Origin of the sequence: Pseudomonas sp. BC42 (assembly GCF_021560055.1) — a bacterium.
Classification (GTDB): Bacteria; Pseudomonadota; Gammaproteobacteria; order Pseudomonadales; family Pseudomonadaceae; genus Aquipseudomonas.
On record NZ_CP091067.1, the window covers coordinates 4236149 to 4292455 of the forward strand.

At 60.6% G+C, this 56307-nt stretch carries 56 protein-coding genes and 2 pseudogenes (1 of these 58 running past the window's edge); 25 read left to right on the forward strand and 33 right to left on the reverse strand.

Annotated elements, in window-relative coordinates; genetic code table 11:
* The first annotated feature begins 15 nt into the window (after positions 1-15).
* Positions 16-357, forward strand: coding sequence for a hypothetical protein (locus L1O02_RS18910; protein WP_060838718.1), 342 nt, complete (start codon positions 16-18; stop codon positions 355-357).
* Positions 358-378: 21 nt separating this feature from the next.
* Here L1O02_RS18910 and L1O02_RS18915 read toward each other — a convergent pair whose 3' ends face one another.
* The 5 genes from L1O02_RS18915 to L1O02_RS18935 all read right to left on the reverse strand — a co-directional run bounded on the left by L1O02_RS18915 (position 379) and on the right by L1O02_RS18935 (position 4099).
* Positions 379-1002 carry a cell wall hydrolase gene (locus L1O02_RS18915; protein WP_060845102.1) on the reverse strand — a complete coding sequence of 208 codons (624 nt, stop codon included), beginning with the start codon at positions 1000-1002 and terminating at the stop codon, positions 379-381.
* A gap of 222 nt (positions 1003-1224) precedes the next feature.
* Entirely contained in the window at positions 1225-1920 is a 696-nt protein-coding gene (locus L1O02_RS18920; RefSeq protein ID WP_108542937.1) for an OmpW family outer membrane protein, read from the reverse strand.
* Between the two features lie 209 nt (positions 1921-2129).
* A complete protein-coding gene (locus L1O02_RS18925) occupies positions 2130-2576 on the reverse strand; it encodes an NUDIX hydrolase (RefSeq protein WP_173655892.1) in 447 nt (148 codons plus the stop codon).
* A gap of 57 nt (positions 2577-2633) precedes the next feature.
* Positions 2634-3263, reverse strand: coding sequence for a DUF4375 domain-containing protein (locus L1O02_RS18930; protein ID WP_108542935.1), 630 nt, complete (start codon positions 3261-3263; stop codon positions 2634-2636).
* A gap of 47 nt (positions 3264-3310) precedes the next feature.
* Positions 3311-4099, reverse strand: coding sequence for a hypothetical protein (locus L1O02_RS18935; protein ID WP_108542933.1), 789 nt, complete (start codon positions 4097-4099; stop codon positions 3311-3313).
* A 438-nt stretch (positions 4100-4537) separates the two neighbouring features.
* Here L1O02_RS18935 and L1O02_RS18940 point away from each other — a divergent pair, with 438 nt between their 5' ends.
* Positions 4538-4867, forward strand: a complete 330-nt coding sequence (locus L1O02_RS18940) for a cyclic-phosphate processing receiver domain-containing protein (RefSeq protein WP_060838712.1) — start codon at positions 4538-4540, stop codon at positions 4865-4867.
* Positions 4868-4871: 4 nt separating this feature from the next.
* Positions 4872-5306 (forward strand): hypothetical protein, encoded by a 435-nt coding sequence (locus L1O02_RS18945; protein WP_235758480.1) that lies wholly within the window; start codon positions 4872-4874, stop codon positions 5304-5306.
* A gap of 16 nt (positions 5307-5322) precedes the next feature.
* Here L1O02_RS18945 and L1O02_RS18950 read toward each other — a convergent pair whose 3' ends face one another.
* The 4 genes from L1O02_RS18950 to L1O02_RS18965 all read right to left on the reverse strand — a co-directional run bounded on the left by L1O02_RS18950 (position 5323) and on the right by L1O02_RS18965 (position 9834).
* On the reverse strand, positions 5323-5898 hold the full coding sequence (locus L1O02_RS18950; protein WP_108542929.1) for a GNAT family protein: 576 nt from the start codon (positions 5896-5898) through the stop codon (positions 5323-5325).
* 13 nt (positions 5899-5911) lie between these two features.
* On the reverse strand, positions 5912-6763 hold the full coding sequence (locus L1O02_RS18955; RefSeq protein ID WP_060843212.1) for an EcsC family protein: 852 nt from the start codon (positions 6761-6763) through the stop codon (positions 5912-5914).
* Positions 6764-6886: 123 nt separating this feature from the next.
* Positions 6887-9451: a valine--tRNA ligase gene (valS, locus tag L1O02_RS18960; RefSeq protein ID WP_181321546.1), complete on the reverse strand. Its 2565-nt coding sequence runs from the start codon at positions 9449-9451 to the stop codon at positions 6887-6889.
* Between the two features lie 95 nt (positions 9452-9546).
* Positions 9547-9834 (reverse strand): barstar family protein, encoded by a 288-nt coding sequence (locus L1O02_RS18965; RefSeq protein ID WP_060838708.1) that lies wholly within the window; start codon positions 9832-9834, stop codon positions 9547-9549.
* A 139-nt stretch (positions 9835-9973) separates the two neighbouring features.
* Between L1O02_RS18965 and L1O02_RS18970 the strand changes: the two genes are divergently transcribed.
* Positions 9974-10486 (forward strand): ClbS/DfsB family four-helix bundle protein, encoded by a 513-nt coding sequence (locus L1O02_RS18970; protein WP_108542927.1) that lies wholly within the window; start codon positions 9974-9976, stop codon positions 10484-10486.
* Positions 10487-10645: 159 nt separating this feature from the next.
* Here L1O02_RS18970 and L1O02_RS18975 read toward each other — a convergent pair whose 3' ends face one another.
* A complete protein-coding gene (locus tag L1O02_RS18975) occupies positions 10646-11515 on the reverse strand; it encodes a hypothetical protein (protein ID WP_235758482.1) in 870 nt (289 codons plus the stop codon).
* 223 nt (positions 11516-11738) lie between these two features.
* On the opposite strand from L1O02_RS18975, the gene L1O02_RS18980 reads away from it, so the two are divergent.
* From L1O02_RS18980 to arsH, 3 genes are read left to right on the forward strand one after another with little or no spacing between them, the layout of a single operon-like run.
* A complete protein-coding gene (locus L1O02_RS18980) occupies positions 11739-12083 on the forward strand; it encodes a metalloregulator ArsR/SmtB family transcription factor (RefSeq protein WP_108542923.1) in 345 nt (114 codons plus the stop codon).
* A 59-nt stretch (positions 12084-12142) separates the two neighbouring features.
* On the forward strand, positions 12143-12613 hold the full coding sequence (locus tag L1O02_RS18985; protein ID WP_108542921.1) for an arsenate reductase ArsC: 471 nt from the start codon (positions 12143-12145) through the stop codon (positions 12611-12613).
* A gap of 12 nt (positions 12614-12625) precedes the next feature.
* Positions 12626-13318: an arsenical resistance protein ArsH gene (arsH, locus tag L1O02_RS18990; protein ID WP_108542919.1), complete on the forward strand. Its 693-nt coding sequence runs from the start codon at positions 12626-12628 to the stop codon at positions 13316-13318.
* Between the two features lie 61 nt (positions 13319-13379).
* Here arsH and L1O02_RS18995 read toward each other — a convergent pair whose 3' ends face one another.
* The gene (locus tag L1O02_RS18995) at positions 13380-14072 is read right to left on the reverse strand and encodes a tRNA (adenine(22)-N(1))-methyltransferase TrmK (RefSeq protein ID WP_060838702.1); all 693 of its coding nucleotides are present in this window, start codon (positions 14070-14072) and stop codon (positions 13380-13382) included.
* A 222-nt stretch (positions 14073-14294) separates the two neighbouring features.
* Positions 14295-15809: a 2OG-Fe(II) oxygenase gene (locus tag L1O02_RS19000; RefSeq protein WP_108542917.1), complete on the reverse strand. Its 1515-nt coding sequence runs from the start codon at positions 15807-15809 to the stop codon at positions 14295-14297.
* 105 nt (positions 15810-15914) lie between these two features.
* Between L1O02_RS19000 and L1O02_RS19005 the strand changes: the two genes are divergently transcribed.
* Complete coding sequence (locus L1O02_RS19005) at positions 15915-16523, forward strand: TetR family transcriptional regulator (protein ID WP_060838700.1); 609 nt, start codon at positions 15915-15917, stop codon at positions 16521-16523.
* Positions 16524-16902: 379 nt separating this feature from the next.
* Positions 16903-17115, forward strand: coding sequence for a hypothetical protein (locus L1O02_RS19010; protein ID WP_108542913.1), 213 nt, complete (start codon positions 16903-16905; stop codon positions 17113-17115).
* 185 nt (positions 17116-17300) lie between these two features.
* On the opposite strand, the pseudogene L1O02_RS19015 reads toward L1O02_RS19010, so the two are convergent.
* The 6 genes and pseudogenes from L1O02_RS19015 to L1O02_RS19040 all read right to left on the reverse strand — a co-directional run bounded on the left by L1O02_RS19015 (position 17301) and on the right by L1O02_RS19040 (position 23227).
* Positions 17301-17461, reverse strand: a pseudogene (locus L1O02_RS19015) (DUF2986 domain-containing protein).
* Positions 17462-17626: 165 nt separating this feature from the next.
* Positions 17627-18091: a DUF3429 domain-containing protein gene (locus L1O02_RS19020; protein WP_108542911.1), complete on the reverse strand. Its 465-nt coding sequence runs from the start codon at positions 18089-18091 to the stop codon at positions 17627-17629.
* 103 nt (positions 18092-18194) lie between these two features.
* Positions 18195-21029: a TonB-dependent receptor gene (locus L1O02_RS19025; RefSeq protein ID WP_108542909.1), complete on the reverse strand. Its 2835-nt coding sequence runs from the start codon at positions 21027-21029 to the stop codon at positions 18195-18197.
* A gap of 97 nt (positions 21030-21126) precedes the next feature.
* Positions 21127-22089: a FecR domain-containing protein gene (locus L1O02_RS19030; protein WP_108542907.1), complete on the reverse strand. Its 963-nt coding sequence runs from the start codon at positions 22087-22089 to the stop codon at positions 21127-21129.
* The gene (locus L1O02_RS19035; protein WP_108542905.1) at positions 22086-22592 is read right to left on the reverse strand and encodes a sigma-70 family RNA polymerase sigma factor; all 507 of its coding nucleotides are present in this window, start codon (positions 22590-22592) and stop codon (positions 22086-22088) included. The genes L1O02_RS19030 and L1O02_RS19035 overlap by 4 nt, the downstream gene beginning before the upstream one ends.
* A 194-nt stretch (positions 22593-22786) precedes the next feature.
* Positions 22787-23227: an Lrp/AsnC family transcriptional regulator gene (locus tag L1O02_RS19040; protein WP_060838694.1), complete on the reverse strand. Its 441-nt coding sequence runs from the start codon at positions 23225-23227 to the stop codon at positions 22787-22789.
* A 139-nt stretch (positions 23228-23366) separates the two neighbouring features.
* Here L1O02_RS19040 and L1O02_RS19045 point away from each other — a divergent pair, with 139 nt between their 5' ends.
* From L1O02_RS19045 to L1O02_RS19065, 5 genes are all read left to right on the forward strand, one after another.
* On the forward strand, positions 23367-26414 hold the full coding sequence (locus tag L1O02_RS19045) for an aminotransferase class III-fold pyridoxal phosphate-dependent enzyme (RefSeq protein ID WP_108542903.1): 3048 nt from the start codon (positions 23367-23369) through the stop codon (positions 26412-26414).
* Positions 26415-26605: 191 nt separating this feature from the next.
* Positions 26606-27394, forward strand: coding sequence for an ABC transporter substrate-binding protein (locus tag L1O02_RS19050; protein WP_129406695.1), 789 nt, complete (start codon positions 26606-26608; stop codon positions 27392-27394).
* 63 nt (positions 27395-27457) lie between these two features.
* On the forward strand, positions 27458-28105 hold the full coding sequence (locus L1O02_RS19055; RefSeq protein ID WP_235758484.1) for an amino acid ABC transporter permease: 648 nt from the start codon (positions 27458-27460) through the stop codon (positions 28103-28105).
* Between the two features lie 9 nt (positions 28106-28114).
* Positions 28115-28774 (forward strand): amino acid ABC transporter permease, encoded by a 660-nt coding sequence (locus L1O02_RS19060; protein ID WP_235758486.1) that lies wholly within the window; start codon positions 28115-28117, stop codon positions 28772-28774.
* Positions 28771-29535: an amino acid ABC transporter ATP-binding protein gene (locus tag L1O02_RS19065; RefSeq protein ID WP_281063580.1), complete on the forward strand. Its 765-nt coding sequence runs from the start codon at positions 28771-28773 to the stop codon at positions 29533-29535. Before L1O02_RS19060 ends, L1O02_RS19065 begins: the two co-directional genes overlap by 4 nt.
* Positions 29536-29626: 91 nt before the next feature.
* Here L1O02_RS19065 and L1O02_RS19070 read toward each other — a convergent pair whose 3' ends face one another.
* The 4 genes from L1O02_RS19070 to L1O02_RS19085 form a co-directional block, all read right to left on the reverse strand.
* Positions 29627-30169: a fimbrial protein gene (locus L1O02_RS19070; RefSeq protein WP_108542897.1), complete on the reverse strand. Its 543-nt coding sequence runs from the start codon at positions 30167-30169 to the stop codon at positions 29627-29629.
* Positions 30170-30177: 8 nt separating this feature from the next.
* A complete protein-coding gene (locus L1O02_RS19075) occupies positions 30178-30702 on the reverse strand; it encodes a fimbrial protein (protein WP_159426280.1) in 525 nt (174 codons plus the stop codon).
* 133 nt (positions 30703-30835) lie between these two features.
* On the reverse strand, positions 30836-31591 hold the full coding sequence (locus L1O02_RS19080; protein ID WP_060843198.1) for a fimbria/pilus periplasmic chaperone: 756 nt from the start codon (positions 31589-31591) through the stop codon (positions 30836-30838).
* Positions 31592-31603: 12 nt separating this feature from the next.
* A complete protein-coding gene (locus L1O02_RS19085) occupies positions 31604-34015 on the reverse strand; it encodes an outer membrane usher protein (protein WP_232513261.1) in 2412 nt (803 codons plus the stop codon).
* Between L1O02_RS19085 and L1O02_RS19090 the strand changes: the two genes are divergently transcribed.
* On the forward strand, positions 33923-34213 hold the full coding sequence (locus L1O02_RS19090; RefSeq protein WP_231979067.1) for a hypothetical protein: 291 nt from the start codon (positions 33923-33925) through the stop codon (positions 34211-34213). The genes L1O02_RS19085 and L1O02_RS19090 overlap by 93 nt on opposite strands.
* 192 nt (positions 34214-34405) lie before the next feature.
* Here the strand turns inward: L1O02_RS19090 and L1O02_RS19095 are convergent, their stop codons facing one another.
* The 5 genes from L1O02_RS19095 to L1O02_RS19115 form a co-directional block, all read right to left on the reverse strand.
* Positions 34406-34969, reverse strand: a complete 564-nt coding sequence (locus tag L1O02_RS19095; protein WP_060843196.1) for a fimbrial protein — start codon at positions 34967-34969, stop codon at positions 34406-34408.
* A 313-nt stretch (positions 34970-35282) separates the two neighbouring features.
* Positions 35283-36368 carry a hypothetical protein gene (locus tag L1O02_RS19100; RefSeq protein WP_129406701.1) on the reverse strand — a complete coding sequence of 362 codons (1086 nt, stop codon included), beginning with the start codon at positions 36366-36368 and terminating at the stop codon, positions 35283-35285.
* 7 nt (positions 36369-36375) lie between these two features.
* Complete coding sequence (locus L1O02_RS19105) at positions 36376-36903, reverse strand: hypothetical protein (RefSeq protein WP_235758488.1); 528 nt, start codon at positions 36901-36903, stop codon at positions 36376-36378.
* Positions 36870-37622, reverse strand: a complete 753-nt coding sequence (locus L1O02_RS19110) for a fimbria/pilus periplasmic chaperone (RefSeq protein WP_235758490.1) — start codon at positions 37620-37622, stop codon at positions 36870-36872. Before L1O02_RS19110 ends, L1O02_RS19105 begins: the two co-directional genes overlap by 34 nt.
* 192 nt (positions 37623-37814) lie before the next feature.
* The gene (locus tag L1O02_RS19115) at positions 37815-38444 is read right to left on the reverse strand and encodes a response regulator transcription factor (RefSeq protein WP_060838680.1); all 630 of its coding nucleotides are present in this window, start codon (positions 38442-38444) and stop codon (positions 37815-37817) included.
* Between the two features lie 223 nt (positions 38445-38667).
* Between L1O02_RS19115 and L1O02_RS19120 the strand changes: the two genes are divergently transcribed.
* The gene (locus tag L1O02_RS19120; RefSeq protein ID WP_235758492.1) at positions 38668-39867 is read left to right on the forward strand and encodes an EAL domain-containing response regulator; all 1200 of its coding nucleotides are present in this window, start codon (positions 38668-38670) and stop codon (positions 39865-39867) included.
* Positions 39868-39964: 97 nt separating this feature from the next.
* The gene (locus L1O02_RS19125) at positions 39965-43612 is read left to right on the forward strand and encodes a transporter substrate-binding domain-containing protein (protein ID WP_348636582.1); all 3648 of its coding nucleotides are present in this window, start codon (positions 39965-39967) and stop codon (positions 43610-43612) included.
* Positions 43613-43976: 364 nt separating this feature from the next.
* On the opposite strand, the gene L1O02_RS19130 is transcribed toward L1O02_RS19125, so the two are convergent.
* Positions 43977-44438 (reverse strand): hypothetical protein, encoded by a 462-nt coding sequence (locus tag L1O02_RS19130; protein WP_235758496.1) that lies wholly within the window; start codon positions 44436-44438, stop codon positions 43977-43979.
* Between the two features lie 270 nt (positions 44439-44708).
* Between L1O02_RS19130 and L1O02_RS19135 the strand changes: the two genes are divergently transcribed.
* Positions 44709-45137, forward strand: coding sequence for a hypothetical protein (locus tag L1O02_RS19135; RefSeq protein ID WP_082729224.1), 429 nt, complete (start codon positions 44709-44711; stop codon positions 45135-45137).
* Between the two features lie 152 nt (positions 45138-45289).
* On the opposite strand, the gene L1O02_RS19140 is transcribed toward L1O02_RS19135, so the two are convergent.
* Complete coding sequence (locus tag L1O02_RS19140; protein ID WP_060838676.1) at positions 45290-45679, reverse strand: MerR family transcriptional regulator; 390 nt, start codon at positions 45677-45679, stop codon at positions 45290-45292.
* Between the two features lie 74 nt (positions 45680-45753).
* On the opposite strand from L1O02_RS19140, the gene L1O02_RS19145 reads away from it, so the two are divergent.
* The 4 genes from L1O02_RS19145 (at position 45754) to L1O02_RS19160 (ending at position 49821) form a co-directional block, all read left to right on the forward strand.
* Entirely contained in the window at positions 45754-46833 is a 1080-nt protein-coding gene (locus tag L1O02_RS19145; protein WP_060843188.1) for an SDR family oxidoreductase, read from the forward strand.
* 430 nt (positions 46834-47263) lie between these two features.
* Positions 47264-48163, forward strand: a complete 900-nt coding sequence (locus L1O02_RS19150) for an EamA family transporter (RefSeq protein WP_060838674.1) — start codon at positions 47264-47266, stop codon at positions 48161-48163.
* Between the two features lie 242 nt (positions 48164-48405).
* Complete coding sequence (locus tag L1O02_RS19155; RefSeq protein WP_060838673.1) at positions 48406-49065, forward strand: hypothetical protein; 660 nt, start codon at positions 48406-48408, stop codon at positions 49063-49065.
* Positions 49066-49260: 195 nt separating this feature from the next.
* Positions 49261-49821: a hypothetical protein gene (locus tag L1O02_RS19160; RefSeq protein ID WP_235758498.1), complete on the forward strand. Its 561-nt coding sequence runs from the start codon at positions 49261-49263 to the stop codon at positions 49819-49821.
* A 566-nt stretch (positions 49822-50387) separates the two neighbouring features.
* Here the strand turns inward: L1O02_RS19160 and L1O02_RS19170 are convergent.
* The gene (locus L1O02_RS19170; protein WP_108542877.1) at positions 50388-50780 is read right to left on the reverse strand and encodes a hypothetical protein; all 393 of its coding nucleotides are present in this window, start codon (positions 50778-50780) and stop codon (positions 50388-50390) included.
* Entirely contained in the window at positions 50777-52222 is a 1446-nt protein-coding gene (locus L1O02_RS19175) for a PAAR domain-containing protein (protein WP_235758500.1), read from the reverse strand. Before L1O02_RS19175 ends, L1O02_RS19170 begins: the two co-directional genes overlap by 4 nt.
* A gap of 268 nt (positions 52223-52490) precedes the next feature.
* Here L1O02_RS19175 and L1O02_RS19180 point away from each other — a divergent pair, with 268 nt between their 5' ends.
* Together L1O02_RS19180 and L1O02_RS19185 are read left to right on the forward strand one after the other, a co-directional pair.
* A complete protein-coding gene (locus tag L1O02_RS19180) occupies positions 52491-52745 on the forward strand; it encodes a bacteriocin immunity protein (protein ID WP_060841914.1) in 255 nt (84 codons plus the stop codon).
* 204 nt (positions 52746-52949) lie between these two features.
* Positions 52950-53408 carry an Hsp20 family protein gene (locus tag L1O02_RS19185; protein ID WP_016968718.1) on the forward strand — a complete coding sequence of 153 codons (459 nt, stop codon included), beginning with the start codon at positions 52950-52952 and terminating at the stop codon, positions 53406-53408.
* A gap of 336 nt (positions 53409-53744) precedes the next feature.
* Here the strand turns inward: L1O02_RS19185 and L1O02_RS19190 are convergent.
* A pseudogene (locus tag L1O02_RS19190) lies at positions 53745-54047 on the reverse strand (PAAR domain-containing protein); the annotation flags it as partial.
* Between the two features lie 228 nt (positions 54048-54275).
* Positions 54276-54554 carry a hypothetical protein gene (locus L1O02_RS19195; RefSeq protein WP_235758502.1) on the reverse strand — a complete coding sequence of 93 codons (279 nt, stop codon included), beginning with the start codon at positions 54552-54554 and terminating at the stop codon, positions 54276-54278.
* A 439-nt stretch (positions 54555-54993) separates the two neighbouring features.
* Here L1O02_RS19195 and L1O02_RS19200 point away from each other — a divergent pair, with 439 nt between their 5' ends.
* A protein-coding gene (locus tag L1O02_RS19200; RefSeq protein ID WP_235758503.1) for a hypothetical protein crosses the window boundary here: on the forward strand, positions 54994-56307 show its 5' portion. Its footprint extends 729 nt past the window's final position; the window shows 1314 of its 2043 coding nt (coding positions 1-1314); its start codon is at positions 54994-54996; its stop codon lies beyond the right edge, outside the window.

Below are 56307 nucleotides of genomic sequence, written 5' to 3' on the forward strand. Positions count from 1 at the left end.
AGGATTGCCCAACAGATGAGCCAGCACTGGTGCTACGTATGGCTACTGCCGCTGCTGGAAAGCCCCTATGAGTCGGTAGCGGCCAACCTGCCCGGCGCCCTGGCCGAGCTGGATATCAAGCACCCGCTGCCCCAGGCGGTCGAGCTGCGCCAGTTGCTGCTGACCGCCCTGGAGTCCGACTCGGAATACTGGGCGCAACGTGCCGTGACATGGCTGGAGGCAGGCTTTCCACTGGATCGCGAGCTGTGCGAAACCCTGCTGCATCAGGTTTCTCGAAAACGCTTCAGCCAATCCATCCGGCACCGGCTGACGCCCCTGGGCAAGCGCTGGCTGCGTCAGCACCGTCCGACAAACTGAATACCACCGCGCCCGGCGCCGCTAGCGCGCCGCCAGGTCCTTGGGTTTGTAGAACAGGAAATTGCCGATTTCAGTGGTCTTGATGTAGCTCTTGGCCCACTGCGGTGAAACGCTGCGGTCGTGAAAGTACAGGGCGCCGCCGGTGCGGTCCTTGAGCTGCTGATTCAGCGCCTTGCGCGCAATCTCCTTGGCCAGGCTATAACGCCCCTCCTCCTGCACCTGGTCGGGACGGCCATCGCACCACCAGGAGAACTGGCAGGGACTTTTTTCCGAGCCCTGCTTGACCACTTCGCACAGGGTAGACGGAAAACCCTCATGGCCCAGGCGGTTCAGGACCACATCGGCCACCGCTTCCATATCGGCAGACTCCCCTCCTTTGGCTTCCCAATACAGGGTCCGCGACAGGCAGGTGATGGCATCGTCCACCGGTGCCTGTCCGGCGGGGTCCACGGCCTGGACTTCCGTCTTGGTGATGGGGGCCGCCTGGGGCTCGGCCTTGGGACTCTCTTTGTCCGCGACCTTCTGCTCCAGGACCTGGGCCTTGTCCTTGGCGACTTCCTGGACCGCAGGTTGCGGCTCGGCGGCCAGGAGCTGGGCGATGTAGAGCATCAAACCGTAGCAGGTAAGCCTTGCAATGAAGTGCATGATCGACTCTTCCAACAAGTCATGGACCCTGGGTCAACGCCAGCCCTGAGCCTTCAAGCGACAGAGCCGTGCACCGAGGCCGGCGCATGGGCACGTCGGCGACAAGCGACGGGTCATGAGAGGGCCATATCGAGTCGACCATGGCGCCACAAAAACATTCCCTCGAAAAACGCTCACCGGGCCAGGGACGCTGGACCTCGACGCAGCGCCCCGGCTGATCACCTAGAACTTGTAGCCCAACCCCACCATGTACACGAACGGGTCGACATCCACGTTGACCTTGGAGCGCACCCCGAGCTGGCTGTTGTTCACATAGGCATCGGTGTTGATGTCGATGTAGCGCAGCTGCGCATTGAGCATCAGTCGGTCGCTGAGCATGTAGTCCATGCCCACTTGTGCCGCCCAACCCCAGGAATTGCCGGCGCGGAAGTTGTCGAAACCGGCGGCGGAAGCCCGGCTGCCGACCTTTTCATCGTAGATCCAGGTGTAGTTGAGCCCCGCCCCCACATAGGGCTGGAACGCCGATTTGCTGTGCATCGGGTAGTACAGCAGGCTCAGGGTCGGTGGCAGGTGCTTGAGGGAGCCAAGCTTGCCATCGGCGATACCGCCGGCGGTGCCACTGAGGCTCACGTTGTGTTCAAAGGGGGTCGCCGCCAGCAACTCCACCGCCAGATGGTTGGTCAGCATGTAGGCGAAGTTCAGGCCCAATTGGGTATCGCTGCCCAGGCTCGCCTTGCCGCCCAGGCTGGTGCCGGCCAGGGCGCCGCGATCGACCTTGACGCTGGAGCTGCTCTCGCGCGGGTCCACCGTCACCGCGCCGGCACGGACAATAATGTCGCCGGCCTCGAAGGCCTGGGCCGTGGAAACGGCCAGGGCAGACAACAGCAGGCTGGTACTCAGAAGGGTCAATTTACGCATGCATCACTCCACTACTCGAACAACGGCCAACCCGCCAGTCGTGAGCACGGCGGGCTGTGCCAGGGAGGCTCGAGTATCGAGAAGCGGGTACGCGCGCACATCTGCCGAATGACATAGGCCGTGGCCGATCAGCCCGGGGATGCATTGCGAGGTGTTTCGTGGTGCCAGGCCAGGAGCAGGCGCCACGGGGCAAGCGAGCCTGTTGTTGCTCAGTCGAGCAACCCGGCGTTCTTCAGCAACTCGCCCAGCCCCTGGGGAACCAGCGGCGAGCCTTCGCTAAAGCTGCGGCTGTCATGCCAGCGGGCAACGAACGGGGCGCCGTCGCTTTCCCGGGCATCGAGATGGGCGCGCTGGTAAACCCTCGGATCGTCGAAGCGGGCGTCATAGACCTGGACGATTTCATGGCCGGGTTTGCCGGCGAACGTGAACAGGCTTTCCAGGGTGCCGATCAGGCGCAGGTTGCTGATCGACTGTCCCAATTCCTCCTGCACCTCGCGGACAATCGCCCGGGCACTGTGCTCACCGAAATCGATACCGCCGCCCAGCGGCCGGAACAGCGTCTGTTGCGTGTCGGCATCAACGAACTGATTGACCAGGATCTTGCCCTGGTGGTGGAAGACACACAGCGCGAGCGCGCGAATACGGGGTTCAGACACGGGATAAAGTCCATTTGCCGGTACGAGGCGCGGCATTAGAACACAGCGCAGCGAGCATCAACCAAGGTAAAAATACTTCACCGCCAACGCCGGCACCTCCTCCATCGCCGACCACAGCTGCTCGTCCAGCTCGCCGCTGATCAACTCATGCTGCTCGTCGCTCAGCAGCTCGGGAAGGTCCCACAACCGCTGCAGTGGCGGGTGATGTTCAAGAGGTCCGAGCAACTGCCGCTGGCGGCTGACCAGCCTGCGGGTGTTGCGCGCACCGATGGCCGCCAGGGTGTCCAGCGCCAGCTCACAGGTCTGCTCGCCCCAGTTGCAGAAGAACTGCAGGAAGCCGCCGTTGTAACCGTCCGCCTCCAGGCGCCAGAGCGCGACGATGGCTTGATCGTCCGCCGGCAACCGGTCGAGCTGCCACTCCACGGCCTGCAAGCGCGCCATGGACTCATTGCACAGGTGCTCCCAGATCCAATCGATGGCCTCGACGCTGACACCCGACTCTCCCAACTGCGGCCAGGACACCCGACGCCCTCGGTGCTCGATCTGAAAGTCCACCCGCTGCTCGGGCGTGGCCTCTTGCAGGATTCGGTAGCGACTCAACGGCTGCCGCAGGTGCAGGCCATCGGCCCAGCCGAGGCAGAGCATTTCGGCGTCGAAGCTGACATGGGTGATGGGGCTGAGGTTCATCGAGCAGATCCTTGCATAAAGAGGGTCAATGGCGCTGCGCCGGCGGATTACTCGCCAGCGGCCACGGGGCGCCGCGGGCCCATGCCATTGAGCAGCGAGAACAGCACCCCGGCCAGCAGCCCGAGCAGCAGGAACGGAAAGATCCCCCGGTTGAACAAGGGGACCCAGTAGTCCAGCCCCGAGGCCCCCTTCAGTGATCCGGCGAACAATCCCGGGGCCCCGGACAGCAGCCAGATCAACAGGCCACTGAGCCCGCCACCGATTACATGGCGCCAGCCGGTGGCGAGGAAACGGTCCACCAGCCATAGCATCGGCCAGCTGACCAGCATCGAGAGCCACGCGCCGATCAGCGCCCCGAGCGAGAAAACCGCCAGGCTTTGCTCCCCCTTCGGATAGAGCGTCACCGCCACCCCGCCCAGGGTCAGCGCCCCTGACAGCGGCACAGCCAGAACCCGCCACCCTTGCCGCGCCCGCCCATGAAGCGGCACCGCCAGCTGCTCGATACCGCGGATCAGCAGGCTGTACAGACCGCCCAGGAGCAACCCGCCGGCCAGCGGCAACAGCAACAACTGCGTCCACGAGGTGCGCACCAGCAAGGTAGCGACCAGACTCAGGATCAGGCCGAGCCACAGGTAGCGCGTCCTGGCTTGCGGCCAGCGCCGGTCCATCCACAGCAACAGGGGAATGCCCAGGACCATGGCAATCACGCTGCCAAACAGAAACCCGGAAAACAGCTGCGTACCATTCCAGCCCTTGATCAGGCCCTTGGTCACGGCATAGACCAGGCCGGCGCATGCCGGCAGTGCAAACAATCGGAGTTCGGCATTGGGCCGCATTGGGTTCCACCTGGGTTGGCAGCGGGTGCCGGATTGAATAATGGAGCGTTTCTACACAACTGCGGCGGACTAATCCACTGCTGGAAAAAACCTGCGCCACCTTGAGCGGGGTAATGGCTTCTTACGCACTATCGGGTTATACAACGGGTCGAAAATTCATCCGCCCCCTCAACGTAAAGCCCCCAGCGATGCTTTCAGCCCAACAAGCCTGTGCCCTGGTGCTCGCCATGCATGACGGCATGATCAACGATGGAAAGCCCGAGCGCTTTGTCATTCAGTCCTGCGAGCTCTGTCCCCAGGGGGCTTAGTGGGTGATCCGCTGCCGCGCTCCTGCTAGCGCTCCGGCGCAGGTTGCAATGAGCAGGCGTTGACCGACGCGATCATGTCATCGCGAACGACGCCGATGCTTGAACTGCATTTGAAAGAGTAAACAGGCCCATGAAAATCTACCTCGACGACGAACGCCAGACCCCGCCCGGCTGGATTCGCACCTACTGGCCGGACGAAGTCATCGCGCTGCTCAAAGACGGCGGCGTCGAACAGATCAGCCTCGACCACGACCTCGGAGATGACGCGCGCGGCACCGGTTACGACGTGATCCTGTGGATCGAAGAGGCGGTGGCGCTGCAGGGGTTCTGTCCACCACAGATTCATATCCACTCGGCCAATGCCTCCGCCGTGGAAAAGATGCGCGCGGGGGTGCAAGCGATCAATCGGCTGGCCCGCGACAACGGATGCCGCCAACCCACCGACAACAGAGGCCACTGACCCCATGAGCGGCAACCTGTACGGATACATCCACTGCCTTGACCCTTCGCCGGCCGCCGAAGCGCACAATCGCGCGGTTCTGCACAGCCTGCCAGTGACCGGGGCGCAGATCACCAGGGCGCTTTTCAGCCTCCTGCCCCACAGCAGGGGGCATTGCTACTACGGGCATATGCTGCACTTCGCCTGCGCCCCCAAAGGCAGTTATGACTTCGAGGATTCGTGGCTGGCCGAATACGAAGCCCTGCTGGAGCGCTTGTTCTGGGACAGCTCGGAAGTGGTGCATACCTATTGCGGCGAACGTCGGACCTGGGGCTCCAGTAAAACCCAAGGGCTCGCACCACCAACAGGCTTGCAGATCAGCCAGCGGAAGGTCTTTCCCTCCTACCACCACCTGGAGCCCGTCGAGGACAGCGATGTAGCGACGCCAGCACCGGCTTGATTGTCACGCCACGCAGTTACACAACATGAGCGGCGAGCGGCGCCGGGCTGGACCAATCGGCCCTCAACAAGCCGTACTGCACCAGATCATGATGAGCCCCCAGCCAATACCCCGCCTGGCGGGAAAGCCCTTCGCGGACAAACCCCAGCCGCTCCAGCAACCTGAGGCTCGCCAGGTTCTGCGGGTGCACCTGGGCCTCGATACGGTTCAGCGCCATCTGCTCGAAGCCCCAGCCCACCGCGGCGTGCAACGCCTCGCTCATCAGCCCCTGCCCTTGTGCCGGTTTTGCCAGCTCGAAACCGATGGCGCAGCTGCGCCACTGGCGGTTCCATTTGAACAGGCCACAGGTGCCCAGCAGGCCGGGATCGGACTGGCGCTCGATGCCCCAGCGAACGCCCGGGTTGGGCAAGCTCCGCCAACCGGCGAACAGTGCCAGCAATTGCTCGGCCTGCCGGTCATCCGTGATGGGGTCGGTGCCGAACCACTGCATGGCCTCGGCATCGCTGTGAATCGCGAACAACGCCGGGACATCGGCCGGGCACAGTTCCCTGAGGATCAGGCGTGGGGTACGGATAACCGGAAAGTCGCTCATATCGACACCCGCCCTAGCCTGCCAAGCGCTTGCCCAGGATGAGCGCATACTCGCCCTTGATCGGCTCAAAGCCGTACTTGTGCTCCAGGCGCTTGACGATGAAGTGCCCGCGGGCCATGTCCTGATAGAAGTCGGTGAACAGCGCATTGATGGTGGCGCCGGTAAAAGCGCCGATCACCGGCACCGCCTGGGCCGCGAACTTGCTGGAGATGGTCACGCCGTAACGGCTGGCGACCTTCTCGATCAACAGCGCCAGCCACTTGCCCACCTGCCCCGGAGACAGCCTGCCGGCCGCCCCGGCGCCTTGCCTGGCGGCAATGGCCGCCAGCTCCTTGGACAATTGCTGCATGGCCTGGGTGGTGAAACTGCGGGTGATGTAATAGCCGGTCTCGGTGGCGTCGTCGGCCTGGCTGTTGCCACCCATGGCGAACACTTCGATGCACGCCTGCTTGGTGGCGAAGTCCTCCAGGTCGAAGCCTTCGCTGCGGGCCACATCGGCCACCGAGCGCATCATGATGGTGGTGGAAATGGGCAGCTCGACGAACAGCGCGGCAAACCCGAAAGCGCCGCCCACCGCGCCGGAAGTGGCGGCATAGACTTTGTGCAAGAGCGTCGAGGCCTGTTTTTTCGGGGTGTTCTCCAGGCTCCACAGCGCGGCATCGGCCGAGGTATGCAGCGCAGCCACCACCGCGCCGTTGATCTTTGCGGACACCCAATTGGGCAAGGCCTTGACCGCACTTTCAATCGGCGAGCCGAGCAGGCCGGACAGACGCGCGGTCAATGAAGGGGATTCCAGCAGGCTGACCGCCCGCTTCAGGTCCTGATAATCCTCGGGACTGTCTTTGATGCTCACCGGCTTCTCCATGGGCTGCGACCTACTGCGCCCGGGAAGCATAAACCGCTTGCCGCTCAGATCACGACAAGATTCATCCTGCCGGGGCGCCCCCACGCAGCTGACGCTTCATGGGGGCGCCGAGGTGGCAGCAGGTCAATCCTGCAACCAGACCCGCACCTGAGGCTGCGCGCCTTCGATGAACACCAGGCTGGCCACCTGCCCCGCCTCGATCAGGTCCTGACGGGCCCATTGCAGGGACTCCAGCAGCGGCGCGTGCTGCACCAGCTCAACGCGCGCCACTGCGGCCTTCATCGACTGCCGGGCATCGGACTTGGCCTTGCGAATGGCCGCCAGCGCGGCACTGACCGCCTCCAGCAACGGCTCGACATAGTCCTCGGCCACCTGCGCCTCGGGCCACGGGGCCCGGTGCACCGAACCCGGCTGCCAGCAACGCCAGACCTCCTCACAGACAAAGGGCAGAAACGGTGCAAACAAGCGTTGCAGCACACTCAAGGCCGCCGCCAGGGCGTTGCGCGCCGAATGCCCCTCGGGCCGATAGGCGCGGCGCTTGACCAGCTCGACATAGTCATCGCAGAACCACCAGAAGAAGTCCTCGATGCCGATCAGCGCGCTGCTGTAGTCGTAGCCCTCCAGCGCTGCCTCGGCGGCGGCGGTGACCGCTCCCAGGCGTTGCAGCATGGCCTGGTCCAGCCTCTGCTCGACCGGCCCCTGCGGGTCGCCTGGCACGCCGAATACCAGCTTCGACAGGTTGAACAACTTCAGCGCCAGGCGCCGGCCGATCTTCATCTGCTGCTCTTCGAAGGCGGTGTCGCTGCCCGGGCGCCCGAGGGCTGCCCAATAGCGCACGGCATCGCTGCCGTATTGCTCCAGCAAGCCCTGGGGCGTGACCACATTGCCCCGCGACTTGGACATCTTCTTGCGGTCCGGATCGAGGATCCAGCCCGACAGCGCCACATGCTTCCAGGGCACCGCAGCCGCCTCGAAGTGGCTGCGCACCAGGGTCGAGAACAGCCAGGTGCGGATGATGTCGTGGCCCTGGGGGCGCAGGTCCATGGGGTAGACCCGGGCAAACAGGTCGTGGTCCTCCTCCCAGCCGGCGGCGATCTGCGGGGTCAGGGAGCTGGTGGCCCAGGTGTCCATGATGTCCCGCTCGCCGATAAAGCCATGGGGCTGGCCGCGTTGCTCGGGGCGGTAGCCCGCTGGCGTGTCCAGGGTCGGGTCCACCGGCAGCGAGGCTTCGTCGGCCAGGATCGGCCTGTCGTAGTCCGCTTCGCCCTGGGCATCCAGGGGATACCAGAACGGAAGCGGCACGCCGAACACCCGCTGGCGGCTGATCAGCCAGTCGCCATTGAGGCCGCCGACCCAGTGCTCGTAGCGGCTGCGCATGAACGGCGGATGCCACTCCAGGGCCTGGCCGCGACCGAGCAACTGCTGGCGCAGTTCAGCGCTGCGCCCACCGTTGCGCAGGTACCACTGGCGCGTGGCGACGATCTCCAGGGGCTGGTCGCCCTTCTCGAAAAACTTCACCCCGTGACGGATCGGCCGTGGCTCGCCCAGCAAGGCGCCGCATTCGCGCAACAACGCCAGCAACGTCTTGCGCGCCTGGGGCAGGCTGCGCCCGGCCAGCGCTTGATAGGCCTGGCGCGCGGCCGGAGTGGCCAGCCAGTCGGGAACCTGGGCCAGCAGCCGACCGTCCACGCCGATGATCGAGCGGGTCGGCAGTTGCAGTTCGCGCCACCAGAGCACATCGGTCAGGTCGCCAAAGGTACAGACCATCGCCAGCCCGCTGCCCTTCTGCGGGTCGGCCAGGGCGTGGGCCAGCAACGGCACCTCGACCTCGAACAGCGGCGAGCGCAGGTGCTGGCCGAAGCGCCCCTGATAACGCGGATCGTCCGGATGCGCCACCAGCGCCACACAGGCCGCGAGCAATTCGGGACGGGTGGTGGCAATGCTCAGGTCCGGTCCCTCGATGCCTTCAAAGCGCAGGTCGTGATAGGCCCCGGCCACCTCCCGCTCCTCCAGCTCGGCCTGGGCCACGGCGGTCTGGAAGGTCAGGTCCCACAGGCAGGGCGCCTGCTGGCTGTAGAGCTCGCCGCGCCGGTAGTTGCGCAGCAAGGCGCGCTGGCTGACCCGTTGCGCACGCTCATCGATGGTGGCGTAGGTCAGGCCCCAGTCCACCGACAGGCCCAGTTGCATGAACAAGCGGCGAAAGGCCTGCTCGTCGACGGCGGTCAACTGGTGGCACAGCTCGACAAAGTTGCGCCGGCTGACCGGCGCATAGTCGGCGCGGCGCTCGGCGACCCGGGCCGGTGGCTGCAACTGTGGCTGGTAAGGCGCCAGGGGCTCGCAGCGCACGCCGTAGTAGTTCTCGACCCGGCGTTCGGTGGGCAAGCCGTTGTCGTCCCAGCCCATGGGATAGAACACGGCCTTGCCGCGCATGCGTTGGAAGCGCGCGATGATATCGGTGTGGGTGTAGCTGAACACATGGCCGACGTGCAACGAGCCCGAGGCCGTGGGTGGCGGTGTGTCGATGGAGTAGACCGCGTCCCGGGTGGCACTGCGATCGAAGGCGTAGGTGCCCTCTTCCAGCCAGCGCTGGGACCAGCGTGTTTCGAGGTGTTCAAGCGAGGGTGTGGCGATGGGGCAAAGCGTTGCGGTTACACGTTTAACGGTGACATAGCATCCTCCTGTTATCACCCGGTGGCGCCGCAAAGGTCGGCGCCGAGGGGAAAATTTATAGAGGATTGCGCGGCATTAGTAAATCGCCCGGGCGCGGCTTTTTGCATTGCGCCTCAATCGAACTGCAGTTGCGCAGCCCATGCCGGGTACTGGGTCTGCAGGCGCCGCAGGCATTGTTCCATCAGCCGCGCATCGTCCGGCAAGCGTCGGGAGAGGCTGTGCCAGCCGCTGATGCGCAACTGCAGCGGCATCTCCACCAGCCCGGAAATGGCATCCCAGAAGGCATCCCAGTTGCAGCCATACCACTGGGGCAAGCCCAAGGCATCGCGCAAGGCCAGGTGCAGCTCACGGGCCGTGACCAGGTCGCGTACATCGATTTCCAGCAACTGCGGGCGAGTCATGTTGCGTGCCTCTGCTCAGGTTCATCGGCCGCCAGCATACCCGATGCCAGGGCCCATCCTGGCAGGCGTTGATGCAGCGCAGGCAGCAGCGGCCAATCGCTGGCACACTCCGGGCTTTCGCCGCACAGGAACAACGATCATGGCGATTCCCCAGGACAAGGAACAACTGCTCAGGGCCATCGACAGCCACTTCAATGCCTTGAGCCGGGTGCTGGATCAAGTGCCCCCGGCGCGGGTCGACGAACGCAGCCTGGAAGGCCACGTCAAGGGCACGCAGATCAGTGTCTCCGAGCTGGTGGCCTACCTGCTGGGCTGGAACGAGCGGGTACTGGACTGGCTGGAAAAGGACCTGGCCGGCCTGCCCATGGCCTTTCCGGCTGTCGGCTTCAAGTGGAACCAGCTGGGCCCGCTCGCGCAGAAGTTCTACCGCGACTATGCCGCCATGGCCTACCCGCAAAAGCGCCAACGCCTCGACGCGGCCAAGCAACGAATCGTCAGCCTGATCCGGCAGCGTGACAATGCCGCGCTCTATCAATGCCCCTGGTACGCAAAGTGGACCCTGGGCCGGATGATCCAGCTCAACACCGCCGCGCCCTACGCCAACGCCCGCGGACGCTTGCGCCGCTGGCTCAAGCAGCACAGCGCCCCATGACCGCAGCGGCGCCACCGGGCGCGCTGACTGCGCGCGCCCCTGTGCAACACGGGTTCGACCGTCAGCATCGGCATCTGCCGCCGGTGCCGTCCCCGGCGGAGCAAAGGCCTGGGCACGCCCCGCGCCGAGGCCCGGCGGCGGCTCATGCCGCCGGCGGATTCATGGCTGCCGCACCGCCAGTTCCTGGCTGGTGTACTGCTGGGTCTTGCTGTCGTAGACATAGGTCAGGTTATCGGCCGCGGCCAGCGAGCGGATTTTACCCGGGCCCTGGAAGGTGGTGCCGCTGACCTTGACCTGCACCTGCGGCAACGGCCCCTGGCCGGCAACAAAATTCAACTCGCCGTCGCTGCCGATACAGGGCATTACCGCGCCCTCGTCACAAGCGGCGGAGTTGTCCTCGCCGGTGCGCACCTGCCCCAGATAGGACCAGACCCAGCCATCGTCTTCCGGCTTCTTGTTCGGGTTGAACAGCAACATCGTGTAGCCCTTGGTCACCACGCTGTCGTCGAACGTGGCGGTGGGCACTGCCAGCAACAGCCGGCCATCGGCGGTGCGGTGCTGCACGGCCTGGCGCTTGCTGTCCACTTCCTCGGGTTTTTCCCGGCCACCGAAGAAACCGATCTTGCGTTCGATGCTGCGGATGGAATAGGCCGGCGTCTGGCCCGGGTGGGTGAGTTCGAAGGTCGCATCCGCCAGCCGGACCTGGACCTCGGGCGCGGCAAAGTCCTCGCCCTGGCGGGCCGCGCTGTCCCGGGTGTGCCAGACAAAGGTGGCGTAGTAGTGCTTGCCGTCCAAGTCCAGCTCCTGGCCGTACCAGAAGGTCGCGGTGACGCCGTCCTGGAGTTCCACTTCCTCATCCTGATCGGGCACCTCGACGTTCTGCATCACCGCCAGCACCGCACCGGGGGGAATCGGCGCCGGCCCGGCCTGGGCCAGCAACGGTAACGCAAGGGCCAAGCCGGCCACGCCCCAACCCGCCAACGTCTTGCCCAGGCTATCGCCCAGACCTTTCCCGAATCTGCATTTCATCAATCGCACGTCCCTGTAGAGTCCGAAAATACCGCCGGCCAGACCGGCCGCGGATGGCACAACGTGGCGATCATATAGACCCGGTTTCGCCAGCCACAAGTGTCGACCGCCTGAACGGTCAGCCCCTGATCCCGGCCGCAACCCAACAGCCGTCCCCGCGACGCTTGCACAACACATATGATTTTCCATATATTTGCGCCTCCATATATACGAGCTTCGTTCCATGATCACGCCCTCGGAGGTCTTCAAGAGCCTTGCCGACGAAACCCGCGCCCGCGCCACCCTGCTGATCGCCAACCAGGGTGAGCTGTGTGTCTGCGAGTTGATGTGCGCCCTCGACGACAGCCAGCCAAAGATCAGCCGTCATCTCGCCCAATTGCGCAGCAGCGGCCTGCTGCTCGACCGGCGCCAGGGGCAATGGGTCTATTACCGCCTCAACCCGCAGTTGCCGGCCTGGGTCGGGGAAATCCTGCAAGTGACCTTCCGGGCCAACAGCGACTGGCTGCGCGACAACGCCTTGCGCCTGCAGCACATGGAGGGACGCCCGGTCCGCGCCGCCTGCTGCTGATAGCGCAACCCCGTGAGTCTTGAGCCTTTGACATCCGCCCACAGCGCAAGGAATACCCCATGCGAGTCCTGTTCATGTGCACAGCCAATAGTTGCCGCAGCATCCTCTGCGAAGCCCTGTTCAACCACCTGGCACCCCAGGGTTTCCAGGCCCTGAGTTCCGGCAGTTTTCCCAGGGGGCAGGTGCTGCCCCGCACCCTGCATGCCCTGGAGCAGGCCGGTATCGCCACCGACGGCCTGTACAGCAAGGGCAACGACGCCTTCGCCGACAACCCGCCTGACATCGTGATCACCGTCTGCGACAAGGCCGCGGGCGAAGCCTGCCCGGTGTTCTTCGGCCCGGCGCTCAAGGCCCACTGGAACCTGGAAGATCCGTCCGCGATCAGCGCCGACGAAGCCACCGTCGAGGCGGCCTTCCGCGCCACCCTGGCGCACATCGAGCGACGCTGCAAAGCCTTCCTCGACCTGCCCCTGAACCGCCTCGGCCGTGAGCAACTGCAGCACGAGCTGGACCGCATCGGCACCCTGTGAGTCGGAGGACACATGTCAGAACAACTGCCCAACCTTGACCTCTCGCTGCTGGATGGCGAACTCGCCAGGCCCGAGCACAAGCCCCGCATCCTGCTGCTGTATGGCTCGACCCGCGCACGCTCGTTCAGTCGCCTGCTGGTCGAAGAAGCCGCGCGCCTGCTGCAGCACCTGGGTGCCGAGACCCGGCTCTTCAATCCATCCGGACTGCCACTGCCCGACGACGCCTCGGTGGAGCACCCCAAGGTCCAGGAACTGCGGGAGCTGGTGCAATGGTCCGAAGGCCAGGTCTGGTGCTCGCCGGAACGCCATGGCGCGATGTCGGCGGTGTTCAAGGCACAGATCGACTGGATCCCCCTGGAACTCGGCGCCGTGCGCCCGACCCAGGGCAAGACCCTGGCGGTGATGCAGGTGTGCGGCGGCTCACAGTCGTTCAACGTGGTCAACCAGTTGCGGGTACTGGGCCGCTGGATGCGCATGTTCACCATCCCCAATCAATCCTCGGTGGCGAAGGCCTACATGGAGTTCGACGAGGACGGCCGGATGAAACCCTCGGCCTACTACGACCGGGTCGTGGACGTGATGGAGGAGCTGGTGAAATTCACTCTCCTGCTACGCAACCAGCAGGCCTTCCTGGTGGATCGCTACTCCGAGCGCAAGGAAAGTGCCGAGCAACTGATGGCCCGGGTCAACCAGCCCTCGCTCTGAGGGCACGGTCCACGCGCCAGCTCGCGTGTCTCGCAAGCCGCGGGCCAGGTGAAGAATCGGGTCAAGCCAGCAGTTCGCTGATCCAGCGCACCTGGCGGCCCAGGTCCTGCACTTTCGCATCAGGTACGGCCTGCGCCCGGGTAAAGCTCTCCAGGGTGCGCTGTTTTAGGCGCAATAGACGCTGCCACTTGGCCAGGAATGCCGGGCTGCGGGTCTGCATCTGCAACGGGCCGAAGTACAGTTCCCGGGCGCTGTACTGCACCGGCGTGGCGCGTTCGGCGACGATGATCTCGTAGTCGAAGCGGTTCTCGCGCAACACTTCTTCGGCCAGGATCCGGTAGCCATGCTCCATCAGCCATTGACGCAGCGGCTGCTCGCCGCCGTTGGGCTGCAGGATCAGGCGCTCCGCGCCGCTCAAACGCGCCTGGCCGCGATCCAGGATGTCCCGGATGGTTTCGCCGCCCATGCCGCAGAGGCTGATCGCGGTGATCCCGTCCGCGGCCTCGATCGCCGCCAGACCATCGGCCAGGCGCACGCTGATCTGCTGCTCCCTGCCACTCTCGAGCACCGCGCGCCGGGCCGAACGGAATGGCGTCAACGCCACCTCGCCGGCCACCGCCGCGACGATGGTGCCGCGGCTGATCAACGCCAATGGCAAGTAACCGTGATCCGAGCCGATGTCGGCCAGGCGCGCCCCGTTCGGCACATGCGCCGCCACACGCGCCAGGCGCATGGACAATGTCTGTTGCTTCAACTGCTGCCCCTTTTCACCACCAAGGTCCGGCACTCGGGCCGGATCGGGGGGCGATTCTGGCGGGCAATGCCAGGCATTTCAAATTTATGCGACCAGGGCCGGCGGGCGGGCCCTACTGCGCTTGCGCAAATGGCCCAAGGGTGCAAGCCGCGCCGATCACAATCCCCTGGCGCGAATGCGCCAAGGCGTGGCCCAGGGCGTGGGCGACGGCCCGGCCGAACGCTAGGTCGTGGCGCCGTGCCGCATGATCCGTCCGTCATAGCCGCAGCTGATCCAGCGACCGCGGCCGCTGGGCAGCACATCGGTGGCAAAGTTGTCGTGCGAGCCGATGACCACCCCCTGCCGCGATGGCAGCTGCCAGCGCCTGACCAAGCCATCCTCGCCACAGCTCAGCAGCACCTGCCGCGCCTCGAAGCGCACGCGCCGCACCGCCCCGTCATGGGCGGCAAAGCGCTCCGTGAGCGTCAATGTCTGGCCGGACGCCAGCAGGTGCAGCGCGCCGTCAAGGTCACCCGCGGCCAAGGTGACGCGGCCATCGGCGTCGATCCAGCTGGCCAGCGTCCGCAGGGGACGGCCCAGATCGATCACTTGCACGCAGTCCCGCTGTTCGGCTTGCCACAGCTTGACCGTTCCGTCTTCCGAGGCGGTGGCGAAAGCGCCGTTGCCCAACGGCGCGATCGCCCAGACCCAAGAGGCGTGGGCCTGATGCTCGTTTGCCGCGCCGGATGCCAGGTTCCACAGCGTCACGCGGCCGTCGGCGGCGCCGCTGACCAGACGGCCACAGGCCAGCCGCGCACAGCACAACACCGCCGAAGCCGAGGTGCCGATCAGCGTCGAGGTTCCGGTCGCCAACGACCAGCGCCGAATCGTCCGGTCCCGCGAATGCGACACCAGTTCGCCAGGCGCCGTCTCCAGCAAGCCGAGGATGGATTGGCTGTGGCCGTCGAGCCGGCCCTGGTACTCGCCCTCGCGGGTCCACAGACGGATGCTGGCGTCGCGCCCGGCGCTTGCAAAACCCCGTTCGCCAAGGCTGGCAAGCGCCCAGACGTATCCTTGGTGACCGGGCTGGAAGGGACCGTCGATCGACTCAGGATGCTGCGGCTCGTACATCAGGTCACTGCGCATGAGGTATTTCCGGCCCGAGTCCACTGGGGCCCCCGCGTGCCAGAGCCCGTGTTCAAACAGAATCAGGCTGCCCTTGCGGGGTTGCAGGCGCAGCGTGGCATCGCGGCCCGACATGGCCGCGGAGCGTCCCTGGAAGAACAGCGTCTCACCGCCACTGAAGGCATCGTCGTTGAGATAGACCATGAAGGTCAGGCGCGACTGGGCGCACTGGCGATGGTGGACACCGTCCTGGTGAGCGCGGAACTGGGTGCCGGGCCGGTAGCGGCAAAAGCGCAGCCGTTCATTGACGCCGACCATGCGCCAGCCCTCTTCGTCCATCACCGCTCCAAGTCCCGTCGCCGGGGACAAGCACTGGCGCAGGCGCGCGAACAGCCGCCGGGCCAGGGCCGGATCGTCCGCCACGATGCGGTCGTTGTCGCGGTAGGAGGACGGATAGTCGGACACCGCGCTGGCGAACCCGAGCTTCTCCGTGGCGGCCACCAGGGCATCGCACTCGCTTGCCGAAAGAAACCCGTGCATCAGGACGCACCGCACGGCCTCACCCAGAGGTCGCTCGACCACAACCGAGGACGCCTCGGGGCTCGCCACCAGTATTTCAGCCAGGGAATTCATCGTGATTCTCCAAAGTTGGTCCAGCAACCAATATTTGCAACGCTAGGGTGCGACGCCGTCGATGTCAATGCTAAGCTGGTCGCACGACCAATATTGGAGGATCACATGGCACGCCGCTCGAACACCGATGAAAGACGCGGCCAGATCGTGGCGGCACTCCAGGCCGTCATGGCCAGGGCCGGCTACGCCGGGGCCACCATCGCCGCCATCGCCCGGCACGCGGAACTCACCCCCGGCCTCGTGCACTACCACTTCCGGGACAAGCGCGAAATCCTGGTGGCCCTGGTCGACTCGCTGGCCGGCTACGCCCAGCAGCGCTACGAGACCCGGGCCGCGGCAGCCGAAACAGCCGGGCAACGGCTCCAGGCCTACATCGCAGCACACCTTGCCTACGGCTCCGACGCCCAGCCCGACGCAGTTGCCGCCTGGGTGATGATCGGCGAGCAGTCGGTGCACGATCCTGATGTGCGCGAGGTCTATCAGGCGGCGCTAGCGGCACAGATGAAGTTGCTCAAAGGCCTGCTCCGGCAGTGCTACGCCGAACGCGGACGCCGCGTCCGCCAACTCGATGCCCTGGTGGCAGGCATCACCTGCTTCATCCAGGGAGCGTTCACCCTGTCCACCACGGCGCGGCCGCTGCTGCCGACGGCCTTCGCCGCACCGACGCTGATCGACTGGGTGGAACGCTACATGGATGGGCAAGAGCAACGATGACGACCACGCCAGCAAGGAAGGGAAAGAATGCAGTGTCCAGATTGTGAACAAGGTGTCGTGACCAAGGTTCAAGTACGGGCAACGCAGGAGGTCCTGCACGTTTGCCAAGAGTGCGAGTCGCTCTGGCTCACCGCCGAGGACATGGGCACCGAGCCTTTCAACAGTTTCACTTCCTACATGGAGGAGCTGGGTTTACCGCCGCTCTGGAGCTCGCTGTATGTCCTTGAGCCAGAAAAGATCAGCAGTCCTCAGGCACGGAAATACCTGCGCTCGGTCGGGGCGATCCAATCAAGACGGCCATAGCGCAACCGCCACACTCAGAAACCCCGGGGGCAGAAGGCCAACGGGCGCACCCAAGCCAAAAACATCGGAGCTAAAGATGATTTACCAACTCTGGATGGAGCCGGATGACGGCCAGGCATTCTGCCCGAGCGGCCCGCAGGGAAACAGCGCACGCCAACTGCTTCACCCGGACGCCAAGCTTGTGTGGGAAGTTGAAGCCCACAACCACTTCGACGCCATGACCCGGTACTACGCGTACATGGAGTGGGGCGAATACAAGAGCGACCTTGCCGAACCGGAGCAAAAGTAGTGAGCGGCATCGAACAGAGCGTCGGCCCAGGCGGCGCGCTGCACCACAGGCCGCAAAGCCGCCCTGGGCAACAGCGGTGCCCAGGGGCGGATAATCCGCAGCGTTCCTGCTTGTTTTCAAAGAGCGCAGGTTGCTCGGCAATGAGTGACTGTTAGGCTTGGCGGTCTTGATATTCAGCGGACGGATCAGCTCTGAGTGACAACCGCAGCGTCGTCATTGGACCCGGTGGCCAGCTTCGCCCGATCAGCCTTGCTGATGTACTTGGACTTTTTTGCGGAACCCGTTTGGCGCTGGCCTTCTTGGCGTGAGCCTTCAATAGCTGCTGGATCTTTTTACGGCGATTCATGTGGGGCTACCCGGCTTTTTAAGTACAGGAATGATTTCAGCCGCCACTCGCCGGGGCTGGTAACTCTTTGCCGATCCCGCGAATGATCCTTTGCGCCCTTGCTCAGCGATGCCCGTTGCGTCAACCACCGCCCCTTCGGTGGGAGGCGGCAGCTGAACGTCACGCTTAACTCCCGATGGCCATCGCGAGCACACCCAGCAGTAGGCAGGCGCTGGCCACGATGGTCAGTCGCAAACGCATCGGCAGGTACCAGGCCGGTAGGTGCATGACCTGCGAGAGCTGCCGGTCATGCCACCCGTGCGCCAAGAATCCGCCAATCAATAACAGCCCGCCCCATGACAGCGGTAGCAAGGTGGCGACCCACCCCATCAGCGCAGGGACGATGCTCCAAACAAAGCGTGTGTGACGCTGCTGCGCGTTCATGCCGGGAGCGATCATGGCAAAGCCCCAATGCAGGGCTCCGACAAAACTCAGGATCACCGCCCCGTAACTGACCAGCGCCTGGCACCACAACAGCCGCTGTCCGTGCGCAACCACGGCCAGCAACGCCAGCCCGAGAAACGGCAGCAAACCGCCATAACCCAGGAGGGCAACAGGCTTGGGTGGCGATACAGAAGACAAAAGGTTCATCTGGATTCCTCTCAATCAGGGCACTGAAAACTGTAGCCGCAAAAGCGCCCTCTGAATGGCCATCGCGTTGACTCACCGCAACCGGCAGGCCACTGCCGGCCCCTCAGAACTTCGCCTGCATCCCCACCCGCAGCGTGCGCCCCGGCGCCGGCATGAAGCTCTGCGCCAGCGGGTCCAGGTAGTAGCGGTCGGTGAGGTTTTGCAGCGATACGTTGAGGCTGGCGTGTTCCTGCAGCTTGTAGTTGAGGAACAGATCGACCAGCGCCACTTCGCGGTAGTTCAGCTGCGGCGTGGTGGCGCCGGTCTGCCAGGGCTTGTCGGCGGTGACGGTGGGCCCCGAGGTGTAGGTGATGCGGGTGCCGAGGGTCAGGCTCTGGTCGAAGAAGCGCAGGCCGGTGGTCAGGTTGCCGGCAAAGCGCGGCGGGTTCTGGGTGTTGGTGTAGGACCCCATGAAGCTGCCCGGGGTGCAGTCCGGGGTGTCGGCGGTTTTCCGATAGGGGTTGCTGGTGGCGCGCAGGGTGGCGGCGAAGGCCGCGTCGCAGGTTTCGGTCTTCAGGTAGTAGGTGGACGACAGGTCGGCAAACACCCGCCCGGCATCGTAGTGGGTCTGCAGTTCCAGGCCGCGGGTGGTGTAGCTGTCGGTGTTGCTGAAGCGCATCAGGCCCCACAGGCCCGGGCTCGGGTCGTAGTAGCGGGTGATGTAGTTTTTGATGCTGTTGTTGAAGTAGGCGAGCTTGATCGCCGCCGCATCGTCATCCACCAACAGCCCCTTGTGCAAGGTGCTGGCGCCGATCTCCCAGTTGCTTGAGCGCTCGGGCTTCAGGCCCTTGCCCGGCGTGGTCTGCTGCACGCCGTAGCCGGTTTCGAACAGCGAAGGCATGCGAAAGCCCTGGGTGTAGGAGGCATAGACAAAGGTGTCTGGCAGCACTTCGAGATTGATGCCGAACGCCGGGGCAAAGGCGCCACCGCTGTTGCTGTCCTTGCCCGAATAGTTGTAGCCGGTGACCACCCGATCCACTTGCGAATCCCCCACCTCGGTATCGGTGGCCCCGTACTGGTTATAGGGCGTGCCCTCGAACGGGTAGTTGGTGTTGTTGAAGACAATGCCATTGTTCAAGCGTGGATCGGTGGCATCGGTGTAGCGCCCGTTCTGGTCCGGGAACCACATCAGGTAGCCATAGTCGCCGGGCCTGGAGACGGTCACGTACCTGTGTTCGCGTTCCTCTCTGCGCGCCGTGGCATTGGCCACATGGTCCTTGCTGCGATAGTGGGTGTAACGACCGCCGCCCCACAGCGTCAGGCGCTCCACCGGCTGGTATTCCAGCTTGCCGTTGAAGCTGAACTCCTGCCGCGAGCCCTCGCGCAAGCTGCGGTTGGCATTGATGTCGTCCTGGGTGGTGACCACGCCTTTCTGCGGACGCAGTTCCTCCAGCTGGAACGAGCCGCCCAGGTCCAGCTTCAAGTCGCCGTAGTCGGTGCTAAAGCGCGAAGTATTGGCCAGACCGCCGCCCGTGCGGCGGTTGGCCTGGCGGGCCCAGGAACGGTCCGTGCGATAGGCCTGGGACGCCGGTGCCGACCAGGCGCTCAGTTGGCTGGTCTGCGCATCGGTCAGCCACAGGTCGGCAGTCAGGTCCAGCAGCGGGTTGTCCGCGGGCAGGTAGTTGTAGCGTGCGGTGTAGGTGTCGATCTGGGTGTGGCCCAGGGGGTACTGGTAGATGCCGCCGGTGCCGAACCGGAAGATGTCCGAGGGCATGATCTCGCCGATGCGCCCGTCATAGCGTCGGTAGCCGAGGTCGAAGCGGTGGCCGTCCGCTGGGCGCAGGGTGGTCTTGAGCAGCCACGATTGGGTCTTCGACGAGGAGTTCAGCACCTCTTCCCCGGCGTTGTAGGTGGTGGCGACACTGGTCTGTTCATCGCCGTAGCGGTCAAAGGTGCGGTAGCGATCCTGGCCCTTCTTGCCGGCGAAATAGTTGCCCTGGTTGCGCTGGGCGTAGGCCGCCACCACATCGAACACGTCATGGCGGTAGGCAAACGCGGCACTGCCGGACTCCGCGTCCGAGCCGAACAGCCCGCCACGGCTCTGGTGCGGTTCCGTGTACAGGTCCTCGGTCCTGGAATGGGGGTCGCGACGGGCCGGTGCCACGCCGTTGTTCCACAGGTCGCCCTTGAGCCGCAGGCCGACCTGCTGACCGTCCTTGAGGATGTCGTCGACGCCAAGGGTGCGCATCTTGACCGTGCCGCCGATGGCGCTAGAGGTCAGGCTCGGGCCCTTGTCGATGGCGATGTCGCTGATCATGTCCGGGTCGATGTAGCTGCGTTGCTGGGTGCCGGCATAACCGCGATAGACATCCAGCGCCTGTTGCGAGCCGTCCACCGTCACCGCCACCCGGCTCTGGCCCTGGATGCCGCGAATGTTCACATCCAGGCCGCCGCCATTGCGGCTGTCGCCGACCTGCACCCCGGGCTGGCCCTTGAGCACGTCGCCCACCGACACCACGCCAAAGCGCTGCAGGTCGTCGGCGGAGATGTACACCGACGAACGCGGCGCCCGGTACACCTCCTCCTCGTCAGGGTTCTCGCCCTTGATCTTCTGCGTCGGCAGCGACACCGCATCAGAGCGCAGGCGCAAGGCATAGCCGCCGTCGGCCTGGCGCACGTAGCCCAGGCCGGTGCCCGCCAGCAGGCGGTTGAGGCCCGCTTCGGCATTGAAATCACCTTGCAGGCCCTGGCTGGTCTTGCCCGCCGTAAGCAGTGCACTGCCGGCCAGGCTGATCCCCGCCTCGGCGCCAAAACGCGACAGCACCTGGTCCAGGGGACCGGCGCCGATGCTGTAGTGGCGTTCGCCAGCCGCCAGCGCCAACTCGCTGTAGAGCGGTTGCAGGCTGAGCAACAGCAGGCCGAAGGTTTGGGTACGCAAGACACGAGCGGGGAAAATCATGCAAGGCTCCTAGGGATCGAAACCCACCGGTGCCGGTGGGCAATACCTGAAGGCCAAGCCAGATCGAAAAAACTATCGCGTCGCTGAAAAAAAATCTTCAGGCCGGCACCACCGTCACCCAATAACGGGTCCTGCGCTCGATGCGCACCGGCAGGGTATTGGCCACCAGGGCCAGGGCGGCATCGGTGTCGTCGAGCTGAAAACTGCCGGTCACGCGCAAAGCGGCAACCGCTTCGCTGCAACGTAAAAAGCCCGGGCGATAGCGTGAAAGCTCTGCCAGCAACTGATCCAGGCGCATGCGCTCGGCGGGCAGGATGCCGCGCATCCAGGCCTGGGCCAGCAACACATCAATGGCACTCGGCTGCCCGACTCCCCGGCCATCGACCCGGGTTTGCCATCCGGCCTGCAACGCCAGCGGCGTCGGCTGCTGCCGGGCGCTGATCTGCACCAGGCCGCGCAACACCGTCACCAGAGTGCCCTGGCGATCATGGCGCACCAGCAGATGGGCGCCGCGGCTGTACAACACGGCATCCGGCGTTTGCAGTTGCAGCGACGCCGATGCCGGCGGGGTATCCAGGGCCAGCTCGCCCTCGATCAACTGCACGCTGCGCTGTCCTGCACTCAAGTCCAGATTCACCGCACTGGCGGTGTTCAGCCACAGCGAACCGCCGTCCGCCAGGGCCCAACGCCGGCGCTCGCCGATGCCGGTGCGATAACGGGCCAGGGCCGAACGCACCAGGGTGGAATCCGCCCCCTGCCAGGAGAGGCCACCCAACAGCCCCAGCGCCAACAGGCACTTGAGCACCTGCCGCCGTTGCGGATCGGCACCGGCCGCCTGCAAGGCCCGACGCGCCGTGGCATCGGCCAACAGATCGGCCCCCGGCTGCAACATCAGCGGCAGGCGGCTGACCCGCTGCCAGGCGTGCTCATGCTCGGCACTGGCCTCGCGCCACTGCTGCAAGGCCTGATGGTCCGCGGCGCTCATCAGCCCGGACTGCACTCGCACCAGCCAATCAATGGCGCTGTCCCGCACCCGGGGATCGACCGCGACGCCACTCATTCAAACAGGCTCGCATAGCAGACGCTGAACGCCTTGCCCATGGCCCGCTGCACCTGGGCCACGGTCAGGCCCAACTGCGCGGCGATCTGCGGATAGGTCAAGCCATCGAGCTGGGACAGAAAGAAGATCTGCCGCACCCGCGACGACAGCCCCACCAGCAGCGAATCCAGCTGCAACAGGGTCTCGATCATCAGATGCCGCTCCTCCGGCGAAGGCTCCTCCCCCACCGGCCGTGCCGCCAGCGCCTCCAGGTAAGCCCGCTCGATGGCCTGACGACGCCAGCGGTTGATCAACAGACCATTGGCGATGGCGGCCAGAAACGCCATGGGCTGGCGCAGCTCACGCACATCTTCCTGGGAGCGCAGCACGCGGATGAAGGTGTCGTGGGCCAAATCCTCGGCATCGGCGCTGTGCCCCAGGCGCCGATGCAACCAGCCGCGCAGCCAGCCGTGGTGGTTCGCATACAGCTGGGCGACGGGCGAGGAAAGGCTGTGGTTGGGCATGAGAGATTCGCACTAATGATAATGCTTCTCATTTTATGATCCGCCGACACCCCTTGTACAGCGCGGCAAACTCACAACGGCGGCAACGCCACAGGCTCTGCGCCAGGGTCAAGGCACGCGGAGTCGGGCGCCAGGCCTGCGCTTGAGCGCGTTGGCCGGGTGGCCCGTCAGCTCTTTCGGCTGGGCACGCCGAGTCAGGAAGTCTGGCGGTCGATGTCGCGGCGAAGCACCACGGCGGTGGTGATGTCCTCCACCGATTCGTGACTGGCCACGGCATCCCGGACACGGTTCAGATCATCGATGGTGCGTGATTCGATCTCGATCACCAGGTCCAGCTGGCCACTGACCGAAGAAATGCGGCGCACCTGCGAATGCTGGGCCAAAAGGTCCAGCAGGCTGATGGCCGGTGTGCGTTTCAGGCACACCAGGAACATGGCGCGAATCACGTTGGCGTCGATTTCGCCAATGTCCGCCCGGTAGCCTCTGATCACGCCATTGCGCTCAAGGTTGCTGACGCGTTCGCTGGTGGCACTCCTGGACAGCCCGATTCTCGCGGCCAGAGCCTTCAGGGCGATCCGCGCCTCTTTAGAAAGAATGTCGAGTATTTCCCGATCTTTCACGTCCAGGTCGCGCATTGAAACTCCTCACATTGACTGCCGATTTTGTGCCGGTCGATTCCGACAATATGCAGGTCAAAGCCGACCGCATACCTACTGCCCTTGAAGATTTCGCATGCCAAGCTAACTGAAAAAAATAACTTGGAAAACCACTACCATGACTGACCTTTCCCACCCCGCCCCGCAGTTTTCGCCCCGCGATGCCGAACACCTGGCCGAACAGCTTTTCAATGTCAGCGCGAGCGCCTCGCCTCTGGATGGCGAGCGAGACTGCAACTACCGGTTGAAGACCGCCAGCGATGCGGGATGGATCCTGAAGGTCGTCAACGCCAGCGAGCCGCGCATTGAAAGCGAGCTGCAGGCCGCCCTCCTCAGCCACCTGGCCAGCACCTGCCCCGAGCTGGCCGTACCACAGCTGAAAAAGACCCTTGCCGGTGATTGCCTCGCCTCGGCCGTGGCGCCCTGCGGCGCAACCCACGCGGTGCGCCTGGTGAGCTGGCTGCCCGGCACACCGCTGGCCGAGGTTCCGCGCACCTTCGAACTGATGCGCCACCTGGGCCAGTCGTTCGCCGACATGGACCTTGCCCTGCAGGGCTTCATGCATCCCGGCGCGGTGCGCGACCTGGACTGGGACCTGCGGCACGCCGGGCGTTCGCGAGCCCGCCTGCACTTCATCAAGGACCCCGGCAGACGAGGGATTGCGCAGCGCTTCATTGAGACGTTCGAACAACAGGTGGCACCGACGCTGGCGCGGCTGCGCGCCCAGGTCATTCACAACGACGGCAATGACTGGAACATCCTCGTCGACCCACAGAACCACCAGCAGGTCTCGGGCATCATCGATTTTGGCGATGCCGTGCACACGGTGCTGATTGCCGAAGTCGCCATCACCTGCGCCTACGCCATTCTCGACACGCCAGACCCCATCGGCGCGGCGGCCGCCCTCACCGGCGCTTTCCACGAGCGCTACCCGTTGCAGCCGCAAGAGCTGGATGTGCTGTTCAATCTGATCGCCATGCGCCTGGTGATCAGCGTCACCTTGTCGGCCTCGCGCCACGAACAGACCCAGGACAACCCCTACCTGGCCATCAGCGAAGCCCCGGCCTGGCGCCTGCTGGAAAAGATGGATCGCATGAACCCGCGCCTGGCCACGGCAATCCTGCGCAAAGCCTGCGGTTATGACGCCATAGAAGGTGCCGGGGCGATTCGCCGCTGGGTGGATGAAAACCGCCAGTCCTTCGCAGAGATCGTGCATCCATCGGCGGCGACCCTGAACAAGGCCATTGTGCCGTTCGCCGACGCTGCCCACGAAATGACCATCGCTTCTGCCGCGCAGCGCCCGGCAGAAGCGACGAAATGGTGGAACGATTTCTCCGCCGAGCATCAAGTGCCGCTGGGCATCGGTCCCTGGGGCGAAGCCAGGACCATCTACACCGACAGCGCCTTTGAATCGCGCTTCATTGAAGGGCAGCGCCGGATCATCCACCTGGGTGTCGACTTGATCATGCCGGCCGGAACGCCGCTGTACACGCCGCTTGCCGGTGTGGTGCAGAGCGTCGAGGTCGAACCTGAACCGCTGGGCTATGGCGGTTTGATCATGCTCAAGCACTCGCCTGAAGGCTGCCCGCCCTTCCTGACCCTGTGGGGGCACATGGCCCACGAAGCGCTGACCCGCCTCAAGCCCGGGGACCACCTTGAAGCGGGCGCGCTGGTGGGCTACATGGGCGCGGACACGGAAAATGGCGGCTGGCTGCCCCATGTGCATTTCCAGATGTCCACCGACACCCAGTTGCAAGCCAGCGAGTTCATCGGCGTCGGTGAGTGCGCCTATCTTGAGGTGTGGGCCGACCTGTTCCCGGATGCTTCGACCCTGGCCGGAATTCCTCCGGAAACCTATAGCCAGGAAGGCAGGAGCAAAGCGCAGATCGTGGCCAAGCGTAAGCAACTGCTGCTGCCCAACTTGTCGATTTCCTACTCGGACCCGATCAAGTTCGTGCGCGGCGATGGGGTCTGGTTGATCGACAACTTTGGCCGGGCCTATCTGGACTGCTTCAACAACGTCTGCCATCTCGGCCACTGCCATCCCGATGTGGTGCAGGCCCTTGCGCGCCAGGCTTCACGCCTGAACACCAACACCCGTTACCTGCACGACAACATCGTCGAGTATGCCGAGCGACTCACGGCGACCCTGCCCAAGGGCCTGGCCGTCGCCTCCTTCGGCTGTTCCGGCAGTGAAGCCAACAGCCTGATGCTGCGCATGGCGCGCAATCACACCGGGCGCAACGACGCCATCGTGCTGGATTGGGCCTACCACGGCACCACCCAGGAGCTGATTGACCTGAGCCCCTACAAGTACAAGCGCAAGGCCGGTAAGGGCCGTGCAGAGCACGTATTCGAGGCGGCCGTGCCGGACGTTTATCGCGCAGCGGATGACTGGCCATTCGAAGAGTTGGGCAAGCGTTTCGCGCAGAGTGTCGCCGAGCAGATCGACAGCATGCGCCAGCAGGGCCGGGCCCCGGCGTTCTTTTTGGCGGAGTCGATTCCCAGTGTCGCCGGGCAGCTGTTTTTCCCGGAAAACTACTTGCAGGAGGTCTATGCCATGGTTCGCGCCGAGGGCGGGCTGTGCCTGGCCGATGAGGTCCAGGTCGGCTTTGGCCGGGTGGGCAGTCACTGGTGGGCCTTTGAAACCCAGGGCGTGGTGCCCGATGCGGTGTCCATGGGCAAGCCCATTGGCAACGGCCACCCGATGTCGGCGGTGGTGACCACCCGCGAAATAGCCGACAGCTTCAACAACGGCATGGAGTACTTCAATACCTTCGCCGGCAGCCCGGTTTCATGTGCCGTGGGGCTCAGCGTTCTCGATGTGATCGAGCGCGACAACCTGAAACTCAACGCACTGACGGTGGGCAACTACCTGCTGGACGGCTTTCGCACACTGCAGCAACGCTACGCGGTCATTGGCGATGTACGCGGGCTGGGGCTGTTTCTCGGGATCGAATTGGTCACCGATCGCCAGAGCAAGGCTCCGGCCACGCAACTGGCGAAAAAGGTTGCCGATGGCGCCCGGGAACGCGGCGTTCTGATCGGCACCGAAGGCCCCCATGACAACGTGTTGAAAATGCGCCCGTCGATGATTTTCAGCCACAAGAACGCCGACTTGCTGCTGGAGGTGCTGGACGACAGCTTCAAGGCAGCCCTGCAGTAGAGTGCCGGGATCGGCGCACGAATGACAGCCTGCGTGCCTGGCCGACATAGTGTCGGCCAACTCCGGCAATGTGTCCGGCTGGCGGACACCTTGCCGGGTGCTTTCCAGAACGGCCTATGCAAAGCTTTTCCCGAGGCCTGGGTGAAGAGCCCAAAAAACAATAATTAATAATTCTTCAAAGGTGCCATCCAATGCTAACCAGAACGCTCAAGTGTCTGTTTGCTGCATCCACCGTCGCGGCCGCGGCGCTCCTGTGCCCTTTAGCCGCTCAGGCTGATGACTTGCAATCGATCCAGGCATCCAAAGAGATTCGCATCGCCATGAGCGGGCAGTACTCGCCCTTCAGCTTTGCCAACGAGCAGAACCAGATCGTCGGCTTCGACGCCTCCATCAGCGAAGCCCTGGCCCAACGGCTCGGGGTGAAAGTCAGCATCGTCACCACCCCCTTCGACGGGATCATTGCCGGGCTCCTGGCAAAAAAATACGACGCCATCATCGCCTCCATGACCATTACCCCGGAGCGCCAAAAGGCCGTGGACTTCGTCGGCCCCTACTACCACGCCGGCCGCACCATCGTGGTGAAAGAAGACTCCCCGATCAACAGCCTGGATGACCTGAAGGATGTGAAGGTCGGCGTCACCCTGGGCGATGCCCACGACAAATGGGCCAGGGCGCGGGGCAACCTGAAGGTGAAAACCTATAAAGGGCTTCCCGAGATGCTGGTCGACCTGGACGCCGGGCGCCTCGACGCGCTGGTGATGGACAGCGTTCCGGTGCTGGTGGCCGTCAAGGAAACCGGGCAGAAAGTCCGCATCATCACCCCACCCCAACAGGATGGCGGCATCGAAGGCATGGGCATTGCGCTGCGCAAGAACAACCCCGAACTCAAGGCCGCGATGCAGCAGGCGCTGAACGACATGCTGGCCGATGGCAGCTACGAAAAGATCTCGATGCAGTGGATTGGCAAGGACATTCGCTGACTCATCTGCAGCCTGGCTCGACCTGGGGTCGGGCCAGTCAATCCGACTTTTCCGAGCCTTCCCATGGATCTGACACTTATACAGCGCACCCTGCCGTTTTTTCTGGAGGCGGCCTGGGTCACGGTGCACGTTTCGCTGCTGGCGCTGCTGCTGGGCTTGCTGGTGGCGGTGGTGCTGGTGGCGGCCCGGCTGTCCGGCTTCTTCATGCTTCGCTGCCTGGCCCGGGTCTACATCAGCGTTTTTCGTGGCACGCCCTGCCTGGTCCAGCTGTTCCTCATCTACTTTGGCGGCCCGCAGATCGGCCTCGAGCTGGAACCATTCACCGCAGGCGTCATCGGCCTGGGCCTGAACATCGCGGCCTACATGGCCGAATCCATTCGTGGCGCAATCAGCAACGTGGACCCCGGCCAGGTCGAGGCGGCGCGTTCAATCGGTTTCGGCAAGGGCCAGACCCTGTGGCTGATCACCCTCCCGCAAACCGCCAAGTTGATGATCAGGCCACTGGGGGTCAATGCGGTGGCGCTGATCAAGGGCTCGGCCCTGGTATCGACCATCTCCGTGGTCGAGCTTTCCTATACCGCGCAGCGTTTCATCAGCTCCACGTACAAGCCATTCGAGATCTTCACGGTGTCGGCCATTTTGTACATCGCCATGGTCTACACGGTCAGGCTGATGGTGGACCTCCTCGATAAACGCTTCGCGGCCAAGTGAGACGCCCCCATGCCAATCCTCGACCTGAGTATCGTGACACCCTATTCCGAACTGCTGGCCACCGGGCTCTGGTGGACCCTCGTCCTGTTCCTCAGCGCCAGTGTGTTGAGCCTGATGGCCGGCATCGCCTTTGCCCTGATCGTGCTCTACACCCCGAAACTGGTCTCCCTGCCCATACGTTTCCTGACCTGGCTACTGATGGGCACGCCCCTACTGCTGCAGCTGTACGTGATCTATTACGGCCTGGTGCAAGTGGGGATCGATATCCCGGCCCTGGTGGCCGGCATCATCGGCCTGAGCCTGCATTTTGCGGTCTACAACGCCGACGTGATTCGTGCCGGAGTCCTGTCGGTCGACCCCGGGCAGATTGAAGGTGCGCGCTCCATTGGCCTGAGCCGCAGCCAGGCGCAACGCTACGTGGTGGTGCCACAGGCACTGCGCAATACCCTGGCCCCGCTGGGCAACAACCTGATCGTCCTGCTCAAGGACACCTCCCTGGTGTCGATCATCGGCATTGCCGAGCTGGTCTACAGCGCCCAGCGCGCCGTGAGCGAAACCTACAGCCCGTTCGAATTCTATCTGGCCGTCGCGGTGATCTATTACGCGGTCAATCTTGTTCTGGAAGCCAGCCTGCACCTGCTTGAAACCAAGGTAGAGATGTCACGATGACCACAGAAAAGTTCATGGTTGAAGTCAAGGGCGCGCGCAAGGCGTATGGCGCCCTAGAAGTGCTCAAAGGCATCGATCTGTCTGTCTCGCGCGGACAGATCATCGCCATCATCGGGCCCAGCGGTTCGGGTAAAAGCACCCTGCTGCGCTCCATCAACCACCTGGAAGTGCTGAACGAGGGGGAGATCTGGCTGGAGGGCGAACACGTCAACCGGCCCTTGAAAGGTCGCGCATTCGAACAGCACATCAACAGCGTGCGCCAGCAGATGGGCATGGTGTTCCAGCACTTCAATCTGTTCCCGCACCTGACCGTGCATGAAAACATCGCCCTCGGACCGATCAAACTCAAAGGGCTGAACAAAGCCGCGGCCCGTGAGCTGGCCATGGAGTACTTGTCAAAAGTCGGCTTGGCCAACAAGTTCGACGAGTACCCTTCCCGCCTGTCCGGCGGACAGAAACAGCGCGTGGCCATTGCCCGGGCCCTGGCGATGCGCCCCAAGGTCATGCTGTTCGATGAAGCCACCTCGGCGCTGGACCCGGAGCTGGTGGAAGAGGTCAACCAGGTCATGAAGCAACTGGCCGCCGAGCACATGACCATGTTGATCGTCACCCACGAAATGCGCTTTGCCGGTGAAGTGGCGGACCGGATCATCTTCATGGACGGCGGCGTGGTGGTCGAGGAAGGCACGCCACGGGAGATCCTGCAAAACCCGACCCACGAACGCACCCGGTCGTTCCTGAAAAAGCATTTGCACGCCTAGCAAGGCTGCGCTCGCGCGGGCCGCAGGTGCTGTTGCATCACACGCAGCAGTGCTGCCTTGGCAGCCAGGGGGCCCCGCCCCCTACGCGCCATCATTCGTAGCTCAGGGTGAAGGTCAATGAAGCCGCCAACTGCCCCTTGCCGATGCTGCGTTCGCTCAGGGCATCGGGAAGCGCCTTGAGGTAGGCAAGAAAGGTGACCGACTGCTTGCCGTCCTGGCTGACCCGGCCAATGGAATGCGTGCGTCCCAGGGGCAAGGGCTGCGTCGCTGCATCCTCCAGGCCAATCACCAGGCCTTGCGGACTGCCGCTGTCGAGCTCCAGAAAGCCCGGTATCTGCGCACTTTCATGGCCGCTCAAGGTCGCCTTGACCTCGGTCCTGCCGGCGCTGGCATCACAGTCGATCAGGTTCAGGACAACGGCCTTGCTCGCGGTTCTGCCGTCGCGATAGAGCTCCTGAAGGCTCACATCCTCGAAGTCCAGCGTCCGGGTTTCCGAGCCAGGCTCCAGGGTACAGGTCTGATCCATCAGCTGGCCGCTGAAAAAGACGTTGTCCGCCGCCACTGCCGGGGCGCTGAAACCATCCGCCAGCCAGGCACAACACAGGCACAGACAGCCGTTGAGCAATTGCTTCATGACTTCACCTAATACAGCTCGACCAGCAACAGTCCGGAAGCATTGAACTCGCTCAACGCAAGCTGCGCTCCCACCTTCTTCACCGGCACCGCCTCGAATGCCGGAGGTTTCTGCAAACTGTCGAGGCTGATCTGCCGAGGTTCGTTGAGGACCAGTTCCCGCTCCCCCAGCAACAGCTTGATGGCCAAGCCATTGACCGAGGTGCGCAGCAACGCCGGGTTGAAATCCGCCACCGAGCCCTTGAAGGTCAGGCGCATCTTCCAGGTCGAGTCTTGCGATACCAGCCCCGGACACTTGATCTGATAGGGAATCGGCTGACGATAGTGCTCGCCATCGATCTTGCGCAGCTGCACGTTGCCGAACGACACCCTGATCGGCGCGTCCTTGTCGCTGACCGTGCATTGAGGAGGCGCGATCAATACCCCGAAGAACGCCATATCCGCCGCCGCCCGGCCCAAACCCGGCAACCCGAGCAGCAAGAGGCCGCAGACCAGAGCCTGGCACCCGCCTTTCCTTCGCCACCAGCGTTCCATGAACACCTCCGCCCCCCTGCCCTTGCCGGCCCCCAGCTGCGCTCCCGTCCCGGGCTGCGCTGCCAACCTTGCGCCCAGCCACCGAGCCAGGGGCACAACGACCCCGAGCGCGCCCGATGGTCTCAAGCCAGCCTCAGCTCGCATCGGCCACCGGCCTGGCCACGCACTGCCCCGCCGTGCAGCGGAATTCCAGTTGCGGCCGACCGCCGAAATCGTTGACATACGTCAGCACTGGCGCGTTGCCCAGGGTCCGGGCGCTGACGCTCAGCGCCTGGCGCCCCCAGGGCGCCAGCATCACCGGCTGGAAGTCTGGAACGGATGCGCCGCCCACGCGGACCTGAGCATCAACCAGGGTCACGTAGTAGGCCGTCGGGTTATGGGCTACGTAGCGCTCCCCTTCGCGGGACAGCGTCAGTTGCTCCTGCCAGGGAAGCTGATTCTGTCCGCTGTCCCTGACGATGGCCTCGGGACGATAGAACAGCTTGATCCGCGTCTGCAGGGCAATCTGCAAGGCGTTGGGCTTGTCGGTGCGCGGCGGGATCTCACGCAAGTTGAAGTAGAACAGCGACTCCCGGTCCTGGGGCAACTGCCCTGCCTGTGCCAGCTTCCGGATCCTCACCTGACTCCGGGATCCGGCTTCGAGCCGTTGCACTGGAGGCAGCACGGCCAAGGGGCCGCTGATCTTCTCCTCCTTGTCGTTTTCGAGCCAGGCCTGGGCCAGGTACGGTAGTTGGGGATTCTGGTTGCTGATGCCCACGCTCACCGATTTCTCACTGCCATTGAAGATGATTCGGGTACGGTCCAGGGCGATGGCAGCGTGTACCGACTCCAGAGCCAACAGGCTCAGGCCGATGACAAGCAGGCTTTTTTTCAGGTCGAACCATGGCATGGAGGCCACTCCTTATAACTTGTTGCTGGGGGATCGGGTTTCGCGGACCGCTACAGGCCCGCAGACAAATTGCACTTGCTGGTCATCCGCACTGACCTGCTCCGTCAGGATGAAATCGCATTGGGCCTTGCCGTCCCACTGCACCGACATCAGGTCACCGACCTGCATGCCACTGAGGTAAACCAGGCCATCCTCGCCAATGATTCCGGTTTCCTGGCCCCGCGCGTTGTACACGCCGCTGCCAAAGGGCGGCGTGGTCGCGTCGGGCAGGACGATGCGGACCATGCCCTTGCTCCCGGAAACAATGTCGAAACGGCGATAGCCAATCGCACCCTCGGTCAGCGTGGCCTGGGCCACCGAGCGCCCGGCTTCCACATCGTCAGCCAGTTGATCCAGGTTGATGCTTGCCTGATTGCGGTAGTAGCTGTTCATGTCAGCCACCACCGCCTTGCCGAAGCGATTGGAATAGGTGCTGGCGCCATTGCCCCGCACCGGCACCCCGGCCACGCCATTGGTATCGAGCAGCAGGCGGGTGCCGCCCAGGGTGGTGATCCGGTGCAGCGCCGCCCCTTCGGCGGTCAGGGTCGCCCCGCCCTGCACTGACAGACCGGCGGAACGATAGCGTCCGGCCTGATAGCTGGCGCTGGCGGTGACATCGGCCAGGCTGCCCTCGTGGTTCAGGTAGCCGCTGGCCGTGTTGCCCTCGCTGGCGGTGCCGGCGCTGAGCATGTAGCTGTTGCGCTCATCCGGACGGTCGTAATAGCTCAAGTTGTGACCGCTGCTGCCACGGTTGAGCGTGGCGTTGTAACTGAGAGAGCCGCTGTCGCCCCAGGGAAGGCTCAGCGAGACATAGGCGCCTTCATCGACCGCGCCATGGCTCTGGCTGCGATAGGCGGTCAGCGACAGGCCCAGGTTCTTCAGCCCGCCCAGGTTGAAATAACGAGACAGCGACAGGCTGTAGCGGTCGCTCGGCGCATTGTTCCAGTAGGTCTGGTGGTTGTAGTTGAGGTACAGGCTCAGGTTCTGGTCACGAAAACTCTTGCTCAGTGTCGCGGTGTACATTTCCTTGCTCTGATTGTTCAGCCGGCCACGGCGACGAGCCTCGATAAAGTCGTTCATGGTCATGAAGTCTTCCTCGGAGAAGCGATAACCGGCGAACGTCACCTGGCTGTCGTAATCCTCGAAGCGCTTCGAATAGCTGGCGCGATAGGACTTGCCCTGGCGCTGGCCGATTTCAGCCAGGCGGGCATTGGATTGAGTCACGTCAACCGCCAGGGCGCCGAAGGCCATCAGGTCACGACCCACGCCCACGGCCAGCGCGCGATAGTCCCGCGCCCCCAGGCCTCCGCCGTACAGCGACCAGCCATTGCTCACGCCCCAGGAAAATTCGCCGCTGGCGAATTCCGGACCATCGGGCTCGTGCTCCCAGTCCGAAGGCCGGCCGGCGGACACTTTGTAGCGCACCGTGCCGGGGCGGCTGAGGTAGGGAATGCTCGCCGTGTCCAGCTGGAATTCCTGAACGCTGCCGTCCTGCTCCTCAATGCGCACATCCAGCTTGCCGCTCACCGCATCGCTCAGGTCCTGGATGCGAAAGGGCCCCGCCGGCACTTGGGTGTCATACAGAATGCGCCCCTGCTGCGTGACCAGCACCCGCGCATTGGTCCGCGCCACGCCACTGACTTCCGGCGCATAGCCACGCAGGTTGGGGGGCAGCATGTTGTCGCTGGTGGCCAGACTGGCACCGGTGTAGCGCACGCTGCCGAACAGGTTGGAGTCCAGGTAGTTTTCTCCCAGGCTGAGGTGGGCGCGCAACTCGGGAATCGCCCGCGACGCGTAGTAGCGGCTCCAGGCGAATTGCCGCTGGCCAGGCTTGCCGGAGGTCTTGTGCATCTGCCCTTGCCAATCGGCCCGCAGGCGCCAGGCGCCGAGGTTGAAACCGGTCGTGCCGTTACCCGTCAACTGCTTGTCGCTGGCCTGAGGCCCGGCGTAATCCGTGGTCTGGGCATTGAGGTTGTAGTCAAATAAAAATCCGCCAATGCCCTCATCCCAGCGCGAAGGCGGGTCCCAGTTGCTTGCGCTGTATTCAAGGGCGTCCTGGGGAATGTTCAGGTACAAGGCAGAGGCGCCCAGGTCGCCACGCACCGTCATGCCGGGAATGCTGCTGATATCCAGACAATTGCCTTGGTGCCACCAGGCAAGTTGCTTGATCCGTTGTTTTTTCAGACCCAACTGCGCCACCAGTTCGGGAGAGATGCAGGCCACACTGCCCTTGGGGTCATCTTCCGGCGCCAAGTAGTTCACGACCGTTTCCGGCAACGAATCGCGATTCACATGAACGACCAGGCTGTATTGCCCCGGCAAAATGAAGTTAGCCTTGGCAAACAAGCCGAGATCGAGATTCTGTTGATCCTTGAGATCAAGCACGTCCGTATTGAACTGAAACTCTTCGGCGGCACTGGCCAAGCTGGCCATGCACCACAATGTAGTGAAGACCCATACCCGGTGTTGAACCACGTGATTAACTTCCCTTACAACGACAACAACTTCTTTCGTCCGCTTCCTCAAGCCAGCAAACAGCATCGGTCGACCACTGTGCCCAACACTGTCACGAACGAAATCTGAGAGGTCTGAAGGCAACATGAGAGTGCTGAGTACGGATTAACAAGCGTCATGTTCGAGCGCCACGGCAGTGCATGGCCTATCACGTCGAAACAATGAAAATCCGAGAGGACTGGCGGCGACCCCATCGAGAGAAGATCGGCAGTGCGCCTGGAATACGCACACTTGCGTATCCAGGCCGCACCTCACGCAACGTTACTGATAAGCCAGGGTAAAGTTGGCGACGGTATCAAAGGTACCGGCTACCACAGTGGCTGGTTTCGGCTCCCCACCCTCGGTTTCAGGGGCCAGCATGTCGCCTTGCAGGTAGGCGGTGAAGTTCAGTGCGCTTTCACCGTCGGACAGGTTCTGCGGATCGGAAGCGGCACCCAGCTTGATCAGCGAGCCGTTGCGATCAGCGATCGCCAGGCTCGCACCCTTCGCAGTGCCACCCTGGAAGCCCAGGAGATCAGGGTTGGCGGCCGAAGGCGCGCCGGTGAAGGTCACGGTGGCACTTTTCAGCGAGCCCAGGTCGCAGCCGTTGAGCTTGATGGAAAACGGCTTCAAAGCGGACTTCCCGCCATTTTTCAGAGCGCTGTTGGAGATGGAGTCGAACTCCACGACTTGCTCCAAAGAACCGCTGGAAATCGAGCATGGAGAGTCATTGATATTGCCCTTGAAGTTGACCTTTCCACCGCCCTGGCCCGCCGCCATGGCCAAAACCGAAGTACCACCGAGTACAACTGCCGCTATAGCTGCCGCCATTTTGCTGAATTTCATTTTAGAATCCCTACTAGTACACATTTGATATATCGGCACTATGCATCACCTGGACAAACTACAAGGTAATATCCATGACATGCCACTTGTCGACCAGACCGCAGCCAACTAGCAAGTGCCGAGAACAAGTATATTTACCAAGCAAAAAAATTAAGATAAGAAAGGTTCGATAAGGGCGTAGGAAAATTCCCAACCAACTTATAGCTTGTCTTAGCACATGTAACGACTGACTCGAAACACACTAAAAGAACACGCGACGTCCTGGCAAACATCAGCCCGAACAGCGTTTGAAAAGTATTGTTTCAAATAGAAATCAATATTCCGTAAGCGTCAGAACGCCAAACCCGGAGTGAAGACCGGTCAACATGGGTTTCGAGGTTTTCTGTACTGTCACCTGGATTTCAATCTGTCCAGCCGTTGCCAGTCCATTCAACGGTGTTTGCTGGAATGGCGTTAGTTCGACATAGCTGCCACTGCCTGTACGCGCAAAGAACACCAGATCGATCCCTGGATTTGATGTAGCCAACGCGTTGCTCTGTGCTCCGGGGCTGCCTATCAGACCAAGAGACAGTTTTGCCGGATCAAGCTGACCGGAGTCACAACGAAGAGTCAACTTTCCACCTGCGTTATAGCCATATGCAAAGTTATAGACCCCGATATCTTGAACCTTGCTGCTATCAATGGGTTGTTTCAGCTTCAGAGTCCAAAAGTTATTACCATTGTCATTGAGTTCACAGGTAGCGGGAACGGATAGGATGGTCGGTGCTTTCAACGACAGTGTGTATAACGGTTGAGGGCTCCACTGCCCCGGTCGCGAATAGCGAAAGAACGAAAAAAGCTCGCTGGGCGGAAGATACACTGCCCCGCCGAGGGCCTTGCGTCGAAGACGGAAAGTGACTTTGCCCTGGTTGCCGGCATTTGCCCAGCGCAACGGCGTGACGCCATTACCGGAAGGCCCGGCAGTGGCGCCCGCATTGAATGCGTCCTTGAAGGGGATGAAGCTTTCCGGCGCACTATTGCCGGTGACGAATATTTTCATATCGATGTCTTCGGTCAGTCTGAAGAACTCATTATCGACCCGGGACAAGGTCTGACTCAGCTCAGCCTTGAAATAGCTGGCGTTCTGCGAGCCGCTTTCCGAATAGCACCAACCGTCGTAGTTGCTGGGAATGGTTTGATAGGTGGTTTCATACAGCGCGCCCTTTTCATTGGACGTGAAAGCGCCGTTCTTTATTTCAATGCTCAGCTGATTATGGCCCCAGCAGGCACCGTCCGGCGTTCCAGGGGGAACAGGCTCAGCCCAGGCCTTGAGCGAAAGAAATGTTGCCGCAAGAGCCCATCGCAACATCGACGGACAAAGGCTGATCTTGCTTCTTTTATCCAGAGTGGAAATAGCCACAGGGCGCTTACTCCTGAGTAATAACTAGCACGGCACCGGTAGCAAAGGCGCCTGCTTTCAAAACGCTGCCAGGCTTCGCATCCAGCACAGCCTCCAGCGTCGGAGGAGAGGCGTAGTTCACCGAGAACTCTCTGTTGAGGGGGTGTTGCTTGCCATCTACCAGAAAGCGCACGCCAAGATTGCTGAGATTGGTCCACAACACGTCAGAGCTGAAACCGGAAGTACCGACAAACTTCAACTTGAGTGCGGGTGACTGGGAGGAATTCCTGCAACTGATCCGATAAGGAATTTTTCTCGCCCCCTCACGACCATTGACAGCGTCAGTCTTGACCTCGGCAAAATCTATTCTTGTTTGAAGAATATTGACGCTGCAGTTGGCGGGCTCGAAAACTTCAAAGTGTACAAGTACATACAGCCCACCTGGAGTTGCGGCCTGTACGTTTCCCGTCATCGACAGAGCAGACAGACCGATCAGCGCCCCTCCAATCAGACTGACCCGTCTCATGGACGAGTAGCGTTTTTCATGACGGTGCACGAGTCCTCCCGGCAGTCGAAACTGAGTTGCCCACGCCCACCAAAATCATTGATGTAGACCAATGCTGGCTGCTGAACGCCCGGCGCGATCCTGCCTTCAAGGCGATGCGCGCTATAGGGCGGTATTTCCATGGGCTTGAAGTCCGCAACAGGCGATGCCCCGGACGCATCATTGAAGGCCTCGATGATGGTCACATGATAGGGAGTGGCATTGTTAAGCTGAAAACGCCCGCTCTCTTGCCTGGACAAGGTCAAGGCGGACAGCCAGGGACTGGTGATGCCGACGTTGAGCGGGCGTATTCTTTGCGGCCGATAAATGACTTTTATCCGCCGTTGCAGAGCGATCTGAATGCCTTCTTGGCCTTCACTGCGCGGCGGGACTTCACGCACATTGAGATAAAACAATGTTTCGCGGTCCTGGGGCAGATCGGCCACCCGTGGCAGCACCCGTATGTTCAACTGATTGCCCTGCATCGCCTCCAATCGCTGAATTGGCGGCAAGGCAACCACTGGCGAGCGTTCAGGCTTGTGCCCTTGCGCATCCTCGATCCAGGACTGGGCCAGATAAGGGCTATGGGGGGAACGGTTATGCACCATCACCACGGCACGGGTCTGCGGCGCCTGAATGATGACCCGCGAACTGCCGAGCGCCAGAGCTGCGATCGCCTGCGCCTGAAAAAGAGCAAAAAATAACGCAATGAACGTGCGTGGTTTAATCATGATAAAAGTTGCAGTCAAGTTTCTTGATACCGACAAAGTCTATTAAACAGGCAAGGCCTTTATCATTGCGAAATTTCCTACACAACTAAGGAAAGTCTCTGCAACAACTCGGTAACTTGCTTAACAAGATGCACAGCCACCCGGCCGTTCAAACTGAGCGGCCAAGTATCAGCATTGCCGCTTTGCCATCTTTCAGGGAATCAGCCCATGGCGCTTGGCGAACTCCGCCAGGCCGACTTGCGAGCCCAGACCGAGCTTCTGCAACAAGCGAGCCTTGTAGGTACTGACGGTCTTGTTGCTGAGAAACAGCTTTTCGCTGATGGCCTTGTTGGAATATCCCTGAGCCAGATACTGCAGCACGATCATTTCCCGATCGGTCAGCGAGCCAATCAGCTCGGTCTCGGACAACTGCTCGGCCGCCGACCTGGACACATCGGTCACCTGGGAAGGATAAAAGGTGTAGCCGGCCAGCACCGCGTTCAGGGCCACCACCAGATTGCTCAGGTCTTCTTCCTTGTTGACGAAGCCTCGAGCGCCAAGCTGGATGCAGCGTTTGCAAAAGCTCTCGACAGACTGCGATGTCAGCACCAATACCTCGGTGGGCAAACCCAGTGCCTTGATCCGGGACAGCACCTTGAGACCATCGAGTTTGGGAATGCCGATATCCAGAATCACCACATCCGGAACATGCTCACGCACCAGCTCTAGCGCATCCAGCCCGTTATCGGTTTCGCCCACCACCTGCATCTCGTGCTTTTCCAGCAGAACCTTCACCGCCAGCCGAACGACGGGATGATCATCCACTATTAATACGCTGTGCATAAATGTCATTTCACCTTAGAACTTGCCGCCGGGCAGCCATTGCGAGCGGGGCAAATTCCCCGGAATCGACCCGAGTTACAAGTGCTGATTGATGATCATTGAAAAAATCAGATGCTCTGATTTTTCAGTAGGAAATTTCCCACAAGCCATGAAGATGCATCTAATAGACCCACCCCAAATGGCTTAAGCAAGATACCCAACGGATAAACGACGCGAGCCAGCAATGCAGCACCTGAACGTTCTAGTTGTGGAAGATGAACCCCTGCAACGCCTGGTCACCCTCACCGCATTAAGGAAAGTGATACCGGGACAGATTCATGAAGCCAGCAGTGGCAGTCAGGCACTGGCGCTGCTGGAAAGTTGTGAAGCCATGGACATTGCCATCTGCGACTTGAAGATGCCCGGCATGGACGGCCTGGCCTTCCTTCGTCTCGCCAGTCACAGCGGCAAACTGCGCTCGGTCATCCTTTGCAGCCAGATTGATCTGGCGCTGCGCAACACCGCCGTGGCCATGATCAAGCGCCTGGGCCTGGATTATCTTGGAAGCCTGGGCAAACCCTTCAACCTGGAGCGTCTGACCACGTTGCTGAACCGATACCAGTCCCTACGCCATGATCTGGCCAGCCCGCTCAAGCGCATTGCGCTGCCGAGCCGGAGTGATGTGGTGCGCGGCCTGGACAACGGTGAGTTCGAGCCCTACTACCAACCCAAGGTCACCCTCGATACCGCAATCCTGCAAGGCGCCGAAACCCTGGCGCGCTGGAACCACCCTCAACTGGGCGTGCTGCCGCCGTCACACTTCCTGAACATCATGGAAGAGCACAACCTGCTGGATCGACTGTTCTGGCAATTGTTCGATCAAGGCCTGGCCCTGCGTCGCAAACTGGCGAGAAAGAACCTTGCGCTGAACTTTTCCTTCAACTTGCACCCTTCGCAACTGTCCTCCCCGACGCTGACTGAGTCGGTCACTTCCTTGTTGACGCTCTGCCAGGTGCCTTCAAGTTGCATCACCTTTGAAATCAGCGAAACCTGCGTGATGGAGGCGTCTGCCTACAGCCTGGAAAACCTGGTGCGCCTACGGCTGATGGGCTGCGGTCTGGCCATGGACGACTTCGGCGCCGGCTTCGCTTCCCTGCAGCGCCTCTGCGAACTGCCCGTCAACCAAATCAAGCTGGACGGCAACTTCGTGCGCAAGATGAATCATCACCCGGCAAGCCACGCCATCATCCGCCATACCCTGGCCCTGGGGAGCGCCCTGGGAATGAAAGTGATCATCGAAGGAGTGGAAACCCACGAACAGCAAGAGCAACTGGTGAAGTTGGGGGGCTCGCTTGCCCAGGGTTTTCTATTTGCCCGTCCCATGCCGGAAAGCCACTTCATCGCCTATTGCAACAAGCACTCGAATACCCCGCCAACGACTTAAATTGATAGGCCAAAGCAAGCAGTGCCAGCTACTATTTTCACCCTGTGCCTCCAGAGCTTTCGCCTCAACCAAGCCTCCCCCATTGTTTGAAGACACCATGCCCTTACGACTTATATGGCTACTTATCTGCTGGGTGAGCATCGCGCCTCAGACGGCAGCGGCCCAAGCCCCGCTATTGCCCAATACTCTGTACAGCGCGGTGCGTCTCGATCACCGCGAGCTGGTACTTGAACAAGAGGACTGGCACTGGCTGCGTCAAAAGTCGGAGTTGAAAATCGGCGTGGTCGTACAAGAGTCGCCCCCCTTCAATGTCGACTACAACGACAGTCACTACGAAGGCATTACGGCGGACGTCAGTTCATTGATCGGGCAGATGCTCGGAGTCGGCATCACGGTGGTTCCCTTCGCCACCCGCGAACAGGCCCTACAGGCGCTGCAGGCCTCCTCGATCGACTTGATGGGCAGCTACAACGGCCCCGGGCAATCCAGCGATGCGCTCAGGTTCACCCAACCGTTCGCCGATGGGCGGCTGGCCTTGTTCAAGCGCAACGACGAGTTGCGCCAGTCCCCGGCAAACCTGGCCGGGCTGCGAGTCTCCGTGGTCAAGGAACACAGCGACGAAGCGCAGTCGCGCTTTCCTCGTGCCCACCTGATGATCTATCCCACCCACAACGAAGCCCTGGCCGCTGCTGCATTCGGTCACGCCGACATGTACCTGGACGATGTACTCAGCGCCTACTTCCAGATCAATCGCTCTTACTACGGTTTTCTCAAGTTCGAGCGCTTCGTTGACCTGGCGACGGGTGGCTATGGCTATGCGATCAACAAGGACAACGCCCGTCTTCAGCGCATCCTTGACCGCAGCATCGAGGCCATCGGCAAGGAAAAACTGAACAATCTGAGTCAGCGCTGGGTTGGCAGCGGTTTCGTGCCCACCGGCGAAAAGATTGTGCTGACCCCAGAAGAATCACGCTGGATCGAGCGTCACCCGGTGATACGCCTGATCATCAACGATGACCTGGCCCCCGCGGCATTCTTCGACGCCAACGGGGTGTTCTCCGGAGTCGCGGCCGAACTGCTGGAGATCATCTCGCAGCGCACCGGCCTGCATTTCCAGGTGACGGTGCGCAACGGCAGCTATCCGCAACAGATTGAAGCCATGAGCAACGGCGAGGCGGACATGGCCATCATGACGGCCAGCCCGCAACGCGAGGACAAGCTACGTTTCACCCGGCCCTTCTTGACCAGTCCCTTTGTCCTGATCACCCCCAGCGGCATGCAGGACCAGGTGCTGACAGCAGAAGATCTGGCAGGCAAGCGTATTGCCGTGCCATCAGGTCACGTGACCCTGCAACATCTGCGCGACCTCTATCCGCGCACGCAACTGATCGAGGCCAGCGCCTCCCTGGATGCCATGAACAAGGTCTATGACGGCAGCGCCGATGCCGCCGTGGTGTCGTTGCCGGCCGCTCGCTACTACATTGTCCGCCTGTTTCACAATCGCCTGAGCATCGCCGACCTGATCCACACCAATCGGGCAACCGCCAGCTTTGCCCTGCGCCGCAGCGACTCGGAGCTGCAGTCCATACTCGACAAGGCCCTGCTCAGTCTTCCGGCGGACGATCTGAACGCCATCGCCAACCACTGGCGCTCACCACCGGGCATGAGTGGCGAAACCTGGCGCGACTATGCGTTGCTGATCGCCGAAATCATCGCCGCCGCGGCACTCCTGCTGGTGCTGACCCTGACCTGGGCCTTCTATCTGCGACGTCGGGTCAAGGCCGAGAAAACCCTGAACGACCAGTTGCGCTTCATCGAGGCCCTGGCCGAAAACATGCCTCCGGTTCTCTACATACGTGACATGGACGGCAACATGCTCTCGTGCAACCGCAGCTACCTGCAGAGTGTCGGCCTGAGCGCCGACCAGGTTCTGCACAAATCCGTGCAACAGCTGCCCGAGGAGCATTTCTCGGCCCAATCCGACCTGCATCACAGCTACCTGCAAGCGGTGCGCGACGGCCAGACCATCAGCTCGGTGTACCAGGTCAAATTGCAGGGCAAGGAGGTCTGGATCGATCACTGGATCCAACCCTTCCAGGACAGCAATGGCGTCACCAAAGGCGTTATCTGCGGCTGGCTGGACATCACCAAGCATCGCCATCTGGTCCAGGAGTTGAAAGAGGCGAAGAACCTGGCCGACCAGGCCAGTCGCACCAAGACCACGTTCCTGGCCACCATGAGTCATGAAATCCGCACCCCCATGAACGCGATCATCGGCATTCTGGAACTGGCGCTCAAACGGGCCGACAGCGACCGGATTGAGCGCTCCAGCATCGAAATTGCCTACAGCTCTGCCAAGAGCCTGCTGGACCTGATCGGCGATATTCTCGACATCGCCCGCATCGAGTCGGGGCGCCTGAGCCTTTCACCCAAACGCGCCAACCTGCGCGAGCTGGTGGAATCAACAGCCCGAGTGTTCGAAGGCCTGGCGCGACAGAAATGCCTGAGCCTGATCCTCGAAATCGACTCCAGCATCAATTGCGATGTGCTGGTAGACGGCATGCGCTTCAAGCAAATTCTTTCCAACCTGTTGAGCAACGCCATCAAGTTCACCGAGGCCGGTTTCATCAAGGTGAGCATCACCGGCGATCTGCTGGAGCAGTCGTTGTTGCAGGTCAAACTGCGGGTCGAAGACTCGGGAATAGGCATCTCTGCGAGCAACCAGCAGCGCCTGTTCCAACCTTTTGCCCAGGTCGAGCGCAATGTGCTCAATACCGAAGGCACCGGCCTGGGACTGGTGATCTGTCGCTCCCTGTGCGAAATGATGGGCGGCACTGTGACGATGAACAGCACCCTGGGCCAGGGCACCCAGGTGGAAGTGGATCTTCGCCTTCAAGCGCTGGAGCGCCTGGCCGCCGCCGAACCTGTGCCTAACCTTCAGCGACGGCAGATGTACCGCCTGCAGATTCTGGTGGTGGACGATCACCCGGTGAACCGTCAGGTCCTGGGACAGCAACTGGCGTTTCTCGGGCACGACGTAATCGAAGCGAAGAATGGACAGGAGGCACTCAAGCTCTGGCGCGAGCACGACTTTGACCTGATCATCACCGACTGCCACATGCCCGTCATGAACGGTGCCGAACTGGCCCGCTCGATTCGTCAGGATGAACGCGACAGCCACCACGAACCGATCGTGATCATCGGCCTGACCGCCGACGCCCAGCCCGAGGAAGTGGAGCGTTGCATACTGGCCGGAATGAATGACTGCCTGATCAAGCCCATCAGCCTGGATGAACTGGAAGCGCGCCTGTTGGCCCTGGGTCAGGTCGAGGAAGAGGAACGCGCGCCCCTGCCGCCGGAAGAACGCGTCAGCAGCCAATCCCCACAGGTATTCGACCTGGAGTCCCTGCATACCCTGGTGGGCAGCGAGCCGACCATGCTGCAACACATCCTCAGTGAACTGCTCAGCAACAATCGCACCGACCTGCAGACCCTGGAGACACTGCTCCGCGACCAAGCAACAGCGGAGCTGTCCGAGTTGGCGCATCGCATCAAGGGGGCTGCGCGAGTCGTCAAGGGCGAGCAACTGGTGGAGAGCTGCCGGCAATTGGAAGATGCCTGTCAGAGCCCCGACCTGAACATGCCCCTGGTGAGCGACTGTGTTGAGCAGGTTAAACAGGCCATCGTGACCCTTGAACAGCAGCTGCTTGAGCAGTACGACGGATCGGCACCACTTGCCGGGTGATATCGAGGAGAACGCACGGACTGCCCCGCTTCAGCGGGGCCAAGGTGATTTTCAAAGGCGCTGAACGGTGCTGACCGCGCCAGTGAGTCGACCGCTGCAATGGCAGCAGGCTCGGCCGGCTTGGTGGCCAGGTTTGACTCATTGATCGCGGATTACAAGATGCCCGGTAGCCCCTCAAGAACATAAGCCGCCCCCACTATTGTCCAACCTGCATTGTGTATTAGTCCGGGGTTGTGTTTTGAGCCTTGCGATTAAAACTTCTTATGAACCGATTGCACTATCTTTGTAGTTCTGGCCTAAGTAATGCTGGAGAGATTCTCTCCAGCCATTATTATCTGAGCCCGACAAAAAAACAGAGAATGGCTTAGCTGCGCCCTCCAAGGAATCGATTAAAACTACTAATAAAATCTTTCCTCAGACCCGGCAATATTTTTTTCAGGATCAAAAAGTAAAGATAGATAGGGGTTGGACAATCGCCCTCCTCTTCCCAAACCTCCTCTGTACCATAGCAATAGAGCACACCTCGGATGAAATTTGCAAAATCTTCATCTTCCTTGCGACTTTGCTGCTCCATTTTCCAGAGATCGACAGTGAGCTTCTTTCGAAGTACCTCATCACTTTCGATACGCTCGCGCAAGATGGCCTCTTTCAAAAACGGCACCAACTTTTCCAACTTGCTGGCAGCAATAGATTTTAATTCACCTCTTTGGATAAGACCCATTAGATAACTAGCGTACTCACGCGTCATCTCGCCATAAGAAACATTCGCATCAAGCAACTGCCCCTCCAGATCATCAAACTCTTTAACTTCTATACTATCAATCATTGTGTGGCTCCATCTTCCATTTCTAGCCTACTCATAACTTGTTTACATGACTTACAGAATGCTTCAAAACGCCATCATTCCTGTGCGTCGTTGATCTGCCACCTTTAGTTAGAGCCTTCAACTCATCGACTGTCTTAACGTTGTATTTTTTCGTAATATTGCTAAGGGCAATTCAGCCCAGCAGCCGGAAGTGGACAACGACCGGCTGCGACACTGCCGTCTCCACTCTCAACCCACGCCCCCCCAAAAAAATACGCCCAAAGGATGGAGATGAAACTCTGGCCCCTCCATGCAGGCACGCGCCGGCCATGGTACGTAAAGCTGCTCTGGATACCGCTGCTGTTTGGGCTGGTCACGCATTGGGACTTCGCGTTGCCAAGGGTGAATGTTCACTACTCCCAAGCCGGCCGGGATGAGCTCAGGTACATCTGGAATGTCCAGGATCGGATTGATAAAGGAGGAATGCTTCCCGGAGGCGGCGCAACCGATCATGGCGTGCTCTTCCCCGACGACGAGTTCTTCATGGAATTTTCCTGGTGGAGCAAGAACACGGGGCGTAATCACTGCATCAGCATCACCCCGCAATGGCCCCATACCCATATCTACCTGAACGCCGACGGCGACATCGACAGGCGAGAAAAGAGCGGAACCGATGTGCAGCGGTTGGCGGAGTGTCGATGGGATCGGGCCAAACCTTAGGTCTCCACTACGGCCAGAGCCCTGTGGTAACCAGCACGACCTCCGCTTCCGGCTTGAGCACACAGGAAAGGTGCTGGTTCGGCAGGCCTGTTGCTGTCGACCGCGCATGACGCACTGCTGCGGGGCGACGCCGATGGCTGGATGCGGGCCGTTCAGCTGGAAGCGTCGTTCAACCGCTGCAGCGCAAGTTGCTCGGCAGCACTGGCTTCGAGCTTTGCACGCTCTTCGTCCAGATACCGATAGATGCTTTGGAAGTTGGCGATTTTCTGTTTGATTTCGGCCATCTTTTTTTCAATGAGCTTGGCGCCCTCGGCACAGTCGATCAGCTTGTTGCGCTGCGCGTCGAGAATCTCGCCTATTTCCCCCAGGGAAAACCCCATGCTTTGCGCGCGCTGGATAAAGTCCAGGTCCTGCAGCGTTTGCGCGGTGTAAACACGATAGTTGTTCGTTCGTCGCTGCGGTGCGATCAGGCCGATTTGCTCGTAGTAACGCAGCGTATGGCGGCTGGCGCCGCTGCGGGCCTCGATTTCACCAATTTTCATGAAAACACCACTTGACCATAGAGTTGGGTCGATAGTTTACGCTTGGTTTCTCACCTTCAACAAGGAACAGGGAAATGAGCGTGGAGTGCTTTGTCACCGGGGGTACCGGCTTCATCGGTCAACATTTGCTGGCACACCTGAGTGCAAAAGGTCACACCGTTCGGGTGTTGATGCGTCGCCCGGAGCGACTCGCGGCACTGCGGGAGCAAGTCGACCATTTGGGCGGCTGCGCCTCCCGGGTATTGGCCGTGGCCGGCGATCTGGAACGGGATCAGCTCGGGCTGAGTCCTGCCGACCGAGAAGCGCTGAGGCACGCCAGAGTCGTCTTCCACCTGGGTGCCCACTTCGCCTGGGGGCTGACCTTGGAACAGTCTCGTGCGGTGAACGTGGAAGGAGCCAAGCGCGTGGCGCTGCTGGCGGCTGAGCAAAACAGCCGGTTGGTGATGATCGGCGGCTACATGCTGCAAAATCATGAACACCTGCGACGCATCGGCATCGATCCTCACCATCCGCAGCGGACCGATTGGCCTGCGCTTTACCGGCATGTCGGTGGTTACGAGGCGAGCAAGCTGGAAGCGCATTTTGTGACCCTGGAGACCATGTCCGCCAAGGGCGGAGAGCTGACCGTTGTCCACCCCGCGACAGTGTGTGGCCACAGCCGCACGGGGCATATCCTCGACGGCCAGCCGCTGGTGGCGCTGATACGCAACCTGGTGCAGGGAAAGCTCACGGCCGTGCCCGGTACCGCCAGGCACTGGCTGCCACTGGTCACCGTGGACTACCTGGTGGAGCTGATGACGGCGAGTGCTTTTGATCCGGCCATGGCGGGCCAGGAACTGCTGGCGCTGGATGCGCAAACGCCCAACTTGCGAGAAATGTTGGTGCAGGTGGCACAACCTTTGGGCTTGAAGTCTCCCAAGCATCACGTTTCGCTCCGACTGCTGAAGTGGCTACTGAGCATTCCTCCCGTCGCGCGATTCATGAATACCCAACCCGAAGCCTTGGACTTCATCCAGACCACTCGTTTTGATACCGCAGCCGTCGAGCAATTTGCTAGCAGGCATGGCATAGCCAAACCGGATATACGTCAGTCATTGCAGCACACTGCAACCTTCGTCAACGCTCATTGCCTCGCCAAGGGCCAGGCCGGCTGACTGTCCCTTCGGGGCCACACCGGTTGGAGGAGCTTTCCTCGGCTCAGTGATGGGGGCTGATCAACTGGCGAGCGCAACCAGGGTGCTTGCATTCGGCTCTTGTCGGGGCGTGTGGATCCCGTAGAGGGAGTACTCAGTGCATAATCGCCTGCGGCGTGGAGAGCTCGTTTGCCGGACAGCCCATTGCCTCGGCCATCCACTTGGGCAGGACTTTACCGCGCTGCCCGGAAGTGAACGTCCACCTGATCCAGCCACGTTCTCCAGCCTTGCTTGCGGGCATTTCAAGAAGCTCGACAACCTCCAGCTGGGGGATCGAGCTTATGCCCCGATCACGGCTGGGATGGCTGGGATCTTCGTCCACTCAAACTGTGCGCCGTCGATGCGGGCGGCATTCTATCGAACAACCATTCAGCGACAGGGATCGTCATCGATGCAATCCACTTTCAGCAAAGGCGTCATGTTTGCACTCTGTGCTGCGGCACTGAACGCAACGATCGGTGTACTCAGCAAAGTCCTCATGAATAATGGTTTCACCGCGAGCAGTGTCGCTGTCATCAAGACCCTACTGGGTTGCGTGCTGCTGTCGATCTTGCTGTTTTTCCTCAAGCGCCCGACGAAATCGAGCCAATGGGTCCAAGCGGCAATCTGCGCCTTCCTTGGCATCTTTGTGCTGTTCCATTTCGAAACCTCCGCCTATCGACACTACGCGGCGGCAGGTGTGGTGGTGGTTCTGATGGCCAGTGCGTCCATTTCCTCGATCATTCTGGGGCGCATTTTTCTCAGGGATCCCATCACCGCGAATGCCACCGTTGGCGCTGCACTGGCCATCGCCGGGATCTCGGTGATATTCGGCGGCGACCTGCAGCAGGGCTTTACCCTGGAAGGTGCGGCGCTTGCCTCCATGGCCGGCTGCGGCTATGGGGCCTTTTCGGTTGCCATGAAGCGCATGGGGGTGTCGGGAGGACTGCATTTCACCCGCCAATTGTTGTTCTTCGGCGGCCTGTACCTGCTGATGCCGGCGGCGGCCGACGGCTTCACGCTGGGCGAACTGTCGCCACTGGCGATCGCCGCCTTGCTGGCGCTGGCCACGCTGCCGACAATCCTGGGCTTCTTCTGCACCACCAAGGCCATCGAGTACCTCAAGCCATCCCAAGTGCAAGCGCTGGAGTTGACCGAGCCACTGTTCGCCGCGCTGCTGGCGTTTGTGGCGCTCAATGAAGTTCCCCGTGAAAGCCTGTATGCAGGCGCGGCACTGATCATCCTCGGCCTGTGCTTCTCCAATGAACTGATTCGCTTGGGCAGCAAAGCCTCGGTGCCTTCTGTCGAATGAGCTATTTGCGGGCCCTGATTGCTTTGGCGGTCGGTGACCTTGAACGGATGGGTCGCGGCTTGCCGGATACCCGGTATTCCCTCGAGAAAATGCACCAGGCCACAACTCTTTCTCCATGGCCGGTACACAGAGAAATCAGCAAGCCACCCAAGGAACACAGCAGCAACGCCTGCTAAACTCCCGTCCCCCAACCCACTTGAAGATGACCAAAGACTCTGGTCGCCGATTGAAAGGACTCTCCCATGAACAAGCTGATCCTTAGCCTTTTTGCCTCAACACTGGCCCTGTCCGTTGACGTTGCCCATGCCGCCTCCGTGGCCGAAGTCTTCACCGGCGAGATGCTGGGCACCAATCAGCGGTACTTTGAATCCGTCGCCGGAATCCCTCGAGAGTCCTTCGGCGATGAGCACAGCTTCAAAGTCCAGGGCTGCAACATCACCGCCACCATAGAAGGCGGCAAAGTCAGCAAACTGCGCATGGAACTGACGCCCAAATGCCAGGCCGACCTGACCCAGTTCGTCGACACCTTCGCTCCTGCTCCCGGCAAGCCGCTCACCGTCGGCGCGTTCACCGAATCGTCCGGTGGTGGGCTGAGCTACAGCGCCAGTTGCCTGAGCATGTGCGGCAACGCCGCCGACCCTTCCGTCTATGCCCACTGGGAAGGCCCCCGTGCCATAGGTTTCAGAGAGGTGCTGCTGGAGGTGGTCCTGGCCTCGGATCCCGCGCTCGACGCCGCCAACCAGTGGGAAGCGCAGATGCGCAAAGCTGAGGGCGAAGACTACGTGATGGAGACTCGCTTCAACTGCGACCAGAAATACGACGCCGTCGCGCAGAAGGCCTTTGAGAAGGTGCAGGTCAACGCGGTCACCATCGGCACCGGGCTCAAGGCTTCCGGCTGCTGAGATCGACGATAGAGGCAAAACAGCGGGCACCGCGCGTTTTTTTGCAAGCGCCCCGCTCAAGTAAAAAGGCGACGCAGTGCGTCGCCTTTTTTCGTATCGGCACAACTCAGTCGCGGTGACTCAGGATCAACCTGACGTAGCCAATGAATAGCCCACAATAAATATCGGACAGCTCACAGCCAGGGAAAGCTCAGGATGCGTCATTTGATAATTAACAGCTTGGTTGTTATCTGCTTTGCCATGGTGGGCTTCGGCTGTACAACATATACGTCCACGCCGCCAATCAATGAACACCTCGAACCCAAAACAAAAGAAACCATCTCCCACTTCACTTATGAAACCAACTCTCCATGGAAAAACAGTCGTTTAGGAAAGAGCGCATACGAGGCGACGCGAAAAATCATTCCAAATGCACAAGACAATAGTTCAAAGCTCACACCCTCACTCACCCCTGAATTAGAAATAAAAGTCTCAGAGCATTCATTCGGAGGAGCTTGCACACAAGATTACTTAACAGGCTTAAGTCTTGGCCTGATTCCTAGCTGGTGTACCAGACCAGGTCTATTCACCTTCGACTTCACACTGAATAACAACCACGGCGTTTGCAGACAGAAAACCTACTCAATAAGTGCAACGTCATTTTCACACCTGACAGCAATTCCATTCGCCCTGCTCAGCACCGAGAATCAACCATTAACTATTTATCAGGCTGCGTTAAAAGATTTCCTTCAGGAAGGTCAATGTACAACGCGCTAACGAATTCTGTTCGATCAGGGACTAAAATTTTCATACCAGCAACCAAAACGCACATCATTACAAGCAGTCCTATCACGCACCACTGCAGTACAGCCAACTTCCTTTTAAGCTGAACAGGAAATTTTTTAAATTCTCGACACTAACCCCGCCATGCTTAAGGTATATACTTGGAAAAGTAACAATCCCCGATATACCACCTATAAGTAACAACTTCCCCCAAGGCCCTCCGTACCTGAGAGGGGCACGATTCATAACCGCCTAGCAGTTTTTCAGAAGCTCCAATATCTCATCCGTGCGTGTGTATGCCAGATGAAGGCTCACGCCTATCCAGATAACCATCCCGATCAGGACGATGGCGAAGCCAATAAAGAATGTGTAACAGGCCACCTCAATCCAATTCATCTGCTGCTCTCATAAATTACTTCCCCCAGCACTTCTCCCCCCTCCCCGGCAATAATGCCTGCGGTGTAAGAACCGGTACCCACCACTATAAGACCGCAAGCGAAAGTAGCGACCCACCCGCTCCCCCTGCGCCAGCCAAAACCAGATGAAATGCCATCAACCACTCACTTAACCCAGCCCATGTATTGACCGACAGACCACAGCAAAAGAAGAACCCCCAATAGAACTGCACCTGCTCGGTACCAGACCACCAGCTTCCTTCCAAGGCGTCGTGGAAAGTTATTGATATCTTCGATGCTTGCGCCCCCATCACGTATGTACATCGCAGGCCAGGCAATCACTCCAACAACACTCCCCATTAGAAACAGCCTCCCCGCTGGCCCAGCGCGCTTGAGCGAAGCTCTATTCATGATTGCGGGGCAGTTTTTAAGTCGCTCAAGCATCTCATCCATATCGGTATATGCGATATACAAACCAACTCCGAGCCAGACAATTAGCGCCCCAAACTCCGTCAACCCCAGATAGAGGAATATCGTGCGCAATACCTCATTACTCATCGACTGCTCTCATAAACTATCTCTCCCACACCTTCACCCAACGCGCCCCCCAAGCTACCCGCAACCCAAGACCCGACTCCCACCACGCCAAGCCCGCATATCAAAGTCCCTGTTCCAGCACTTGGTACACCCAATGCCAAGCAAATGGGTCCAGCCACCGGTGTCAATAATGTGCCAGCTGTCGCGCCTCCCAACACCGTCCCAATAAAGCTTCCTCCCTCTGTCAATCTCACATGTTCACAAGCCCCAACATTACCGGCCTTACATACCTCCTGAGCCTTCATGTATGAAGCCCCTCCCCCAAGTCCAATCCCCATCCATCCTCCGTACTTCACGTACTTCGCAGCCCTCGCCACCCCCTGCATATGGGTCGCATACCCCGGTATCTGCCCCGGCGCACCTGCCAGCTTCCAGTGATGCACCAGGCTGCGACTGGAAATCCCCAGTGCCGTTTTCAACTTGGGATGCTCGGGAAAGCCGATCCCCTTGCGGGTAAAGGCAGTCAGCCGAGTATCCAACTGCGACAGCAACCTTTTGCGCTCGGCAAAAAACTCGACAGAACGCAAATGCCCATGCCGCTCAAAGGTACGTTTATGTAGGCTCTCGATATCCCGCAGCGAGGCTTTCACGTCCTCCAGGTTCTTGGCGAAGATCGCGGCGCCGACGCCCAACGCGGTCGATCCCTGGGAGGCAAAGGACTCCAGCAGATCACGATGGCGCGCCAGGAAACTGGCCTCTTCATCGCTCATGGGCTCCAGTGCCGTGTTCACCTTTTCCGCCGCCTCCATCAGCCAAGCCTCTTCACGGGTGCACTGGACGTTGGCCGGATCACTGAGAACGATCAACTGCCCCGGCTTGGCGTAATTGCCGAGCTGCGGATTGAGACGGCGAAACTTCTCCAGCACCGCGCTATCGGGCGTGGCGAAGAGTATGGACTCCAGTGCCGAGCGGGACATGGGCTGCTCGACGATATGAAACCCCGGCTCGACGCCCTCCTGCAGGGCCGCCGTGGAGGCAGCCAACGGGCTGACCAGCGCATTGGCCGCCTGGGCTTTTTCCGTCAGCACCGGATCGGCCAGCAGCGTGGCCATGCGCGACTCATCCACCGAGCCATCGGCGCGGATGGCGCCCAGCGTGGCGAAGTTGACGATGGCGGCGCCCTCGGCAGGCGCGAAAAGCGAGCCGCCGAAGGTATCGCCAGAGCCGCGGACGATGCTGCCGCCATGGCTGGTGAGGCTGCCCACATGGGCCAGGGGCCGGCCATTGACCAGCACAGACGGAAATCCTGTGGTAATCACCGCGCCGCAGCCACAGACATCACCGACCCGGGCCGCGCCCATGCCGTTGATGATGACGTTGCTGGAAGCGGTAACGATGGGCGTGGTGCCGTGCCCCGGCAATGGGCAGACATGGCTGTCGCCCAGGCGAGAAGAAGCGATCATTTGGCATCCTGCGCTATGAGTGAAAAAGCCTCCCATCCGGGAGACAGGGGACCGTAGCGCAGGAGTTCGGGCAGGGCCTTAAGGAGATTCTCAAAACGCGGTGAGTGGCGCTGAGGGGCGGCGGCTGAGGCAAGATAACGAACCCAGAGCCGAGCCCTTGAAAGTGCCCCCGCAGACCAAGACGCTTGGGTGGCGTAAGACGCAGAAAGCTTGAAGATCAAAGACCCACGAAACCACATTGACCTTCACGAGAGAAAACAGGCACTACATGGAAGATATTTCTGATTTTACCGAAGCCGAATTCATTTCCTTCGTGAAAAACATACGAACCGTCAACAAGAGCGGGACGGACGATGAGCTAGGCGAGTTGCTTGAAAGGTTCAGCAAGCTCGCCGGCCATCCAGATGGCTACGACCTGATTTTCCACCCTGAGCCCGGCGCGGATAACTCCGCCGAGGGGGTGACCAGAGCCGTGAAGGAATGGCGCAAAGCTCAGGGACTGCCGGGACTCAAGAACGGTTGATTGAATTCACCGCCAGAACCTGTGGCGGCTCAACGAGTATCTTCGCCACATTGAAAAACGGCGATTAACTCTTTGAAATTGATAGATAAAATCAATTTTTTGGGTCTCTTGAAGTTTTGCTTCTGGCACATACCTAGGTTCTTGCGCGGTGCCGAATGCGGGCCGCGCCTCAAATCACTTGGAGAAACCTCAGGAGATTTTGCAATGGCTACTACCCTTTCGTTGGCCCCACTTTTCCGCCACTCGGTCGGCTTTGACCGTTTCAACGACCTTTTTGAATCGGCGCTTCGCAGTGAGGCCGGTACTTCCTATCCTCCGCACAACGTCGAAAAGCACGGTGATGACCACTACCGGATCGTGATCGCGGTAGCAGGCCTGGCCGAAGAGGATTTGGACATTCAGGTTGAAAAAGGTGTGTTGACCGTCACCGGTGACAAGCGAGAAAGCGACGGAGCTGTCACTTACCTGCATCAAGGTATCGCACAGCGGGCATTCCGGCTGTCGTTCCGCTTGATGGATCACATCGAGGTGGAGGGTGCGAAGCTCACCAACGGTCTGCTGAGCATTGACCTGCTCAGGGTTGTACCGGAGGAAGCGAAGCCTAAACGCATCATGATCGGGGGAGCTGAGGCTGCTGATTCGAAGCCGGTCAGCGAACAGTAACCGGCATGGAGAGGCGCTCTACGGAGCGCCTCTTTTTTTGTCGGGTACCGAGTGCCGCCATTATTGCGAGCGCCCCTTTATGAGGAGGCGAATCCCCCCCTGCAAGTCCGCCGATGCCCTGATGAATGTCTTCAGCCGAAAGGCCCGTTATAGCCCAGGATCAAGGCTGCGCCTCTTGCGGATTTCCCCGATGTGGCACCTGCATGCAACGGGTACGACGGATATACCCCTACGCCGCGCTACAGAGCCGTTGCTTGCACTTTCGCCTCATCCTCGGCACGAAGCCCCGGCAGCCCCAGCACACCGTGCATGCCCGCCGCTGGCGCCAGGCGTGGCGAAGTTGAAGATGGCGGCGCCCTCTGCGGGCGTAAAGAGCGAGCCGCCAAAGGTATCGCCAGAGGCGCTGACGATGCTGCCGCCATGGCTGGTGAGGCTGCCCACATGGGCCAGGGGCCGGCCATTGAGCAGAACAGAAGGGAATCCTGTGGTAATCACCGCGCTGCAGCCACAGACATCACCAACCCGGGCCGCGCCCATGCCGTTGATGATGACGTTGCTGGAATCGGTCACCATGGGCGTGGTGCCGTGCCCCGGCAGCGGACAGACATGGCTGTCGCCCAGACGAGAGAAAGAGATCATCTGGCATCTCCTGCGCTTTGGGTGAAAGGGCCTCTCGCCGGGAGACAGGAGACGCTAACGCAGGAGTTTGGGCAGGGCCCTAAGGTCATGCCTAAAAGTCAGTAAGCGGGCTGACGCCGACGGCAAAAGCAGGACAGCGATACAGAGTCGATCTCTTGAAAGTGCTCCGCTCAAGCAAAAAGGCGACGCAATACGTCGCCTTTTCTGTTTCTCAAGAATCAACCGGGGTTACGCCGGATCAGCCTGCCTCAAGGTTCTATCACCCAAGGTACGCAACAGATCAAAGCCATCACTGAGCAACAGGCCGATGGCAAAGCGGATCTGTGAGAGGTCCTGCGGACCAGAAGCACAGTCAAGGATTTCCAGCAGGTTGCGGGCTGCGCCGATGCGTTGCTGAGCGCAGGTATACAGATCGGACAAAGAGGCGTTGGCGTCCAGGTAGAGGACGGGATGGTCGGTGTCGTTGTGGGTGAGAGGGATGGGATTGCAGACGTGTGAACGAGTCATTGAGTCGTACCTTCCTTAGTTTGATTGACCGCCACTTTTCGCCGCGAAACGAAAAAGGGTGGCAGCTGTGCGCGGGTTCGCGGACCGGAAACTAAGAAACCGGCACACCCGAAGGTGTCCCACACACAGCCGCCATAGCACGATGCCAGGCAGCAAAAAGCGCCTACATAGTGATGGGCGCTTTGTGCGCTTAGTTTTTCCAGACCGCGACGTCCGGTCGCCGATTGGCGGCGACGGGGTGAACTATAGAGGAATTGACTTAAATATTTCAAGCAACTAAATTCAAAAAATCAATTCTCATAATTTCAAGAATAAACCCTAAGCAATTGTTAACAGAACTAAAAACCCACAACAAACACATACAATTACGACAAAAATCAAGCACTAAAAACCACTTATCAAAACACATAGTTATTAAACTGCCAACCAAGGAAGAAAAATGTCAACAAATGCAGGCGGATCGGCCACAAACTCTGGAATTGACTATCAGCAAAGGGTAGCGGCCCTCGCAATGGTTCACTCATTGACAGGCATAGGCTTTCTTGAAGACTTTGGATTAAATGAAGAAGCCAAGATTGAGGAAATCCACTTCGAAAGTAAGACTGCAATTGATGACATCGTACTTATCACAAGCAATGGAAAAATATTTATTCAGGCCAAAAGATCAATTAGTTTGAGCCATCGTTTCAATTCTGAGTTCTCCAGTGTTTTAGGTCAATTTTGCGAACAACATATCAAGGAACGGATCCCAAACCAAAAATATGTTCTAGCCGTTTCTCCATCCAGCTCATCAAAAATAGTAAGAGATTTACGAAAGCTCTCTGAAAGCGCTCGCCTCAATGGATTGCAATCACTATCAAACCCGCTATCAAAATCAGAACAAGATGTACTGAAAGCAACAAAAGATCTATCTACGAAACACTTTCTAAAGCTTGGAGTCAATCTTTCAGACCAAGAATTCATCAATTATTTTTCCAACATCCACATTGCCGTTCTAGACCTTGAAAAAGGCGGAACATTAGAGCGCGCAGTGATAACTCTACTTGCAGCCGAAGCTTCCATCCCTCCTTCAACCTTATGGGACACATTGATATCCTTAGGATTAACACTCAGTAAAAACAGACAATCGATAAGCAAAGATCGGCTAAAAAACAAGCTAGACCGCTTTATCGAATCAACCAAAACAACTCCCCTCCCTGAGAACAGCAATTTTTTTGAGGTAATACCTGAAGGAAACTACTTCTCCGGAAGAGAGTTCATACTAGTCGATTCATTCATCAATGGATATGACTACTTACTAATTGAATCCATAAGATTCAATGACGACGGCTCAAAAAATATTAGATTCAAAAAAAATAAAGTACTTTTCAACAATGGTACAAGCCATACAGTTATAGCCAGAGCCTCAACCTCTATAGGAATAGAGCGATATATATTAAATAACAAAGAAATTTTTCAAAACAAAACTATCGGCAGCACCTGTAAAGAAATAGACATAAACATAGAAAATATGCCATTCCCACTAGCACACAGTAAGCTCTGCCAAAAAATCCTTTCTGAGATCGGAAGTGATTTATTTTGTGTCCATTGCGGGGAGCCAATATCGAATGACATGACACCTACGGTGGAGATTGACGAGGAAGGCGTCAAACATCAGGTCGGCTATTCCCATGAGTATTGCCTTCGACCAACGGACAGAATAATCGGACAACTAAGCTCGGAATTATTTAAAACCAACCCTAAACTAAAAAAC

Excerpts from the sequence above, each read along its gene's own strand:
- L1O02_RS18910 (WP_060838718.1), top strand. The coding sequence starts at position 16 with ATGAGCCAGCACTGGTGCTACGTATGGCTACTGCCGCTGCTGGAAAGC.
- L1O02_RS18915 (WP_060845102.1), bottom strand. The coding sequence starts at position 1,002 with ATGCACTTCATTGCAAGGCTTACCTGCTACGGTTTGATGCTCTACATC.
- L1O02_RS18920 (WP_108542937.1), bottom strand. The coding sequence starts at position 1,920 with ATGCGTAAATTGACCCTTCTGAGTACCAGCCTGCTGTTGTCTGCCCTG.
- L1O02_RS18930 (WP_108542935.1), bottom strand. The coding sequence starts at position 3,263 with ATGAACCTCAGCCCCATCACCCATGTCAGCTTCGACGCCGAAATGCTC.
- L1O02_RS18935 (WP_108542933.1), bottom strand. The coding sequence starts at position 4,099 with ATGCGGCCCAATGCCGAACTCCGATTGTTTGCACTGCCGGCATGCGCC.
- L1O02_RS18940 (WP_060838712.1), top strand. The coding sequence starts at position 4,538 with ATGAAAATCTACCTCGACGACGAACGCCAGACCCCGCCCGGCTGGATT.
- L1O02_RS18945 (WP_235758480.1), top strand. The coding sequence starts at position 4,872 with ATGAGCGGCAACCTGTACGGATACATCCACTGCCTTGACCCTTCGCCG.
- L1O02_RS18950 (WP_108542929.1), bottom strand. The coding sequence starts at position 5,898 with ATGAGCGACTTTCCGGTTATCCGTACCCCACGCCTGATCCTCAGGGAA.
- L1O02_RS18955 (WP_060843212.1), bottom strand. The coding sequence starts at position 6,763 with ATGGAGAAGCCGGTGAGCATCAAAGACAGTCCCGAGGATTATCAGGAC.
- L1O02_RS18965 (WP_060838708.1), bottom strand. The coding sequence starts at position 9,834 with ATGACTCGCCCGCAGTTGCTGGAAATCGATGTACGCGACCTGGTCACG.
- L1O02_RS18970 (WP_108542927.1), top strand. The coding sequence starts at position 9,974 with ATGGCGATTCCCCAGGACAAGGAACAACTGCTCAGGGCCATCGACAGC.
- L1O02_RS18975 (WP_235758482.1), bottom strand. The coding sequence starts at position 11,515 with ATGAAATGCAGATTCGGGAAAGGTCTGGGCGATAGCCTGGGCAAGACG.
- L1O02_RS18980 (WP_108542923.1), top strand. The coding sequence starts at position 11,739 with ATGATCACGCCCTCGGAGGTCTTCAAGAGCCTTGCCGACGAAACCCGC.
- L1O02_RS18985 (WP_108542921.1), top strand. The coding sequence starts at position 12,143 with ATGCGAGTCCTGTTCATGTGCACAGCCAATAGTTGCCGCAGCATCCTC.
- arsH (WP_108542919.1), top strand. The coding sequence starts at position 12,626 with ATGTCAGAACAACTGCCCAACCTTGACCTCTCGCTGCTGGATGGCGAA.
- L1O02_RS19000 (WP_108542917.1), bottom strand. The coding sequence starts at position 15,809 with ATGAATTCCCTGGCTGAAATACTGGTGGCGAGCCCCGAGGCGTCCTCG.
- L1O02_RS19005 (WP_060838700.1), top strand. The coding sequence starts at position 15,915 with ATGGCACGCCGCTCGAACACCGATGAAAGACGCGGCCAGATCGTGGCG.
- L1O02_RS19010 (WP_108542913.1), top strand. The coding sequence starts at position 16,903 with ATGATTTACCAACTCTGGATGGAGCCGGATGACGGCCAGGCATTCTGC.
- L1O02_RS19020 (WP_108542911.1), bottom strand. The coding sequence starts at position 18,091 with ATGAACCTTTTGTCTTCTGTATCGCCACCCAAGCCTGTTGCCCTCCTG.
- L1O02_RS19025 (WP_108542909.1), bottom strand. The coding sequence starts at position 21,029 with ATGATTTTCCCCGCTCGTGTCTTGCGTACCCAAACCTTCGGCCTGCTG.
- L1O02_RS19030 (WP_108542907.1), bottom strand. The coding sequence starts at position 22,089 with ATGAGTGGCGTCGCGGTCGATCCCCGGGTGCGGGACAGCGCCATTGAT.
- L1O02_RS19035 (WP_108542905.1), bottom strand. The coding sequence starts at position 22,592 with ATGCCCAACCACAGCCTTTCCTCGCCCGTCGCCCAGCTGTATGCGAAC.
- L1O02_RS19040 (WP_060838694.1), bottom strand. The coding sequence starts at position 23,227 with ATGCGCGACCTGGACGTGAAAGATCGGGAAATACTCGACATTCTTTCT.
- L1O02_RS19045 (WP_108542903.1), top strand. The coding sequence starts at position 23,367 with ATGACTGACCTTTCCCACCCCGCCCCGCAGTTTTCGCCCCGCGATGCC.
- L1O02_RS19050 (WP_129406695.1), top strand. The coding sequence starts at position 26,606 with ATGCTAACCAGAACGCTCAAGTGTCTGTTTGCTGCATCCACCGTCGCG.
- L1O02_RS19055 (WP_235758484.1), top strand. The coding sequence starts at position 27,458 with ATGGATCTGACACTTATACAGCGCACCCTGCCGTTTTTTCTGGAGGCG.
- L1O02_RS19060 (WP_235758486.1), top strand. The coding sequence starts at position 28,115 with ATGCCAATCCTCGACCTGAGTATCGTGACACCCTATTCCGAACTGCTG.
- L1O02_RS19065 (WP_281063580.1), top strand. The coding sequence starts at position 28,771 with ATGACCACAGAAAAGTTCATGGTTGAAGTCAAGGGCGCGCGCAAGGCG.
- L1O02_RS19070 (WP_108542897.1), bottom strand. The coding sequence starts at position 30,169 with ATGAAGCAATTGCTCAACGGCTGTCTGTGCCTGTGTTGTGCCTGGCTG.
- L1O02_RS19075 (WP_159426280.1), bottom strand. The coding sequence starts at position 30,702 with ATGGAACGCTGGTGGCGAAGGAAAGGCGGGTGCCAGGCTCTGGTCTGC.
- L1O02_RS19080 (WP_060843198.1), bottom strand. The coding sequence starts at position 31,591 with ATGCCATGGTTCGACCTGAAAAAAAGCCTGCTTGTCATCGGCCTGAGC.
- L1O02_RS19090 (WP_231979067.1), top strand. The coding sequence starts at position 33,923 with ATGAACGACCAGGCTGTATTGCCCCGGCAAAATGAAGTTAGCCTTGGC.
- L1O02_RS19095 (WP_060843196.1), bottom strand. The coding sequence starts at position 34,969 with ATGAAATTCAGCAAAATGGCGGCAGCTATAGCGGCAGTTGTACTCGGT.
- L1O02_RS19110 (WP_235758490.1), bottom strand. The coding sequence starts at position 37,622 with ATGATTAAACCACGCACGTTCATTGCGTTATTTTTTGCTCTTTTTCAG.
- L1O02_RS19115 (WP_060838680.1), bottom strand. The coding sequence starts at position 38,444 with ATGCACAGCGTATTAATAGTGGATGATCATCCCGTCGTTCGGCTGGCG.
- L1O02_RS19120 (WP_235758492.1), top strand. The coding sequence starts at position 38,668 with ATGCAGCACCTGAACGTTCTAGTTGTGGAAGATGAACCCCTGCAACGC.
- L1O02_RS19125 (WP_348636582.1), top strand. The coding sequence starts at position 39,965 with ATGCCCTTACGACTTATATGGCTACTTATCTGCTGGGTGAGCATCGCG.
- L1O02_RS19130 (WP_235758496.1), bottom strand. The coding sequence starts at position 44,438 with ATGATTGATAGTATAGAAGTTAAAGAGTTTGATGATCTGGAGGGGCAG.
- L1O02_RS19135 (WP_082729224.1), top strand. The coding sequence starts at position 44,709 with ATGAAACTCTGGCCCCTCCATGCAGGCACGCGCCGGCCATGGTACGTA.
- L1O02_RS19140 (WP_060838676.1), bottom strand. The coding sequence starts at position 45,679 with ATGAAAATTGGTGAAATCGAGGCCCGCAGCGGCGCCAGCCGCCATACG.
- L1O02_RS19145 (WP_060843188.1), top strand. The coding sequence starts at position 45,754 with ATGAGCGTGGAGTGCTTTGTCACCGGGGGTACCGGCTTCATCGGTCAA.
- L1O02_RS19150 (WP_060838674.1), top strand. The coding sequence starts at position 47,264 with ATGCAATCCACTTTCAGCAAAGGCGTCATGTTTGCACTCTGTGCTGCG.
- L1O02_RS19155 (WP_060838673.1), top strand. The coding sequence starts at position 48,406 with ATGAACAAGCTGATCCTTAGCCTTTTTGCCTCAACACTGGCCCTGTCC.
- L1O02_RS19160 (WP_235758498.1), top strand. The coding sequence starts at position 49,261 with ATGCGTCATTTGATAATTAACAGCTTGGTTGTTATCTGCTTTGCCATG.
- L1O02_RS19170 (WP_108542877.1), bottom strand. The coding sequence starts at position 50,780 with ATGAGTAATGAGGTATTGCGCACGATATTCCTCTATCTGGGGTTGACG.
- L1O02_RS19175 (WP_235758500.1), bottom strand. The coding sequence starts at position 52,222 with ATGATCGCTTCTTCTCGCCTGGGCGACAGCCATGTCTGCCCATTGCCG.
- L1O02_RS19180 (WP_060841914.1), top strand. The coding sequence starts at position 52,491 with ATGGAAGATATTTCTGATTTTACCGAAGCCGAATTCATTTCCTTCGTG.
- L1O02_RS19185 (WP_016968718.1), top strand. The coding sequence starts at position 52,950 with ATGGCTACTACCCTTTCGTTGGCCCCACTTTTCCGCCACTCGGTCGGC.
- L1O02_RS19195 (WP_235758502.1), bottom strand. The coding sequence starts at position 54,554 with ATGACTCGTTCACACGTCTGCAATCCCATCCCTCTCACCCACAACGAC.